The sequence below is a fragment of the Cupriavidus sp. FW305-26 genome (genome assembly GCF_058787975.1).
On the sequence record NZ_JBYTAH010000002.1, the window covers coordinates 112,027 to 165,275 of the forward strand.

The following is a 53,249-nucleotide window of genomic DNA, read 5'->3' on the forward strand; positions in this document are numbered from 1 at the left end:
TACATCGCTTCGGCCTGCTGGCGGAACTGCGGATCCGCGACCACGCGCGCCATCGCCTCCACCAGTTTCTTCCTGACCGGCTCAGGCAGGCCCTTGGGCGCCGCCAGGCCGCGCAGCGAAGCCAGCTCAATGTCGAAGCCCTGTTCGCGGAAGGTGGGCACGTTCGGGGCCAGCGTTGCCCGTGTTGCGCCCATTTGGCCAAGGAACTTGATCGGCGAGCCGCCTTTCTGGTACTGCAGCGCTTCGCCCACGTTAATGGCCCCGATGGTGAGCTGCTGCCCGACCAGCGCCGCACGCACGTCGCCTGCGCCCTTGTAGCCGACATGGGTGAGCTTGACGCCCGCGGCCCTCTCGAACAGCAGCATGGCGAGGTGGTCGTCCGAGCCGACGCCGGTGGTGCCGACTGACACCTCCCCCGGATGCGCCTTGGCATGGCGGATCAGCGCGGCCAGCGAGTCGATGCCGTTGCTGTTGTGCACCGTGAAGCCGCCCGGATCGTCGACCAGGTTGCCGATCAGGTCGAAGCTGCGCCAGGTGAAGGTGGTCTTGCGCTCGATGGGAATGGTCAGCAGGTTCGGCGTATTGATAAAGCCGATGGTGTAGCCGTCCGGCGCGGACCGTGCCAGTTCGGCGAAGCCGATGGCGCCGCCCGCGCCGGGCTTGTTCTGTACCACCACCGTGGCGCCGCCGAGTTGCTTCTCGAGGTGGCGGGCCAGCAACCGTGCCACCAGGTCCGTCCCGCCCCCGGGACCGTAGGCCACGATCATCTGGATAGGGCGGTTGGGATAGGGCGCCTCTGCCTGTGCGCCGGTCGCGGCGGCGAGGCCGCAGGCCAGCGCGAGCGCGCCGGCCAGGCGAAGGGGAAAGCGCCGGCGCCATTGGTCTTGGGTCGGGTGCATGGTTGGTGTCTCCTCGCCGGTCTGGTATGCCAGCGTGTTATGTGTAAAGAATAGTCTGCGGAATTGCGGGCTAAGGTGTGACCGATGACAGGGCGGCAGCCTGCATCACCGCCGCAATGCGCAGGCGCGCTCGCGGCCAGACTTCGGGATTGACCAGCCGCTCGGGCCGCTCGCCACTGGTCAGCAGCGTGACGATTTGAGTGGCGGCCAGTTCGGCGTTCCTGCGCCGTGCCTCGTGAGTAACGCCAGCGGTGTGGAAGGTGGCGACGACGTTGTCCAGCGCGAGCAAGGGGTGGGCGCGTGGTGGCGGCTCCTGGTCCCACACGTCCAGACCGGCGCCGGCAAGATGGCCGCTGGCCAGCGCCGCATGCAGCGCGCCCTCATCGTGGATGCCGCCGCGCGCGGTGCTGACGAAGATGCTGCCCGGCCGCATCGCGGCAAAGGCGGCGCCATCCATCATGCGCAGCGTGGTGGCATCGCGCGGGCAATGCAGCGAGACGATGTCGGCACTGCGCAGCAATTCCTCGAAGGACACGGCCTGTGCGCCGCGTGCGGACAGCTCCGCCGCATCCAGCGCCGGGTCGCACCCGATCACGCGCATGCCCAAGGCGCGGCCGAGTGCGGCGACGCGGCGGCCCGCGTGGCCCACGCCGACCAGGCCGAGCGTGCGGCCGCGCAGTTCGTGGCCCATCAGGTCCTCACGGCTCTCGCAGTTGTGCGCGCGCAGGCTGCGGTCGGATTCGGCGATGCGGCGCAGTACCGCGAGCATCAGGCCCAGCGTCATCTCCGCCACCGAGTCGGCGTTGCCGCCGGCCTGGTTGAGCACCGCGACGCCGGCCTCGGTGCAGGCATCGATGTCGATGGTGTCGCAGCCGGAGCCGCTGGACGACACCGCCAGCAGGTTCGGGCAGCGCGCCAGCAGCGCGGCGTCGGCGAACCAGCGGCGCGGGATCTCGTCCTTGGCGGCCGAGATCTGGTAGACATGGGCGCCGGACAGCCGGTCCCAGGCGGCCGCGTCGGCGCCTTTGCGGGCGCAGGTGTGCAGCGTCAGGCCTGGCGTGGCCGTAATGATGCGGTCAAAGGCTGCGTCCAGCCAGTGGTCGAAACGGACCACCGTGCCGGCGGCAGGCATCAGCAGGACGGGCGCGTTCATACGACCACCCCCTTTTCGCGCAGCGTGCGCTCGACCCAGCTCCGATCGGCGCGGCCTTGCGCGATCGACTCGAGCACCGCTGCTTCGGAGCGTTGTACGTTCTCCACGCGCGCGGCGATTTCCTCGGCATCCTCGGCCGCAACGACCAGCAGGCCGTCGCCATCGCCCAGCACCAGGTCGCCGGGGCGCACCACCATGCCGTCGATGCAGACGGGCACATGCAATTCGCCGGGACCGTCCTTGTAAGGACCGCGGTGCGAGACCCCGCGCGCATACACGGGCAACGTCTCCTTGCCGATCGTATCGCTGTCGCGGATCAGGCCGTCGATGACGAAGCCCGCTGCGCCGCGCGCGATCGCCAGCGCCAGCATGATCTCGCCGATGATGGCATTGGGACCGGCGCCGCCGGCATCGACGACGATCACATCGCCGGGTCCGCAGAGGTCGAGGGCCTTGTGCACCATCAGGTTGTCGCCCGGGCGCGTGCGCACGGTGAGGGCGCGGCCGGCCATGACGCCATCGCGCCGGTGATAGGGCCGCAGCCGCGTGGTGCCGACGGTGCGGCACATTGCGTCGCTGACATTGGCCACCGGGAAGCTGCGGTAGCGTTCCAGCAGCGCGTTGCTGGCAGTCGGCGCCGGCTTGGGGTGGATGCGAAAGCCGTGAAGCGTGCTCATCGATAAGTCTCCGGGTGAGGGGGCATGTGGGGTAGTGAAGCGGCAGGCCGGATGCAGGCAGGGCCGATGTCTGCCAGCCGGGTCAGGCCGAGCATTGCCATATCGCGCGAGATCTCGGCCTGCAACAAGTCGATGGCGTGCGCCACGCCGGGGGTGGACCCGACCGTCGCCGCATAGGCGAACGGCCGGCCGACAAAGACGCAACGCGCGCCGAGCGCGAGCGCCTTGATTACGTCGGTGCCGCGGCATACGCCGCTGTCGAGCATCACCGGCAGGTCGGGCACGGCGTGCACGATCTCAGGCAGGACGCGCAGCGGCGCGATGGCGCCGTCGAGTTGCCGGCCGCCGTGGTTCGAAACGATGACCCCGTCCACACCGTGCCGACGCGCCAGCAAGGCGTCTTCCGCGGTCAGGATGCCCTTGACCACCAGCGTGCCTTGCCAGCGCCGGCGGATGGCTTCAAGGTGCGTCCAGGTGAAATGCGCGCGGTCGGAGAAGTCGCGCAGCACGCGCGATGACAGGATAGGCGCGCCGCGGTGCGCATAGGCGTTCTCGAAGTGCGGCATGCCGTGCCGCAGCAGCGTGCGCGCAAAAGTGCCGAGCAGCCAGCGCGGATGCGTGATGCCTTGCCATGCCAAGCGCAGGCTTGGCCGCAGCGGTGTCGAGAAGCCGGCGCGCACGTTGTTCTCGCGATTGCCCGCAACGGGCGTATCGACGGTGATCACCAGCGTCGATACGCCTGCCGCCTCGACGCGCGACAACAGCCCGTCGATCTGCGCCACGTCGCCGGGCAGGTAGGCCTGGAACCAGGTGCCGGGCGCGGCTGCCATCACTTCTTCCAGCCGGATCAGCGATGAACCGCTCATGATCGCCGGCACCGCGGCCTGCTGCGCGGCCTGCGCGAGCACGATATCGCCGCGGTAAGCGAACAACGCGGCGATGCCCATGGGTGCAACGCCGAAGGGGGCGGCATAGCGCCTGCCGAACAGCTCGAAGTCCAGTTCGCGCGTGGTCACGCCGGCAAGCACGCGTGGCCGCAACGCGATCTCGGTGAAGGCGCGGCGATTCTCCGCCAGCGAGACGCTGTCCTCCACCGCACCGCTGACGTAGGCGTACAGCGGCCGGGGCAGGCGGCGGCGGGCGAGCGGTTCAAGGTCGTTCAGCGAAAGCACTTGGCGGCGCAAGGTACCTGCGCCGCTTGCGCTTGCAGTCGTCACGCGCGGCGCGGAAGCGGTGCCGACGGCATCTGTGGCGCGGTCAGCGGCGTTTTCTGCAGCAGGGGCATGAAGAGCTGACATGATCGATAGGGGGCCAAGGCGACGACGAGGCTTCAATCTAGCAACCGCAGGGAATCGATAAAAGCGAAAAATAACGAAGCTATAATTTCGCTTTTAGGAAACTAATAATCGCCGCCCGCGGCGCGGATCCCATGACCCTCAAGCAACTGGAAGCCTTTTACTGGGCCGCGACCTGCCTCAACTTCTCGGTAGCCGCCGACCGCTGCCATCTGTCCGTGTCTTCGCTGTCCAAGCGGGTGGCCGAGCTTGAAACCTCCCTCGGCGTGCAGCTGTTCGACCGAAGCGGCCGCCGCGCCGAACTGACGGCGCAGGGCGAGCAGATGCTGCCGCGCATCCGCGAATTGCTGCGGGTCGCGGCCGAGTTGCAGCAGTCAGCAGGGCAGAGCCGTGGCCTGCAAGGCCGTTGCCGCGTGGGCCTGGGCGAACTGAGCGGCCTGACCTGGCTGCCCCGGCTGGTACGGCAGACGGCCATCCGGCACCCCGAGCTTCAGCTCGAGCCCTACGTCGATATCGGTCAGGTGCTGGAGCAGCGCCTGGAAGATGGCGAACTCGACCTCGCGGTGATCGCCGGGCCGTCATCGCGCAGCAGCCTCGCGTCGGAGCGGATCGCGCAGGTCGACTTTGTCTGGGTCGCGAGCGAGTCTTTTATCGACCAGACCGGCACCGACGATCCCCGGCGGCTGATGGCGGAGCAATTGCTGCTGTCCCTGCCGGTCGGCGCGGGCGGCACCCGGGTGCTCGACCAGTGGCTGGCCACCCGTGGCATGGCGGTCAACCGTCGCCTGGTGTGCAACAGCTGGGGCGCTGTGGTCGGCATGGTGGCGGAGGGGCTGGGTTTCGCCTTCATGCCAAGGCAGTGGGCCGAAGCGCTGGAAGCGCGCGGGGTGTTGCAGATCCTGAAGAAGGGCGGCGCGCTGGAACCGCTGCACTATGTCGTGCAATGGCGTCGCGACGACGCGCGCCTGCTGATCACGGAGATGCGCGATGTCATCAAGGACGTGATCGAATTCCAGGCGCCGCGTTGCCTGGTGTAGACCGCGTCTCGCAGGGTAGATTTGGCCCAAGGTGTGCAGATTTCGCACGCGGCAGTACAACCGTCGCCTCTATGAGTGGCAGTGGCGCGCCAGTTGCACGCCTGGAACGACATTTGCGAGGGATTTTTTTAACCCGCCGGCAGATGGCGGGCCCTGAACAGCGCCGCGGACATTGCATCTGCCATGGCCCGTGCCGGATGACCGCGGCCGTCATGGAGACGACCATGCCAAGGGCATCGAGCATAGCCCAAGCCAGGGCAGACAAGAGAGCAGGCAAGTCGCCGACCACCCAGGCCGGCCATTTCGTTCACGACGAGATCGAAGCCGTGCGAAAGGGTAAGCACGGCGTGCGCTCGGCCAAGCAGGCCATAGCGATCGGTTTGTCGGAGGCGCGCCGCGCCGGCGTCGAGGTACCGCCGAAGAAGGGCGCGACCAAGGCGGAAACCAAGTCCGCCGCCGCCAAGGCTGCGCCGCGCCGCGCGAGTTCAGAAAGCACGGCCAAGCGCTCCCAGGCTGCGCTCAAGGCACTCAAGCGCGAGAGCACCGCCGGCGCTTCTGCCAAGGCGCTGTCCGCCCAGGCAAAGAGCGCGGCAAGCAAGCGCACTGCGACCGATCGCTCGGCTGCGGCGAAGAAGGCGGCGAGCACCAAGGGTGCTGCCGGTCGCTCCGAAGCGGCCCGCAAGGCTGCTCGCACGCGTGCGGCAAGAAAGGAGTCAGCGCGTTAGCGAACCGGCGTACCGCTGTCGACAAGCTGCGCGCCTGGCACGCCGCGCTCCTCGGCGTTCACAGCACTGAACCGACATGGAGGTAAGCAAGCCACGCTCTCGCCGGCTTCGACTGTGCTGTTCGCGTAGGTCTTTTCCGCCAGGGGGCCTGGCGTAGAATCTGTCAGTGCGCCCTCGGAGCGCGGAACGCCGGGGACACCGGCTTCGATCATGCGCGTTTGGCGCTGACCTTGTCACCCATGCGCCGGATCGAGGCCGCGCCAGGCCCGATGAATACCAACCTGTCCCTTTCAACGACTTCGGCAGAATCCGCGCTCTCGGGCAAGAACCCATAGCCGGGATGCGAGGGTCTTTCACGTCGTGTGTCCGAAGCTTCCCCCCACGGAATCAACTTTTCCGCCCCCTGAATCGAGAGCCACAGATGCAATTGCCCCGCAAGCTGTTTCACATGGCCGCCCTGCTGGCCTCGCTTGCCGCCGTCGGCCATGCGCCCGCGGCTCCCTACCCGGATCATCCTGTCGAACTCGTGGTGCCAAGCACGGCGGGCGGTGGTACCGACACGGTTGCGCGGGCCTTCAGCGAAGCCATGCGAAAGTACCTGCCGCAGCCGCTGACCGTGGTGAACAAGCCAGGTGCCAGCGGCGCCATCGGCATGACGGAAGTGGCCCGCGCCAGGCCCGATGGCTACAAGCTCGGCATCATCATCGCGGAAGCCGTGATCGTCCCGCATCTCGGACCGACCACCCTCGACGCCGCCGAGCTGGTGCCGATCGCGCGCCTGAATGCCGATCCGTCGGCGATCACGGTCAAGGCCGACTCGCGCTGGAACACCATCGAGGCGTTCCTGGCATTCGCCGCGGCGCACCCGGGGGAGGTGCAGGTCGGGAATTCCGGCCCGGGCTCGATCTGGCACCTGGCGGCGACGGCGCTGGAGGACAAGGCGCACGTCAAATTCAATCATGTGCCGTTCTCCGGTGCGGCGCCGGCCCTGGTGGCGTTGATGGGCGGGCATATCGACGCGGTGGCCGTCAGTCCGGCCGAAGTATCGGCCTATGTGGCCGCAGGCAAGGTGAAGACGCTCGCGGTGATGGCCGGGCAGCGTGTCAGGGGCTTCGAGAACGTTCCGACGCTGCGTGAGCGCGGTATCGACCTCTCGATCGGCACATGGCGCGGACTGGCCGCGCCCAGGGGCACGCCACCTGAAGTGCTCGAAACCCTCGCGGCCGCCAGCCGCAAGGCGGTGGCGGACCCTGTCTTCGTGGCGGCGCTGGGCCGGCAGAACCTTGGGATTGCCTATGCCGACGCGGCGACCTTCAAGGCGATGATCGCGGCAGACAACGCGGTGATGAAGGTACTGGTGGCCAGGACCAACCTGCGGAAGTGAGGCAGCGTGTCCGTATCAGGCGGCTGCCCGGGCGGCAAAGGCCGCGAGGTCGAAGCGCGCGGCGGGCTGCCGCCCGGCGAGCGTATCCAGCAGGTTGCGCGTGGCGAGTTCGGCCATGGCGCGCCGGGTCTCATGCGTGGCCGAGCCGATATGGGGCAGGGCTGTCACCCTGGGATGGCTGCGCAGCGGTGAATCCTGCGGCAGGGGCTCGGTGGCGAAGACGTCCAGCCCGGCCGCGCGCAGGTGGCCGCTTTCGAGCGCCGCGAGCAGCGCGTCTTCCTGCACGATCTGGCCGCGGGCGCCGTTGACGAAGATGGCGCCCGGCTTCATCAGCGCGAACTCGCGCCGGCCCATCAGGCCACGCGTGCTGTCGGTCAGGGGCAGCGTGACGGCGACGATATCGGCTCGCTGCAAGGCATCGTCGAGATCCGTCCGGGTGGCGCGTCCCACCAGGTCACGCGGTTCCGCCGCGGTCTCGTTGACGTAGAGCACCCCCATGCCGAAGCCGAGCGCCGCGCGTCGCGCCACGGCCTGGCCGATGCGTCCGAAGCCCAGGATCGCCAGGGTCTTGCCGTGCACGTCCCAGCCGAACAGGCCCTCTCCGATGTTGGCGGCCCAGCGGCCTTCGCGCACATGCGCCGCAAGCTCGACCAGGCGGCGGCTCGTGGCCATGATGAGCGCGAAGACAGTGTCGGCGGTGGTCTCGGTGAGTACGCCGGGCGTATGGCACAGGGTGATGCCGCGCCGGTGCAGGCAGGGGAGGTCGTAGTTGTCGACTCCGACCGAAATACTCGAGATCACCTCCAACTGGCCCGCTTCGGCCAGCTCCGCCGCGCCCAGCTTCACGCTTGAGCCGATCAGGCCATGAGCATTGGCCAGCGCGGCGTGGAAGGCCGGCAGTTGTGCCGGCTGGCGCGGGTCGGCCACGATCACATCGTGCTCCGATTCGATCCTGGCGAGCAGGTCATCAGGAATCGGGCGGAACACCAGGACATTCTTGCGCATCGGTAATCCTTGCAGTGGCTTCACAAACTGGCGGCCGCCAGCTGGGCATGGGTCGGCAGGCCTTCGGTATCGCCGCGCACCTGCACCGCGCGGGCGCCGATCCAGGCGCCGCGCCGGACGGCGTCGCGCACTGGCCGGCCCTCCAGCAGCGCGCTGATCACGCCGACGGCAAAGCCATCGCCGGCGCCAACGGTATCGACAACATGCTCGACGCTGAATGCCTCGACATGGCCGGTGCCGGCCTCGCCATCGAAGTAGGCGCCGTCGGCGCCCAGCTTCACCACCACCAGCCTGGCGCCGCGGGCACGGTAGAAGGCGGCAATGCGTTCCGGCTCGGCGTGGCCGGTGAGGAAGCGGCCCTCTTCGATGCCGGGCAGCACCCAGTCGCACTGCTGCGCCAGGTCGTTCAGCGTCTCCCGCATCAACTCGGGCGAGGCCCACAGCGTGGGCCGCAGGTTGGGATCGAATGAGATCGTGCGGCCGGCGGCCTGCATGGTGGCGATGGCCTGGCGCGTGGCGGCCTGCGTGCCTGCGGCCAGCGCGGGGAACACGCCGGTGACGTGCAGGTGCCGCGAGCGCCGCAGCCACCTGCCGTCCAGGTGCTCCGGGTTCATGCGGCTCGCCGCCGAGCCGCGGCGGTGGTATTCGACGGGGGGATCGCTGCCGTCGTCGACCCGGCCCTTGAACTGGAAACCGGTGCGCTCACCGGGCTCGCACACGACCTGGCTGCAATCCACGCCTTCGCGCTGCATTTCGCCGAGCAGGTAGCGGGCCATCGAGTCGTCGCCCAGCCGGCTGGCCCAGCCAACCTTCAGGCCCAGGCGCGACAGGCCGATGGCCACATTGGTCTCGGCACCGGCGGTGCGCTTGTGGAAGGTCTGCGCGCCTTCGAGCGGCCCGGCTTCGCCGGCGACCAGCATCAGCATCGCCTCGCCCAGCGTGACCACGTCAAGATCGGTGCTCATGCGGGGACCTCCACCGAACGCAGCAGTTCGACATGATGGCGCGTGACCTGCACCAGGTCTTCGCCTTGCAGCGGGAATTCGATCGCACGCGCAACGTGCGTGGGCAGGCGGCGCAAGACGCTGCGCCAGGGTGCCGCCGACTGGTCCAGCGGCACCGCGATCCATTTGGCAGGCGTGCGCTGCACGCCTTTGCAGTGCACGTAGCCGACGCCGGCGCCGAAGACCTGCGCGGCGTCGAGCGGGTCTTCGCCGGTCCAGTGCCAGTTGCCCATGTCGAAGGTCATCGGCACGTTCTCGCCGAGCGCCGTGATACGCGCGAAGAAATCGCGCAGCGGCGGCACGGTGCCGGCCTGGGCGGTCTGGTCGTTTTCCACGACGAGTTCGATGCCATCGTGCCGCAGCCAGGGAAGCAGTGCTTCCAGTGCCGTGCCTTCCCGATAGCCGCCAAGCGACATCTTGACCCGGGTCGCACCGAGCGCCAGCGCGGTCGTGAAGGCACGGTCGAGCGCGGCGGCATCGAGGCTGCCGGCTTCGCTCCAGAGGCCTTCCGGGCTGGACCAGACCACGCTCAGCCCATGCTGCCGGGCGACCTCGCGCTGTTCAATGACTTCATCCTTGTGCCCGCGCTGGAGTTCGCCGCGGAATTCCACGCCGTCCGCGCCGGCTGCCGCGGCAATCCGCGCGAGTGCGGCCTGTCCGTCGCGCAGGGCGAAGTCGGCGCCATAGGCTGTCAACGAGATCAGCACCGGCGGGCGCGAAGCACCATCTGCTTGCCAATGGCTCATTTCAGTGCTCCCGCGCCGAGGAATTGCTGCAGTTCCGGTGTCCGCGGCTGCGCGAACAGCGCCTTCGATGGCCCCGCCTCGTGGACCTTGCCCTGGTGCATGAAGATGGTGGTATGCGCCATGCGGCGCGCGAACTCCATTTCATGCGTGACCAGCACCATGGTCATGCCGGAGGCAGCGAGGTTCTCCATGACCCGAAGCACTTCCGCTGTCAGCTCGGGGTCGAGCGCGGAGGTGACCTCGTCGAACAGCATCACCTTGGGCTCCATCGCCAGCGAACGGGCGATGGCCACGCGCTGTTGCTGGCCACCCGAGAGCTGCTCGGGGTAGCAGTCCTTCTTGTCGAGCAGGCCGACCTGGGTCAGCACCTGGTCGACGATGCCGTCGATCTTGCTGGCTGCCATCTTCTTCACGATGGACGGCGCCAGCGCGATGTTCTCGCCCACGGTCAGGTGCGGAAACAGGTTGTAGCTCTGGAACACCATGCCCACGTCGCGGCGCAGGTCGAGCAAGCGCTTGCGGTCGTGATCCAGCTTGTGCCCGGCGACGGTGATGTCGCCGGCGTTGATCGTCTCCAGGCCATTCAGGCAACGCAGCATGGTGCTCTTGCCGGAGCCGCTGCGGCCGATGATGGCGACCACCTGGCCCGGCTCGATCGCAAACGAAACGCCCTTCAGGACTTCGACAGCGCCATATGACTTGTGCACGCCTTGTGCTTCAACGATTGACATGGAGCCTCCTTTCCATGCGCCGCGCCGCCGCCGACAGCGGGAAGCAGAGCGCGAAGTAGATAAGTGCGACGACGACGAAGACCGCGAAGGGCTGGAAGGTCGCGTTGTTGATCAACTGGCCGGCGCGGGTCAGTTCGATGACGCCGATGATGGAAGTGATCGAGGTGTTCTTGACCAGCTGGACCGAGAATCCCACCGTGGGCGGCAAGGCCAGCCGCACGGCTTGCGGCAGCACCACGTAGCGCAGCTGCTGCCAGCGGGTGAGGGCGAGCGCTTCGCTGGCTTCCCACTGTCCTTGCGGCACGGCCTCGATGCAGCCGCGCCAGATTTCGCCAAGATAGGCGCTGGCGTAGATCGACATCGCCAGCATGGCCGCGACCATCGGCGACAGCTTGAGCCCGAGCACGGAGAGTCCGTAGTAGCTCAGGAACAGCACGATCAGCACCGGCGTGCCTTGCACGACCTGGATATAGGCCGTGCTGGCGAGGCGCAGCATCGGGCTTCTGGAGGTACGTGCCAGCGCCACCAGGAAGCCGGCCAGCGTGCCGCCGACGAAGGCGAGCAAGGTCACCCACAGCGTCCAGCGCGCTGCCAGCAGCAGGATTTCAAGATGATTCCAGGAGAACTCGGTGATCATTGCGCGCTCCCTGCAGCCGCTGCCGTCAGTTCCGCCTGCGCCATTGGCGCGATGCGGGCTGTGCGGGCCAGCTTTCGTGCGCGCGCCACCACGCGGCGCCGCTTGAACACGAGGTTGCCGATCAGGCCGAATATGGCGCGCAGCATCAGTGCCAGGCCGATATAGACGAACATGACCAGGATGTAGCTCTCGAAGGTGCGGAAGGTCTGCGAATCGACCTGGCTGGCGACCGCTGTCAACTCTTCCACCGAGATCGTCGACACCACGCTCGACGTCAGCATCATCAGCGTGAACTGGCTGGTCAGGGCCGGATAGACCTTCTCGAAAGCCGGCACCAGCGCGACGTGGCGGATCAGCTGCCAGCGTGTCATGCCCAGCGCGGCAGCGGCCTCGAGTTGCGAGCGGTGAACTGCCTGCAGGCCGGCCCGGATGATTTCCGTCGAGTAGGCGCCGAGGTTGACGGTCATGGCAATCACCGCGGCGGTGACGGCATCGATCTGCAGGCCCACGGTTGGCAAGCCGAAGAAGATGATGAAGAGCTGGATCAGGAAGGGCGTGTTGCGGATGGCTTCGACATATGCCCTGGTCGCACGCTGCAGCCAGGGGCCGCCAAAAGCGGCGGCAATCGCGCCGGCGGTGCCGACCACGGTGCCAAGCAGGATCGAGCCGAAGCTGAGCGCCAGCGTCATCGCCGCGCCTTCCGCGAAGCGGTCCAGCTGCGACAGCACCGGGGTCCATTCGAATTGGTAGTTCATGGGGGTCTCCTGGCACGCCGGCTGGCGCCGGCGCGCAACCTCAGACGGCCTGGTTCAGAACGCTTGCAGCGCAGGCAGCGCCTTGCCGGTCCACTTCTGCGCAATGGCGTCGAGTTCGCCATTCAGCTTGACGTAGGAGATGGTGGTGTTGAGCCACTGGCGCAGCTCGAAGGCGTCGCGGCGCACGGCCATTGAATTGGGCTGCACCGAGAACGCGAACTTGGCGTCGAACTTGCCGGCACCGCGCGCCTTCATGATCTCGTTGCCGGTGGTATTGGGCAGGGCAATGGCTTCGACCTGGTTGCTGATCAGCGCCTGCGCGCAGGTGGCATCGTCCTCGAAGCGGACGATGTTCATGCCGGGCACGGCCAGCCGGGTCAGCGCGGTGTCCTGCGTGGTGCCGCGCGTCACGCCCACCTTCTTCTTCCCGAGTTCCGTCAGCCTGGCGTACTTGGCAGCGACGGGCGCGAAGATGGTCAGCTCGAACGCGCTGTAGGGTGCACTGAACATGATGGCCCGCGCCCGCTCGGGCGTCGGCGCCAGCGTGGCGACCAGGAAATCGACCTTGCCGGCCTCCAGCGCCGGAATCCGGCTGGGCGAGGTGAGCGGAACGATATCGACCGGCACGCCCAGGTACTTGCCGAGCAGGTTGGCCACGTCGACGTCATAGCCGGCGGGCTTGCCGGTGGCGTCCGTGGTGCCGAAGGGCGGGGCGCCGGTCACCACGCCGATGGTGACCCTGCCCTTCTTGACGATCTCGGCGACGGTCTGCGCCTGGGCGGTGAAAGCGGCGCTGGTCAGGACCAGCAGAGTCAGCACGGGCGCGGCTGCGCGGCGCAACAAGCGTTGGACGTTCATCATGTCTCCTGCACGTTTATGGAATGTGTCGCTGGCGTCGCAGCGTTCGGCAAGCACCGTCTTGAAACCGGTTTCAGGATTATAGGAAACCGGTTTCAGAGATCCAGCAGTGGAAACCCTTACGGTCAAAAACTGCGTTTGGCGGATGTGGAAACAGGCACGTCAGGCACCCGCTGGACGTGCGCAGCGGGTGCAGGCGTGGATCAGGCGGGCACGGCGGGCGCCGGTGGGGAAGGGCTCTGCGATCAGGCGCGGCGGGTCGATCCGCGCGTGACCAGCGTGCCGGGCAACAGCACCCGGCGCGGCGGCAGCTGCGTGCCTTGCAGGCGCTCTATCAGGCAGTTGGTGGCAACGCGCCCGATATCGTCGGTGGGCTGGGAAATGGCGCTGAGGCCAGGACCGACCAGTGCAGCCCATTCCGGATCATCGAAGCCGATCAGGCCCAGGTCGGCGCCAAGCTGCCACCCTAGTCTGGCGGCCGATGCGGCCACGCGCAGCGAGATCACGGCGTTGGCCGCCAGCACGGCAACGGGTGCCTGTCCGGCGCCACGGCGCAGCGCGCGCAGCGCTTCATCCAGGGCATCGTCGTCACCCCGCTGGGCTTCAAAAACGGTCCCTCCAACCGTGTCCACGTGTTCGGCGACAAAGGCCTGGAACGCGCGCGCCCGCTCGTTGCGCGAGCTGATGGCCTTGATCGGCTCGCTGATGAACAGCAGGCGCCGGTAGCCGGCTTCGACCAGGTGGCCGGCGGCTTCCTGGACGGCGGTCTGGTTGTCCAGGGCCACCAGGTCGACTTCGGCATCGCCGACCTTGCGGTCGACCAGGACCACTGGCTTGCCCAACTGCGCCGCATCGGCCAGGGCGCCGGCATCGTGGCCCAGCGTGTGCAGGATAAAGCCCTCGACCCGGTAAGCCGACAGCGAGCGAATGGCTTCGCGCTCCAGTTGCTCGTCATTGCCGAGGTTGAACAGCATCACCATGTAGCCGGCGTCGCGACAGGCCTTCTCAACGCCGCGCAGCACGGCCACCGAGAACGAATTGGAGACATCCGCGACCACCAGGCCGATCAGGCGCGACTTGCCGCGCTTGAGCCCCTGCGCCATCGGGCTGGGGCTATAGCCGAGCGCGCGGATGGCCGCGGCGACGCGCGCCTCCACGTCCGCGGAAAGCTGCTCGCCGCCCCGGTTCAGGTAGCGCGATACGGTTGCCTTGGACACGCCCGCATAGTCGGCAACGTCCTGGATGGTGAGTTTCTCTGCAGGTTTCTGGTCGGACACAGGTCGGATAACAGGGCGCGGCATAGGGTTCGGGTCTCGGTGAAACCAGTTTCACGATTATGCCTCGGGCCTGTGGGGATGTGCCAGCCTCCGAGGCGATTGGGCTCCGATACCTGGTGCGGCGAACCGTCGAAGGGCCAGACCCTTCGACGGTTATCCCGAATGAGCCAGCGCTACCGCATCGGCACCTGCCGGAAACCGAAGCAGCCCGGACCTGTCGTTGGCGGCACGCCAAACCGCTTCGGCCACCTCGGCCTCGGTCGTCACCGCTGCCGGTTGCGAGAGGGAAGCAAAGATGCCCTGCGCGCAAGACGCGTATGCCTCGGGGATCAGGCCCTCCATGCGCGGTCCCCCGTTGCTGGTAAAGCGCGTGGTCGGTCCGTAGCCTGGCTCGACCAGCTTCACGCTCACGTTGAACGCTTCGAGCTCGAACGCGAGCGATGCGGTGAAGCCTTCGATGGCCATCTTGCTCGCGGTGTAGACGGCTACCATCGGCATCGGCGCCAGCGTCGTGCTCGAGGTCACGTTCACCACCACGCCCGACCTGCGCGCACGGAACTGGGGCAGCACTGCCTGGGTCATCGCCATCACGCCGAACGTGTTGGTCTCGAACACCTCGCGCGTCGTGGCCATCGGAGTGGCCTCGAAGGCGCCAAACAGGCCGATGCCCGCGTTGTTGACGAGCACGTCGATGGCTCCGCTCGCTGCAAGCGTGGCGGCGATGCTGTCGGGCTTCGTCACGTCGAGCGCCAGCACGCGGATCCGGTGGGATCGGGGCAAGAGTTCTTCGTTCGGCGTTCGCATGGTGGCGATGACGTTCCAGCCCTGCGCGTGGAAGTGGCGCGCGGTTTCAAGGCCATAGCCAGAGGAGCAGCCGGTAATCAGCACGGTTTTCATGAGGGTTTCGGTGGTGGTTTGGATGCCGGCAACGATAGCGGGGATGCGACGGACTGCCTACAATGAAAAGTCCAGATTTCATTTGCAATCGTCCGGCGATGAGCGATCCCCTGTCAGAAGTCATCTCGCTGCTTCAGCCGCGTGCCGTGTTCTCGAAGTCCATCAGCGGCGCCGGCCGCTGGGGTGTTCGCTACGCTGACTTCGGCCAGCCAAGCTTCTGCGCCGTGCTCGAGGGCAGTTGTCGTCTCGCCGTCGACGGCCAGCATGCCCTCACGCTTGAGGCGGGCGACTTCGTGCTCCTGCCGGCAACGCCGGGCTTCACCTTGTCGGGCTTTGAGCCGGTGGCGCCCGAGCGCATCGACCCCAAAGTCACGCCCGCGCCGATGGGCGAAGTTCGTCACGGCAGGCGCGGTGGACGCCCCGATGTGCGACTGCTCGGCGGCTACTTCGTCTTTGACTCGTCCAATGCTGCGTTGCTGGTGTCGCTGCTGCCGGCGCTGGTGCATGTGCGCGGCGCCGAGCGGCTTTCGGCAATCGTGCGGCTCGTCAGCGAGGAATCGGGTGAACGGAGGTCGGGGCGCGAGCTCGTGCTCACGCGCCTGGTGGAGGTGCTGCTGATCGAAGCGCTGCGCTCAACTTCGGGGGAGGACGCGCCCCCGGGGCTGCTGCGTGGCCTGACCGATACGCGACTCGCGTCAGCGATGCGGCAGATGCACGCCGATCCCGCGCGCTCGTGGACGGTGGCCCAACTCGCCAGGAAGGCAGCGCTGTCGCGCTCGACCTTTTTTGAGCGCTTCACGCGCGCCGTGGGAATGCCACCGATGGAATACCTGATCGCCTGGCGCATGGCCGTGGCGAAGGACCTGCTCCGTCGCCATGACATCGGGATCGCCGAAGTGGCTGAACGGGTCGGCTACGGCTCGGCAACTACCTTCAGCACCGCGTTCAGCCGGCACGTCGGCCAACCACCGAGTCTCTACGCGCGCAAACGCTAGAACGTCGTGTTCCACGCAGGGGCGAAGAAACCCTGATAGACGCAGATCGACTCACCGTCGAGCGCATCGCCAGCCTGACGGGCTTCACCGACCCGAACGCATGCGGCGGGCATTCCTGCGAATCTTCGGCGAACCCACCTGCACGAAGACCTCTCGGTTGAAAGGCTCGCAGATTCCGTGCATATGAGCCCACGCCACTTCGGCCGCGAGTTCCGGCTGAACACCGGTCAATCACCCGCACGTGCAGTCGAGCAGCTGCGCGTTGAAACGGCGCGCATCCTGGCAGCCAGGAAGATAAAGATTGCACTGCCAGAGAACGTGGCCATCGACGCCGAAGTCGACCTCGGCATGGCGGGCGATGCGTATTGCCTGCAGGCGCGCCTCAACGTGCACGTCCCAGGCGTGGAGCGCGAGACCGCGGAGGCCCTGGCGCACGAGGCGCATCAGACCTGCCCGTATTCCAAGGCCACGCGGGGCAACATCGACGTCACGATCAACGTGGTCTGAGGGGCGCGCGCGTGAAAGCGATAGGCGATCCCGCGCCGGCTCGGCTGAGCGTTGCCTGCTCGGCGCAGACAAGCCGGCTCAAACTGCGCGCGCCAGTCGCGCCTGCAGCACGTTGCTGATACCGGCGCCGATCGCGCCGAGCACACCGGCAGCGGCCAGCGCCCCTAACAACATCAGCGACGGTGGCTGGCTCGCAGCAAAGAAACTGATCAGGCCAAGGAAATAGGCAAGCGGATTGTTGATCCGTGGCAGCGCGCGCAGGCTGAGCACGAGTACCACGTCGCCGAACACCGCGAGCGGTGTAGCCAGGTCACCGAAGCGCGGCGTCAGCCATCCAATCAGCAGTCCGGTCGCAGCACCGAAGACGATGCCGAGCAGGAATGCCGCAAGGTTCGCTGCGCCTTCGCGCGCCGTCTGCGAGCCTGTGTTGAATGCGACCCAGCCAAGGAACATGGCCCAGGCGGGTAGCCCTGCGGTGAGCGTCAGGAAAGTCGTAACGGCAGCCACCACGGCCCCGATCAGGGTAATGCCATGGAACGTGCCTGGCGGGATATTCAGTGCCGCAGCCTGTACCGAAATGCCAATCTTCGGCATGGGAGCCTCCTTCCGGAAGATGACCTGCCCGGTTGGCCTCAGGCAGGTCACGGTGTGTGTCAGACCAGGTTGGTCTCGACGTGGATGTTGCCGTGCAGGGCCTTCGAGTATGGGCAGGTCCGGTGCGCGGTATCCACCAGTGCCTGGGCCACTTCACGGTCGATGCCGGGGATGTGGACATTGAGCCGGGCCTGCAGCAAATAGGCCTCGCCAGCCATGCCCAGGTCAACCTCGGCGTCGACCGAAAGCTCGGCCGGCAGCTTCACGTTCATCTTGCCGGCGGCCAGCCCGATCGCGCCGATAAAGCACGCCGACCATCCCGTGGCGAGCAATTGCTCCGGGTTCGTGCCCGGGCCTTTGGTGCCCGGCGAGGACAGTTGAAGGTTCAGCCGGCCGTCATCGCTATGGGCTTCGCCGTCGCGTCCGCCTGCGGTGATGTGGACTTTGCCGGTGTACAGCACTTTTTCGATACGGGTCATGATGCGCTCCTTGTTTATTCAGAAAGTCGGGGTTCAGGCGTAGGCGCCGTCAAGATAGGGGTCGACACTGCGCGCCGGGTCCGCTGAAACGCCGGTGCGGTCCAGGCCGGACAGGGTGCGTGCGCCGTCGTAGTACGGATCGACGTTGCGCGCACCGTCCGTGAACGGGTCGACGGCACGCGCGCCGTCGCTGTACGGGCTGCGTGCCTCTTGCACGGAGCGGGCACCGTCGGTGAAGGGGTCTCGCGCGCCCGGCTGGGACAGTGCGGCGACCTGCGCACCGGCAGCGGCGGCAACCAGGGCGATGGCGAAGACAAAGCGCTTGGCGATGTTGTGGGTAGTCATGATCGTCTTCCTTAAAGGATTGGGTTCGGTATTGCGCGGCAGGGACTGGCTTTGTTGAGGTTCGCCGCCGGGCCACGGAATGCATTTAAGGCGATCGATGTATCAGGCCCGTAGCGCGTGAGGGGGGTCTCTGTCGGAACAGGTATCGCAGCGGCAGCGTGATACAGACGGGTACAAATCCATGCGCGAACGGGTTGGGGAGCCGCATCGGCAATGGACTGGGGCAGGCGTATGCGCCACATTCTGCGCCTCTGCATGCACCTAGGGTTTCTCCCGAAAATCCTCCGTACGCCCTTGTTTTGATTGTGATTCTGGTTGAACGGCAGCCGTTGCTAGTCGTGGCGGTGACCAACTTCGACCTTGACCATCCGTCGAAACCGCCGATAATGCAAACGTTTGCAAAGGAGGCAAAACATGGAAACTTCCAGCGAGCGGCAGGCGCCACAAGGCGAGCGTCTGGCGCTGATCGAGGACGAACACTCGGTGACAGGCGTGGTCCAGGCGGCCATGGCCAATACCGCCAATCCCCGCCTGCGCTTCATCATGGATTCCCTGGTGCGGCACCTTCACGGGTTCCTGTCCGAGGTGCGGCTGTCCGACGAGGAATTCGAGCTTGCCCTGGGGTATATCGCCAGGCTGGGCCATGCGACCAATGCCAAACACAACGAGGTTGTGCTGGCTGCCGACGTGCTGGGGCTGTCGACGCTGGTGACCGTCATGAATAACAGCACCAGGGACGGGCGCACGCCCGGCGCGCTGCTGGGCCCGTTCTATCGCGCCAACGCGCCGCGCTATGACTGCGGTGACTGCGTGGTGCAGGACGACGCGCCTGGCTTGCCGCTGCTGGTCAGCGGCACCGTGCGGGCGACCGATGGCACGCCGCTGCCAGGCGCCCTGGTCGAGATCTGGCAGGCGTCGCCGGTGGGACTGTATGACAACCAGGATCCGACCCAGCCCGACCGCAACCTGCGCGGCTGCTTCCATACCGATGAAAGCGGCGGCTACCACTTTCGCACGGTACGGCCTGCCGGCTATCCCGTGCCGACCCACGGCCCGGTAGGCACGCTACTGGCCGAGCAGCAGCGCCATCCGTACCGGCCGGCGCATATCCATTTCATCGTCGCGGCGCCGGGTTACCGGACGCTCGTCACCCAGGTGTTTGCCGACGCGCCGGACAAGCTGGAATCCGATGTCACGTTCGGCGTGCATCGGCAGCTGGTTGGCGATCTCCGGCTGCACCACCAAGGCCCCAGCCCGTGGGGCGATGTGCCGGCGCCGTTCTACACACTGGCGTTCGATTTCACGCTCGAGCCCGGCGAGCAGACCTTCCCGAAGCCGCCGATCGACTGATCGCCGGATCGGCTTCCCCTGACCCATTCCCACATTGAAACCATGAGTGCTACTTTTCTTTCCGGCAAGGTGGCCGTGATCCTCGGCGGCACCGGCGCGATCGGCTTTGCCGCCGGTGAAACGCTGGCGCGCCTTGGCGCAAGCGTCGTGCTGACCGGGCGCGACGCCGACGAGGCGGCCAGTGCCGCGGCGGCCTTGCCGGCCGGCAACCATCTTGCCGCTGTGGCCGAGGTTGCCGACAGCGCCTCGCTGCGCGCGCTGGCCGACGAGGTCAGCCATCACTACGGCCGCGTCGATATCCTGGTGAACACCGCAGGCTTTACGCGGGCGATCCCGCACGCCGACCTGGACGCCCTGGACGATGCGCTGATCGATGAACTGTTTGCCATCAACTGGCGCGGGCAGTTTGCTGCGATCCGTGCGTTCGCGCCGCACCTGCGCGCCAATGGCGACGGGCTGGTGGTCAATGTCGGGTCCATTGCCGGCCGTACGGGGCAGGGCAGCAACGTTGCGTACTGCGCTGCCAAGGCCGGGCTCGATGTCATGGCGATGTCGCTCGGGCGCGCGCTGGCGCCGCATATCCGCGTGCTGAACGTATCACCGGGCGTGGTCGATACCGCCTTCGTGCCGGGACGCGACAGCGGCTTCAACGAGCGCGCCGCCAAGTCGACGCCGCTCAAGCGCGTCGGCCAGGCACAGGACGTGGCCGATGCCATCGCGGCCTGCGCGACGTCGCTGCGCTTTGCCACCGGCACCACCATCGTCGTGGACGGCGGCCGCCAGCTTGGATAGGCCGGGCCCCGCTTGTTTACCCAACCGAATTTCCATCACTGACCTTCGCTCATGCACGCACGCAAGACCATCATCACCTGCGCGGTGACCGGTAATATCGTCACCCCGGAGCAGCACCCCGGCTTGCCGGTCACGCCGGCCCAGATTGCCGACGCCGCGCTGGAAGCCGCCGAGGCCGGCGCAGCCGCCGCCCACATCCACGTGCGCGACCCCGAAACGGGGCGCCCGTCGATGTCGCTCGACTACTACGCCGATGTCATCGACCGCATCCGCAAACGCAACCGCTCGCTGATTATCAACCTCACCACCGGGCCCGGTGGCCGCTTCGTGCCGAGCGAGGACGAGCCGCGCGTGGCCGCGCCGGGCACCACGCTGCTGCATCCCGCCAAGCGCGTCGAACACATCGCGGCGCTGCGCCCGGACGTCTGCTCGCTCGACCTGAACACCATGAACTCCGGCGGCGACGTGGTCATCAACACGCCCACCAACGTGCGCAAGATGGCCGGCGTGATCCGCGCGGCCGGTGTCATGCCCGAGCTGGAGATCTTCGATTCCGGCGACCTCAATATGGCGCTCGACTTCATCCGTGAAGGCGTGCTGGACGGCCCCGGCCTGTGGACCCTGGTGCTGGGCGTGAAGTACGGCTTTGCGGCCACCCCGGAAACCATTTTCTACGCGCGCAACATGCTGCCCGCCGGCGCCCACTGGTCGGCCTTCGGCATCGGCCGCGCGGAGTTCCCGATCGTGGCCCAGGCATGGCTTGCAGGCGGACACGTGCGTGTCGGCATGGAAGACAACATCTATCTGGAGAAGGGCGTGCTGGCGCCAAGCAACGCGGCGCTGGTCGCCAAGGCGCGCGACATCGTCAGGTCGCTCGGCGGCGAGATTGCGTCGTCGGCCGAGGCCCGGCGCACGCTTGGCCTGCGCGAGGCCTGATCCCGGCCATACCGAACCAAACATTTCAGGAAGGAAGCACCATGAACACCATTCGAGTCAGCGAGAAAGCCGCCAATATCGACGCCCTGCAGCTGGAGCTGCTCGGCGTGCCGCGCCCGGAAGCGGCGCAGGGTCAGGTCATCATCGAAGTGGCCAGTGCCGGGGTCAATCCGAGCGACGTGAAGGCAACGCTCGGCCTGATGCCGCATGCGGTCTGGCCGCGCACGCCAGGCCGCGACTACGCAGGCCTGGTGGTCGACGGACCCTCCGAGCTGCTGGGCCAGCCGGTCTGGGGCAGCGGCGGCGAGCTCGGCATCCGCCGCGACGGCACGCATGGCAAGTATCTGCGCATCCAGGCCAGCGCCGTGCGCGCCAAACCGGCGTCGGTGTCGCTGCTGGAAGCCGGCGCCGTGGGGGTGCCGTTCATTACCGCCTATGAAGGGCTGCGCCGCGCGGGCATGCCGCAGGCTGGCAGCACCGTGCTGGTGTGTGGCGGCAATGGCAAGGTGGGGCAGGCTACGATCCAGATCGCCACCGCGCTCGGCGCGCGTGTTTTTGCGGTGGAGCGCACCGCGGAAGCCTATCGCGGCCATGCCAGCGGCGACGTGCGCATGATCGATGCCAGCAGCGAATCCATTGCCGCGGTGGTGCGCGAAGAGACCGACGGACACGGTGCGGACATCGTCTACAACACGGTGGGAAGCCCCTACTTCGAACAGGCCAACCAGGCCATGGCGATCGGCGCGGCGCAGATCTTCATCTCGACCATCGAGAAGCCGGTGCCGTTCGACATCTTCGCCTTCTATCGTGGCCAGCACACCTATGTGGGCGTCGACACCCTTGCGCTGGACAGCAACGCCTGCGCGGGCATCCTTGACCAGCTCGCACCGATGTTCGCCTCGGGTGCGCTGCGGCCGTTCCCGGTCTTCTCCGACTACACCTATTCGCTCTCCGACGCCAAGGAGGCCTACCGGGCGGTCCTGCAAGGCGCGACCGAACGCGTGGTGCTGAAGCCGTGAACACGACCCGGTTCGCGCAGGCGCCGGCCTACTTTCCGGCCAATCATGAAGGCATGCACTGCCTGCGCCTGCAAGGGCATGAAGCGGGACCGTCCGAAGCCTTGTGGATGGGGGTCTCGGTGCTGTTGCCGGGCGGCCATACGTCGATGGATGCCGCGCCCGTGGAAAAGCACTACGTCGTGCTGGAAGGCGAAGTCTGCATCGCCACGCCCGACGAGCGCGTGACGCTGGCCCAGTTCGATTCCGTGCGCGTGGCGCCGGGTGAGGCGCGGCAGGTGTTCAACCCGGGCAATCGGCCGGCGATGCTGTTGCTGGCGATGCCGTATCCCAAGAGCTGATGTTTTTGGGCCGGACTGCAAACGATTGCAAAAGAGCGGGGCAGACGGCCCGCCCACAACAACCACGACAAATCAGGGGAGACAAATGAAGTCCATCAGAAAGCCCAGCCATCTGCTCATGCTGGCCATGGCCGCAGCCTGTGGCGGCGAGGCCAGCGCGCAGTCGGCCGTGACGCTGTACGGGCGCATCAATACGGCACTGGAGTATTCCTATGCCAACACCGCGACCGACGGCACCCGCCTTGGCGGCGTGGGGCGCCTGACCAACAACCGCTCAGTCTTCGGCATGCGCGGCGAAGAAGGCCTGGGCGGCAGCCTGAAAGCCATCTGGCAGATCGAAAGCAATTTCTCGCTCGATACCGGCCAAGGCCAGGTGGCCGGGCGCAATACGCGGGTGGGGCTGCAGGGCGATGCCGGCACGCTGTTCCTGGGGCATTGGCAGACCCCATACACCGAATCGACAACGGCCTACGATCCGTACTATCCGACCACCGCCGGCTATATGGCGCTGATCGGCAACGGCTCCACGTCCAGCTCCGACAACGTCCAGGACACCAGCTCGTTCGACCGCCGGCAGAAGAACATCATCGTCTACAAGTCGCCGTCGTTCGCCGGCTTCAGCGGCGCCGCGGCGTGGGGCGTGAATGAGGAGAAGACCACCGTACCGCGCAATCCCGGGTTGTATTCGTTCTCGGCGGCCTACGACAACGGCCCGCTCAACGTGGTGCTGGCCTATGAAGTCCACCAGCACTACCAGACCGCCGGCCGCAACGATGATGCGATGAAGGCGGGCGTCTCGTACAAGTTCCCCACCACCACCGTGGCGCTGCTCTATGAACGGCTCCACTACCGCACCGCGACCGGCGACCTGACCCGCAACGGGTACTACGCGTCGCTGGTGCAGAAGCTCGGGCCGGGCAGCGTGCGCGTCGGTTTTGGCCTTGCCAGCAATGGCGCGGGCAATGCGACCGAGACCGTGGGCTTCTTCCGCAGTGGCGCGGAAACGGGTGCCACGCAGGTCACGGTCGGCTACGACTATCCGCTGTCCAAGCGCACCGCGCTGTATGCGTACTACAGCCGCATCAACAACAAGCGCAATGCGATCTACGACTTTGCCATCAATGAACTGGGCGTGAGCGCGGGTTCAGACCCGCAGACGGTCGCGCTCGGCATGCGGCACTTCTTCTGAAGCAGGGCGGCACGCCCGGCATGGGCATGCCGCATTCATCGGCGACGCGCGGTGTTCGCGCTCGCTTCTGGAGTGAGGAGACACAGAATGATTCGATCCATCCAAGGCACCGTGCTGGCGCTGGCGTCATCGCTCATGCTGGCGGCCGCACCCGCCGCCCACGCGCAACCGCAATATCCCAGCAAGCCGATCCGGCTGGTGGTGCCGTTCTCGGCCGGCAGCGCCACCGACATCCTGGCGCGCATCATCGGCAGCAAGATGGGCGAGGGCGGCACTTACCAGGTGATCGTGGACAACCGCCCCGGCGCCGGCGGCACCCTGGGTGCCACCGGCGTGGCCAAGGCGGCGCCGGATGGCTACACGCTGATCCTGGTTTCGGTCGGGCACGCCATCAACGCCACGCTGTATCCCAAGCTCTCGTATGACACGGTGAAGGACTTCGCGCCGGTCTCGCTGGTGGCCACGGTCCCCAATGTGCTGGTGGTCAATGCCGCCAGCAAGTACAAGTCGGTGCGGGACGTCGTCAACGCCGCGAAGGCGACGCCGGGCGGGCTGAATTTCGACTCGGCGGGTTCGGGCAGCTCCACCCACCTGAGCGGCGAGATGTTCAAGATGCAGGCCGGCATTGACATCGTCCATATCCCGTACAAGGGCACGGGCGAAGCGCTGACCGACGTCATGGCTGGCCGGGGCGACATGATGTTTGCGCCCAGCGTATCGGCCATGCCGTTCGTCAGGCAGGGCAAGCTGCGGGCGCTGGCGGTCACCACGGCCAGGCGCGCCAGCGCGCTGCCGGAGATTCCCACGGTGGCGGAGTCCGGCTTCCCCGGCTACGCGTTCGACTCCTGGTTCGGCGTGCTGGCGCCCGCCGGCACCCCGAAGGAAATCGTCGATGCGCTCAATGCCGAGATCGGCAAGGCCTTGGCCGCGCCGGATGTGCGCGAGCGCCTGGCCGCCCAGGGCGCGGAGCCAAAGCGCTCGTCGCCGCAGGAGTTCGCTGCCTATATCCAGGCGGAGATCGGCAAGCTGGCGCCGGTGGTCAGGCAATCCGGCGTGAAAGCGGGGCAGTAGCGGCACCCGGCAGGCGTGCGGCGACAGCGCGGGGCTGGCTTAGAATGGTGGTTTCCAACCCTCCCCGGGCTGCCGCCCCGCCAACTGCCGTCATGCCTGAGCGCAAGCGCCTCACCCTGAAAGACCTGGCTGCCGAGATCGACGTGCATTACTCGACCATCTCGCGAGTGATGAACCCGGCCACGCGGCACCTGGTGGCTGAGGACGTGGCGGCCCGCATCCTGGAGGTTGCCGAGGCGCGCGGCTTTCGCCCCAACCGCATCGCGGCGGGGCTGCGCACCCAGCGTTCCGGACTGGTGGGCGTGGTGCTGCCCGATATTTCCAACCCGGTGTTTCCGCCCATCCTGGCCGGGATCGAATCCGTGCTGGCGCAGCAGGGCTACGTGCCGATCGTGGTCAATGCCGGTACCGACAAGAGCCGGCAGCGCTTTGTCATCGACCAGATGATCGGCCGGCAAGTCGAAGGACTGGTGCTTGCCACCGCGGAACGGGACGATCCGATCCTCGCCTACTGCCTTAAGCAGCATATCCCCGTGGTCACGGTCAACCGGGGCGATGACACGGGCCGGGTGTCCTGCGTGGTGAGCGACAACCTGCTGGCCATGCGGCAGACGGTCGACCACCTGGTCGGCCTGGGCCACCGCCGCATCGGGCATATTGCCGGGCCAGCCACGCTGTCGACCGGCTTCCTGCGTCGCGAGGGCTTTCTTCAGGCGGTCAAGCGCCACCGCCTGCGCCGCGGGGAATGGCAAGTCATGGAGGCCGCCAGCTATTCGCGCGAGGCCGGCCGGCTCGCATGCGAGCAGCTCTTCGCGGCATTTCCGCAGGTGACCGCTATCGCCGCCGGCAATGACCTGGTGGCGATGGGCTGCTACGACTACCTGCGCGAGCACGGCATGCGTTGCCCCGAGGATGTCTCGGTGGTGGGCCACAACGACATGCCTTTCGCCGACGCCCTGACGCCGCCGCTGACCACCGTGCGCATTGCCGTCCACGAAATGGGCGAGGAGGCTGCCCGCCTCCTGCTCAGGAAGATCGACAAGCCAGCCTCCGATGCCGTCACCGTGCAACTGACGCCGCAGCTGATCGTGCGGGGTTCCACTGCTGCGCCGCGCGCAGCGGAATAGCCGAGGGTCAATGCCCTGCTATCAGGCGTGGGCGCCGTCCTGGTAGGGATCGAAGCTGCGCGCCGGATCAGCGGACGGACCCGTGCGGTCCCAGCCGGCCAGGATGCGTGCACCCTTGTCGTACGGGTCGACATTGCGCGCGCCCTCGGTGTACGGGTCGCGTGCGTCCTGCACGGCGCGGGCGCCGTCGGTGAATGCGTTGCGTGCGTCCTGCACGGAACGTGCGCCTTCGCTGAACGGATCGCGCGCACCGGGACCGGCGGCCTGGGCGCCGGCGGCGGCAGCTGCCAGGGCGAGGGCGAGAACAATGCGCTTGGTGAGATCGGTAATCATGGTCGGTTTCCTTGAGGTCTGGGTTGAACTGCGCGGCCGGGGGATCGTCTTGTCGACGCATGCCGTCGGTCCACGAGATGCATTAAAGGAAACCGGTGTATCTGCGCTATAGCGTGGAGACCCTGTTTCTGTCAGGGCACGTATCGTCCCCTGTGCTTGATACATAGCGGTACAAAAGGACCATGGGAGGCGCCTGCTGGCGTAGGTGGCAGGGAGGAGGCGCGCGGCGGCCGGAGCGCTTGCCGGATACCGCGCGCCCCGGGGAAGGTGGTGTAAAGGCCGCGCGCGTCCGCGAGCCGTCAGTTACCGGGCAACGCCGTACCGGGTAGCGGGCTGGTCACGCGAAAGATTGGGGCCGAGCGCGGCGCGTGCCGCCTCGAACGTGTTCCAGTCGGCCACGTCGGGCAACGACGGCACGGTAATCACCTCGCCCTGGTCCAGCCCTGCCAGGGCCGCGTCGACCAGGTCGTCGCCGCTCATGACTATCGATTGCGGCAGGTTCTCGACCGGCTGGCCGGCGGTGTCCCAGAACTCGGTGCGGGTGGCCCCCGGCAGGACCGCCTGGATGCGCACGCCCTTGCCCGCAAGCTCATGTTGCAGCGACTGGGTAAAGGCCAGCACAAACGCCTTGGTGGCGCCGTAGACACCGTTCAGGACCTCGGGCGCGACCGCCACGATCGAGGCGATATTGATGATGGTGCCCTCGCCGCGCGCAACGAACGCCGGGGCGGCGGCGTAGGTGAGCCGGGTCAGCGCCGTGACGTTGAGCTCGATCATTGCCTGCATGGTGTCGACATCCGATTGCAGCAGCGGTGCAGCGCCGCCGAAGCCGGCGTTGTTGACCAGCGTGGTGATGCTTGCATCCGTGCGCAGGATCTCTTCGATGCGTCGTACATCGGCTGCCTGGCCAAGGTCCGCGGTCACGATCTCGACCGAGCGGCCGGTATCGTCGGTAATCCGGCGGGCCAGTGCTTCCAGCCGCGCGCGGTTACGCGCCACCAGGATCAGGTCGTGGCCCCTGCGCGCCAGGCGCTCCGCATAGATGGCGCCGATGCCGGAAGAAGCACCGGTGATGAGGGCGGTGCCGGAATGGTTGTGCGTGGTCATGTCAAAGCTCCAGATTCAGTGAGGGCGGGGATGTTGGTGGCGGTCGGCGCTGGATCGGCCGGCTGCGTGAAGCCAAGATTAGGCGCACAATGGCGTTGGCACCAATGTCATAGATGCCACCTTTTCTGCCATCCGGGAAGGACACCTTCCTGCTGCCCTCGGGAGATCGACATGCATCACGTGGCCCTTGCCCTCTATCCCGGCTTCCAGGCGCTGAACCTCGCGGTCTCGACGGTGCTGGAGTTCGCCAACCGCTCGCTCGGAGAGCCGCTGTACAAGGTCCACCTGCTGTCCGAGCATGGCGGCCCCGTGTTGAGTTCCGGTGGCTTTTCCGTCGGCACCGAGCCGTTCGGCAAGCGTCGCTTCGACACCGTGCTGGTGGTGGGAGACAACGACGTGCTGCCCACGCCGCCCGCCCTGGTGAAGTTCCTGCAGCGTGCGGCGCGGACTTCGCGGCGCATCGGCGCCACCTGCACCGGTGCCTTCAACCTGGCCGAGGCCGGGGTGCTGGACGGCCGCCGCGCCACCACGCACTGGTACTACGCGGAGCAGTTGCGGCGGCGCTTTCCGAACGTCGGCGTGGAAGAGGACCGCATCTTCATCATCGATGGCCCGGTCTGGACCTCGGCCGGGATGTCGGCCTGCATCGACCTGGCGCTGGCGCTGGTGGAGAAGGACGCGGGCGCCGCGGTTGCCCGCGATGTGGCGAAGTTGCTGGTCGTGTATCACCGGCGCGCCGGCGGCCAGTCACAGTTCTCGGCACTGCTGGACCTGGAACCGCGCTCGGACCGCATTCGTGCCGCGCTGGATTTCGCGCGGCAGAACCTGCAACAGGAACTTTCGGTGGAACAACTGGCGGATGCGGCGCACCTGAGCCCGCGGCAGTTCGCGCGCGCATTTCGTGACGAGACCGGGCAGACCCCCGCCAAGGCCGTGGAGCACCTGCGCGTGGAGGCGGCCAGGCTGATGATGGAAGGCGGCCGCCATGCCATCGATGTGGTGGCGCGGGATACCGGCTTCGGCGACCGCGAGCGCATGCGGCGTGCGTTCCTGCGGGCGTTCGGCCAACCGCCGCAGGCGATCCGGCGCATGGCGCGCGGCGACGAACTGCAGACTGCGTAGGGGCGGCCGTGCCGGTACAGGGGCATGCAAGGAAGTCGGGTATCCGACTTGTTACCCCAGGTACCAATTCCTGTTCCGCGCCATGCCTTTATCCCAGGCGGGCGCGCACATAGAGTTGGTCGCGTGACCCTCACCTGATTGGAGCCAGCATGTCTGTGCAAGAACGTCTCGCAGCGCGCGGCCTGGTGCTGCCGCAGCCACCGCAGCCCCTGGGCAGCTATACCGCGGTCAGCCAGGCCGGCGACCTCCTGTTCATTTCCGGGCAGTTGCCCTTGCAGGATGGCAAGGTGGTCTGGCAAGGCCAGGTCGGCAAGGACCTGGATGTCGGGCAGGGCAAGCGTGCCGCCGAGCTGGCGGCGCTCAACGTGCTGGCGCAGATCCATGCCTACCTGGGTGGCTTCGAGCGCCTGGACCACATCGTCCGCGTCGACGGGCACATTTCCAGCGCGCCCGGCTGGTTCGGGCAGCCGGCGGTGCTCGACGGTGCCTCGGACCTGTTTGGCGAGGTGCTGGCAGAGAAGGCCGGCCACGCGCGCACCATTTCCTCGCACTTCCAGCAGCCGGCGAATGCGGCCGTGATCCTCGTGGTCATTGCCCAGATCCGGCCTGAATAAGCGCGGCGTGAGCCGCTACGCCGAGAACTTCTCGACCAGGAAGTCGACGAACGCCCGTACCCGGCGCGAGACGTGGCGCGCGGACGGGTACAGCAGCACAAAGGGGCGCGTACTGCCGCCGTAGTCCTTCAGCACCTCCACCAGCGTGCCGTCGCGCAGGTCCTGTTCCACCACGAAGCGGTAGGTCTGGAACAGGCCCGCGCCGGCGCGCACCAGAGTGGCCCCGCCCAGGATGTCTTCTGACGCCGCATACGAGCCGGCGGTCACGATATCCGTGTCCTCGCCGTTGACCCGGAACGTCCATGGGATCCGCCGGCCGCTGCTCGGGCGCTCGAACTGGATGCACTCATGCCTGAGCAGGTCCTCCAATGACTGCGGTGTGCCGGCACGCCGCAGATAGCCAGGCGTTGCCACCACCACCAGCTCCGCGTCTTCCAGCTTGCGCGCGATCAGGTTCGAGTCATCCGGCGCACGCCCGCGCACCGACAGGTCATAGGTGTCATCGGCGAAATCCACGTTGCGGTTGCTGATGTGCACGTCGATCTCGACTTCGGGGTAGCGCTCGCGGAATGCCGGCAGCACCGGCAGCACGCGATAGTGCGCGTAAGGGGTCGGCAGGCTGATCCGCAAGCGCCCCGCGGGGGCAGCCTGCTGGCCGCTGATCTGCCGCTCCGCGTCCACCAGCTGCGCCAGTGCGCCGCGGCTCTGCTCGAAATACACCCGGCCTTCGTCGGTCAGGCGGATCTGCCGCGTGGTCCGCACGAACAGCCGCACCCCCAGGCGCTCTTCCAGCCTTTGCACAGTGCGGCTGACTGCGGGCGGTGTCACGCCCGCGGCCACTGCCGCCGCGGTAAAACTGCCCAGCTCCGCGGCCAGGCAGAACAGCTCGATGCTGCCAAGCTGAAGGTCATCGAATTGCCGCTTCATTTCTTTGCTTGCGACCGCAGGCCGCACCGGATCAAGCGATGTATCCATCATATGTGCGCCACTGGCAGAAGTCGATGTCCGGGCCGTGGCCTGCGCCGAAGTGACCACGAGGCTGCGCACGCCAGGCGCGCCGGAGGATTCGTCCCGCTCCATTTGTGCTTGTGGCGCAAGACTGTTTGTGCCGCCAGGGTCTTCGAATACGGAAGCGAATTGCCTAGATTGGAACCCATCGGAGCCGCCGGCCCGATCGGCAAACAAGCCGATTCAATCTACATCGAGGTTCAAGAAAATGAGTGCAGCACAGAAAGTCGTAGTCGTCACGGGCGCATCGCAAGGCATTGGCGCCGAACTGGTCAAGGCGTTCCGGGAGCGCGGCCATCGCGTTGTCGCCACGGCGCGCACCATCAAGCCGTCGGACGACCAGGACATCCTGGCAGTCGCCGGCGATATCGCCGATCCGTCCACGGCGCGCCGCGTCGTCGCCGAGGCCGTGGCAAGGTTCGGCCGCATCGACACCCTGGTCAACAACGCCGGCATCTTCGTCGCCAAGCCGTTCACCAGCTATACCGACGAGGACTACGCGGCCGTCACCGGCATCAACCTGACGGGCTTCTTCCATATCACGCAGCTGGCCATCGCCGAAATGGAGAAGCACCGCAGCGGCCACGTGGTCAGCATCACAACCAGCCTGGTCGACCATGCGATCAGCGGGGTGCCGTCGGTGCTGGCCTCGCTGACCAAGGGTGGCCTGAACGCCGCGACCAAGTCGCTTGCCATCGAGTACGCCAGGACCGGCATCCGCGCCAACGCGGTCGCGCCCGGCATCATCAAGTCGCCGATGCATGCGCCGGAAACCCATGAGGCGCTGGGCGCCCTGCACCCGGTGGGGCATATGGGCGAGATGCGCGATATCGTCGATGCGGTCCTGTATCTCGACAACGCGCCGTTCGTCACGGGCGAGATCCTGCATGTAGACGGCGGCCAGAGCGCAGGGCATTGAGCGGACACCCCCGCGGCGCGCGCCGGCGCACCGCGGGTGTTACCCGACGGCGCGACGGGGGAATACCCGTCGCGCCGTATTGCGTTAATCTTTCGGTGCCCGGCGCCGCGCCTGGCGGTTTTCAATCAATCTGCCAAGGTGACGCCGATGGAAGCACACACCGACCACATCCTGATCGTGGATGACGACCGCGAAATCCGTGAACTGGTCTCAACCTACCTCACCAAGAACGGCTTGCGCGTTACCGTGGTGCCTGACGGGCGGCACATGCGGTCGTTCCTGGACGTCAACAGCGTCGACCTGATCGTGCTGGATGTAATGATGCCGGGCGACGATGGCCTGGTGCTGTGCCGTGAACTGCGGGCGGGCAAGCACAAGGCCACCCCGGTGCTGATGCTGACCGCGCGCAGCGACGAGACCGACCGCATCATCGGCCTGGAAATGGGCGCCGACGACTATCTTGCCAAGCCGTTCGCCGCACGCGAGCTGCTGGCCCGCATCAAGGCGGTGCTGCGGCGGACCCGGATGCTTCCGCCCAACCTGCAGATCACCGAGGCCGGGCAGCTGCTTGCATTTGGCGACTGGCAGCTCGACACCACCGCGCGCCACCTGATTGACCAGGATGGCGTCATCGTCGCGCTGAGCGGCGCGGAATACCGGCTGCTGCGCGTCTTTGTCGACCATCCGCAGCGCGTGCTCAACCGCGACCAGCTGCTCAGCCTCACGCAGGGCCGCGAAGCGGAAATGTTCGAGCGCTCGATCGACCTGCTGGTCAGCCGCTTGCGCCAGCACCTCAGGGACGACGCGCGCGAGCCCCGCTACATCAAGACCGTGCGCAGCGAGGGCTATGTCTTCTCGACGCCCGTGGAGATCCGGGAGGCACGCCAGTGAATCTCCGTGCCTTGCCCTGGCCCCGTACGATGGGCGCGCGGCTGTTCCTGATCCTGCTGGCCGGCCTCATCGTCGCCCATGGCCTGTCGTTCGGCGTACTGTTTGCCGAGCGCTACATCACCGCGCGCAAGGTCATGCTCGGCACCCTGGAGACCGACGTCTCCACCTCGATCGCCATCCTCGACCGCCTGCCCGCGGCGGAGCGCCCGCAGTGGCTGCGCCACGTGAATCGCGGCGCCTACCAATACATCCTGGGGCCGGGGCTGCCAGGCGTGCCGGAGATGTCCGCGCAGGCCACGGAAGTCGCCGACCGGATCATGGAAGCGAGCGGCGGCCGCTTCCCGGTCAGGGTCGAGTCCATCCCCGGCCAGGGCAAGCGCATGCAGGCCCACCTGACCCTCAGCGATGGCAGCCCGCTGACCATCGACGTGCATCCGAAGCCGACGCCGGTGGCGCAATGGCTGCCTTATGTGCTGCTTATCCAGTTGCTGCTGCTGATCCTGTGCTGCTGGCTTGGCGTGCGCCTGGCGATCCGCCCGCTGGTGGCGCTGGCCAATGCCGCCGACGCGCTCGACCCGAATGCCAGCACCCAGCCGCTGGGCGAGACCGGGCCCACCGAACTGGTGCGCGCCGCGCGCGCATTCAATGCCATGCGCGAACGCATTGCCCGCTTTGTCGAGGAGCGCGTGCAGATTCTGGCCGCGATTTCCCACGACCTGCAGACGCCGATCACGCGGATGAAGCTGCGCGCAGAAATGACGGAAGACTCTGAGGAAAAGAGGAAGCTGGTGCAAGACCTCACCGAGATCGAAACGCTGGTGAAGGAGGGGCTGGCCTACGCGCGCGCCATGCATGGCGATGGCGAGACGCCGTCGCGGATCGACATCGGCTCGTTCGTCGAGAGCCTGGTCTACGACTACCAGGACACCGGCAAGGCCGTCACCATCCTGCAGCGTGCCGGCGGCACCCTCGACACGCGCCCGCATGCCTTGCGCCGCATCCTGACCAACCTGACCGACAACGCCCTCAAGTTCGGCGGGGCGGCGGAGCTGAGCGTGCACCGCGAGGACGGCGGCGCGGTGACCATCAGCGTGCTCGACCGCGGGCCCGGCATCCCGGCTGAGCAGCTGGAGTCCGTGCTGCAGCCGTTTGTCCGGCTTGAGGCATCGCGCAACCGGGAGACCGGCGGCACCGGCCTGGGCCTGGCGATTGCGCACCAGCTTGCGCTGGCCATCGGCGGCTCACTGACGCTGCGCAATCGCGAGGGCGGTGGCCTGGAGGCGCGGCTCAGGGTGGGTTGAGCCGCCGCCCGCTACGTTACCAGCCACCCCCCAGCGCACGGAACGTTGCCACCGCCGCGCGGGCATTGTCGGCGCCCACACGTGCCTGCTGGTCGCGCGCGGCCAGCAGCAGGCGGTCTTCCTCCAGCACTTCGAACAGGCTGACCGCGCCGCCCTTGTAGGCGTCCTCGGCGGCGCCGCGCGAGCGCGCGTGGGCAGCCATTTCCACGGTCAGCTCCTTGCCCTGCAACTCCAGCTGGGTCAGCGTGATGATCGCGTTTTCCACGTCCTCGGTGGCGCGCAGCATGGCCTTGCGGTAGGTGGCCAGGGCTTCGGCGTTGGCGCCTTTGGCCTGCGCCACTTCGGCATCGACCCGGCCGAAGTCGAACAGCCGCCAGCGCAGTCCCGCGATCGCGGCGGGCTGGAAGGCGGACCCGGTGAACAGCTTGCCGGCGGAGAGGCTCTCGAAGCCGAGCAGCGCTGACAGCGACAGCTTCGGGTAGTACTCGGCAGTGGCCACGCCGATGCGGGCACTGGATGCCGCCAGCCGGCGCTCCGCGGCAATCACGTCCGGGCGGCGTTGCAGCAGGTTGGCCGGACCTTGCGCCACGGCGATCTGCGGCACGGCGGTGCGCTCGGTCGGCGTCAGGAGTTCAGCGGCATAGGTGCCCGGATGCGCGCCCATCAATACATCGAGCCGGTTCAGCTGTGTCTCCAGTTCGATCTGCAGCGGCGGGATGGTCACGCGGGTCTGTGCCAGCTGTGCTTCCGCCTGCGCGCGTTCCCGCTCGGCGCCGATGCCATCGGCCAGCCGCAGCTGCACCAGCTCGAGCAGCTTTGCATTGGTCCGCACCTGCTGTTGCGCGATGGCGATGCGCTGCTGCGCGCCGCGCACGCGGAAGTAGGCATCGGCCGCTTCGGCGGCTACCAGCACGCGCACGCCCATGTGCTCGGCTTCCGCGGCCTGGGCCTCCGCGCTGGCGGCCTCTGCGCCGCGCCGCAGGCCGCCGGCCACGTCGATCTCCCAGCTTGCTCCCACACCAGCGCTGTACACCGTCTTGTTGCGCTCAAAGCCCGGCGCGTTCTTGCCGAGGCTGCCCAAAGGCCCTTCCAGCGACTGGCGCTGCCTGGCCACGCTGCCGGACAACGATGCCTGCGGCAGCAGTTCGGCGCCGGCGTGGCTGGCCGCGGCGCGGGCCTGGTCGACCCGCGCAATCGCCGCCGCCAGGTCGAGGTTCTGCTCCAGCGCGCGCTGGATCACGCGCGTCAGCGCGGGATCGTCAAAGCCCAGCCACCAGCTGTCCAGTGACGGCGCGGGCTGCGTGGCCTCGCGGGCGTCCAGCGCCGCTGCGTGCGGGTAGGCCGCGGGCATGTCCGAGGCCGGCATGTGGTAATCGGGGCCGGCCGCGCAGGCCACCAGGGTGGCCGCGGCGCTGGCCGCAAGCAGGGTGGGCAGGAGGCGGGCGATACCGGCGCGGGTGCGCCGGAGCGGGGGGCGGAATGGACTTTGGGGCATGACGGACACCTTTCAACAGCGACGAATAAAGCACAAGCCAAAAACTAACTTGCATGATGATAGTTACTACTCTAGACTAACTTTCAAATTGATAGCAACCCCAATTTCGGAGGAAGCCACTCATGCAGAGAAAGCCGCTTGCTGAGACGCCTTGCCCCATCGCTCGCACGCTGGCCTGCGTTGCCGACAGCTGGAGCCTCCTGATCCTGCGCGAAGCGTTCTATGGCGTGACGCGCTTTGATGAGTTCCAGCAGAACCTGGGCATCGCCCCCAACATGCTGACCCGCCGCCTGAACTCGCTGGTCGAGGACGGCTTGCTGGAGCGCCGCCCCTACTGCGACCGCCCGCCCCGTTCCGAGTACATCCTGACCGAGCGCGGCTATGACTTCCGCCCGGTCCTGCTGGCCATGCTGGCCTGGGCCAACAAGCATCTCGCGCCCGAGGGCCAAAGCGTGCAGCTCGTCAACCGACTCACTGGCGAGCGTGTCGAGCCGGTACTGGTCGATGCCGCCAGCGGCCGCCCCGTCACCGACCCCGATTTCCACATCGTCCCCGGGCCGGCGGCTACCGACGGCCTGCGGCGCCGGCTGGACCGCTCGGCCGAAGCCTGACCCGAACTATCCCGAACCCTACCGAACCCTCCACCCATGCCGCCTCGCAGGCGGGATAAGTCCTGAAAGCAGAAAGGAAGTGCCATGAGCAGTAATACGCTGACTGAACGGGCGGGTACCGAACCCGTTCCCGCTTCGAAATCCAAGGCCAGCCCCAGGCGGCTGCTGGCGACCGGCGCGCTGGTTGTGGCCGGATTGGCCGCAATCGGATACGGCTACCACTGGTGGACATCGGCTCGCCACCTGCAGCGTACCGACGACGCCTACGTCGGCGGCGATGTCACGGTGATCGGCGCCAAGGTCGGGGGCTACATCGCGGAAGTCGCGGTGACGGACAACCAGACGGTCCACGCGGGCGATGTGCTGGTGCGTATCGACGACCGCGACTACCGCGCTGCACTGGCCAAGGCCGAAGGCGCCGTGGCGGCGCAACAGGCACTGCTGGCAAACCTGGATGCCACCGCGCGCCTGCAGGAGGCGGTCATCGCCCAGGCCAAGGCCGGCATCGCGGCCACCAATGCCGACACCGTACGGGCGCGCGACGACCAGGTGCGCTACGCCAGCCTGGTGGCGAAGGCGGCTGTCTCCATCCAGAGCTCGCAGAAGGCTGACTCGGACTACAAGCAGGCCCAGGCCAATGGCGAGAAGGCGCGTGCGGCGCTGCTGGCCGCGCAGCGCCAGCTGGACGTGATCGGCACGCAGAAGCAGCAGGCGCAGGCGTCGCTGGCGCAGGCGACCGCCGAGCGCGACATCGCGAAGCTGAACCTTGGCTATACGGAACTGCGCGCGCCCGTGGACGGCACCGTGGGCAACCGGCGCGCCCGCGTCGGCGCCTTTGCCGGTGCCGGCAGCCAGTTGCTGTCCATCGTGCCGGCCAGCGGGCTGTGGGTGGACGCCAACTTCAAGGAAGGGCAACTGGCGCACATGCGCCCCGGCATGCCGGTCGAAATTGAAGCCGATGTGCTGCCGGGGCGGGTCTTCCATGGCCACGTCGCCAGCCTGGCGCCGGCCACCGGTGCGCAGTTCAGCGTGTTGCCGCCGGAGAATGCCACCGGCAACTTCACCAAGATCGTCCAGCGCGTGCCGGTGCGGATCCGCCTGGACGAGCAGGATGCCCGGCTTGGGGTCCTGCGCCCGGGGCTGTCGGTGATCGCCCAGGTCAACACGCAGCCAGGCAAGCAGGTGCAGTGATGACCACGGCTACCCTGACCACCCCTGCGTCCGCCGTGGCGATGCCGGACGAGATGTCCACTGCCGCCAAGGTGTTCGCCTTCAGCACGATGTGCGTGGGCATGTTCATCGCCTTGCTCGATATCCAGATCGTCTCCGCCTCGTTGCGCGATATCGGCGGCGCGCTCTCGGCCGGCGCCGATGAAACCGTGTGGGTGCAGACCAGCTACCTGATCGCCGAGATCATCGTCATTCCCTTGTCTGGCTGGCTGTCGCGCGTGATGTCGACGCGCTGGCTGTTCGCCGCCTCCGCGGCGGGCTTCACGGTGGCCAGCCTGCTGTGCGGGGTGGCGTGGGACATCAACAGCATGATCGTGTTCCGGGCGCTGCAAGGTTTCCTGGGCGGCTCGATGATCCCGATGGTGTTCACCACGGCCTTTGCCTTCTTCGTCGGCCCCCAGCGTGTCATCGCCGCCGCCACGGTCGGCGGGCTGGCCTCGCTGGCGCCGACGCTGGGGCCCACCATCGGCGGCTGGATCACCGATCACTATTCCTGGCACTGGCTGTTCTTCATCAACCTGGTGCCGGGTATCTTCGTCACCATCGCCGTGCCGCTGCTGGTCAAGATCGACCGGCCCGACTGGTCGCTGGTGCGCGGTGCCGATTACCTGGGCATGGTGCTGATGGCGCTGTTCCTGGGTTGCCTCGAATACACGCTGGAGGAAGGGCCGCGCTGGGACTGGTTCGGCGACGACGTGATCCTGGCCACCGCCTGGATCTCCGGCCTGTCGGGCGTGGGCTTCATCTGGCGCACGCTGACCTATGCCAACCCCGTGGTGGACCTGCGCGCGCTCAAGGACCGGAACTTCGCGCTCGGCTGCTTCTTCTCCTTTGTCACCGGCATCGGCATCTTTGCCACCATCTACCTGACGCCGCTGTTCCTGGGGCGCGTGCGCGGCTTCAGCGCGCTCGATATCGGGCTGGCGGTGTTTTCCACGGGCGTGTTCCAGATGGCATCGATCCCGCTCTATGCCTTCCTGGCCAACCGGGTCGACCTGCGCTGGTTGATGATGATCGGCCTGGGGCTGTTCGCGGTGTCGATGTGGTACTTCGCGCCCATCACGCACGACTGGGGCGCGGCGCAACTGCTGCTGCCGCAGGCGCTGCGCGGCATGGCCCAGCAGTTCGCGGTGGCGCCCACGGTGACACTGACCCTGGGCAGCCTGCCGCCGGAGCGGCTCAAGCTTGCGTCCGGGCTGTTCAACCTGATGCGCAACCTGGGCGGGGCCATCGGCATCGCCGCCTGCGCGACCGCGCTCAACAACCGCGGCAACCTGCACTTCCTGCGCGAGGCAGAGCACCTGAACATCCGTAATGAAGCCATGGGCAACCTGTTGCAAGGGATCAGCGACCAGTTCGTCGCGGTCGGGCACGATGCCCTCGATGCGCAGACCGCCGCCCTCAGGCAATTGTGGGGACTGGCCTGGCGCGAGGCGCAGACCCAGACCTTTGGCGACATCTTCCTGCTGATCCTGGTCTGCTTCGCGATCGCCACCGCCATGGTGCCGCTGATGCGCAAGGTTGCAGCGCCGAAGGGTCCGTCGGCAGACGCGCATTGATTGTGGAACGACCATGAAAGTCAGTCTGTGCAATCGGCTCCTGCCTGTCGCGCTGATCGTGGCGAGCGCCACGGTGGCATATGCGGGGGAGCGCCCGCGCGAAAACGGTGTGGCGTGCGCTCGTGCAGCTAATGCCTATTGCAATCTTCCAGATCAGGGCAATAGGCCAATGCCGCAAGGCGTGCCGCAGGGAGAGTCCGCTTGACCGGCGTGCCAGTCCTTCAGCCGGGCTGCTTTGTATCGAAGTATGTCGCCATCGCGGATACATACACAGCGATACAAATCCCCTGAAATCCGACACATTCCGCTTGCCATGGCCTCCTAGACTCGTGCTCACATTGATCACGCAAACGGGAGAAGCAAATGTCGAAGACAGTCGATCTACCTCGTCGAGGCTTTCTGGGTGCAGCGGCAGTGACGCTGGCCACCGCGCCGTTCGGGCTGCCGCAGGCCGCCCGCGCGCAAACCGGTGTGTCGAAGGCGCCGGCGCTGCCCTTGACCACGCCGGGCACCCATGCCAGCTTCGCGCCGGTCAAGCAAGTCAACGCCGGCGTGCTCAATATCGGCTACGCCGAGGCCGGCCCTGCCACCGGGCCGGTCGCGCTGCTGCTGCACGGCTGGCCCTACGACATCCACAGCTTTGTCGACGTGGCACCCCTGCTGGCGGCCCGCGGCTATCGCGTGATCATTCCCCACCTGCGTGGCTTTGGCTCGACGTCCTTCCTGTCTGCCGACACCATGCGCAACGGCCAGCCCGTAGCGATAGCCGCCGACATGATCGCGCTGATGGACGCGCTGAATATCCGCAATGCTGTAGTGGCCGGCTTTGACTGGGGCGCGCGCACCGCCGACATCATGGCGGCGATCTGGCCGGACCGCTGCAGGGGGCTGGTCGCGGTCAGCGGCTACCTGATCGGCAGCCAGGCAGCCGGCAAGCAGCCGCTACCGCCCGAGGCCGAGCTCCAGTGGTGGTACCAGTTCTATTTCTCCACCGACCGGGGCCGCGCCGGCTACCAGAAGTACACCCACCAGTTCGCCAGGCTGATCTGGAAACTGGCATCGCCGCAATGGCAGTTCGATGATGCGACCTTCAACCGCAGCGCCGCCGCCTTCGACAATCCCGACCACGTCGAAATCACCATTCACAACTACCGCTGGCGGCAGGGGTTGGCCAGCGGGGAAGCCAGGTTCGACGATCTCGAGAAGCGGCTCGCCACGGCCCCCACCATCGGCGTGCCCACCATCACCATCGAGGGCGATGCCAACGGCGCGCCGCACCCCGAGCCCAGCGCCTATGCCAGCAAGTTCACGGGCCGCTACGAGCACCGGAACCTGACGGGCGGGATCGGCCACAACCCGCCGCAGGAAGCGCCCACGGCGTTTGCGCAGGCGGTGCTCGATGTAGACAGGCGCTGACGCATGAGGGGCGCAATGCGCAGATTGCTGATACTGGCTGCCATGACGCTGTCAGCGCTGGCATCGGAGCTGGGCGGCGCTGGCCATCGGTGCGCATGGTCGGGCATGCCCCGGACCATGCGCCCGGATAAGCGGGCACGAAACAAGGGCGGCTCGGGCGCTGAAGGCATTGCCATGCTTCAGCGCCCGCCGCCGCCCGCCTGCCGCGCTCAGCGCAGCGACCTGAACGCTGCGCGCAACTCTTGAGCGAACAGCTGCGGCTCTTCCCATGCCGCGAAGTGTCCCCCCTTGTCGACCTTGTTGAAGTAGGTCAGCCGGGGGTAGGCGCGCTCGGCCCAGCTGCGCGGGGCTTGATAGAGCTCGCCGGGAAATACCGTCACGCCTACAGGCACCTTGATCTGTGCGGTCATCTGCTCGGCGGCGTTGAAGTTGTTGGTGTTGTTTTCCCAATATAGCTGTGCTGACGACGTGGCGCTGTTGGTGAGCCAGTAGAGCGTGATGTCGTCGAGCATCTCGTCCCTGGTCAGCGAGCGCTCGGGGTTGCCACCGCTGAAGGTCCAGGCGGCAAACTTGTCATAGATCCATGCCGCCTGCCCTGCGGGGGAATCCGCCAGGCCATAGCCCACGGTCTGCGGGCGGGTCACCATCATCGCGGCATAGCCGCCGCCCAGCGTATATAACTTGTTCATCGACTCGAAGGCTGACCTTTCGGCGGCGGACAGGCCGGCCGGCGCTGCTTCGCCGTTCTTCAGCGCCCGGGCGACGTCCGCTGGCACGGTGGCGGGCATATTGACGTGAATGCCGAGCAAGCCCTGTGGTGCCTGGCGGCCCTGCGCATGCGCCACGACCGAGCCCCAGTCGCCGCCCTGTGACACATAACGTGTGTAGCCCAGCCGCTTCATCAACACATCCCACGCACCTGCAATGCGGTCGGGACCCCAGCCGGTCCCGCCGGGTTTGCCGGAGAAGCCGTAGCCGGGCATCGACGGAATCACCACATCGAAGGCGTCCTCGGCACGGCCGCCGTAGGCGGTGGGATCGGTGAGCGGGCCAATCACCTTCAGCAGTTCAAAGACCGAGCCCGGCCAGCCGTGGGTGATGACGAGCGGCAGCGCATTGGGATGGCGCGATCGCACATGCAGGAAGTGGATGTCGAGCCCGTCGATCCTGGTGACGAACTGGGGGTAGGCGTTCAGCTTTTGCTCTGCCTTGAACCAGTCGTAGTCGTTGCCCCAATAGCGCACCAGTTCCTGGATCTTCGCCAGCTGCACGCCCTGCGATTGATCGGATACCGTCTCGCGGTCTGGCCAGCGCGTGGCGGCGATGCGCTGGCGCAGGTCGGCCAGTGCCGCTTGCGGGAAGCTGGCGTGGAAGGGGCGAATGGATGCGTCCTCGGTCGCCGCGCGTTGCGGGATTGCGCCGCCTTCGGCGGCCGGCGATGCCTGGGCGTGGCTTGGCAAGGCCAATTGAGCCAGGCATAAAGCGATCGTGGCGATGGCAGGTGCCGTGCGTGCTGCGTGGAGTTTCATGTCGATACCAGGTAGAGGGAAAGTGGAATCCGGTCAGCGGCGTGTCGTTGGCGGGTGCACGTCGGGTTTCGGTTGATACACCGCGGCGGCGTAGATGGCATCCGCAACCTGCTTCGGCCTTGACAGCTGCGGTACGTGGCTCGTCGGCAGTGTCACGATGCGGGCGGAGATCTTCTGTGCCATCGCTTTCTGCAAGGCGGGCTGGATCATGTGATCCTGCTCGCTGAGGATGTACCAGGACGGCCTGGTCCGCCATGCGGCAACCGTGACCTTGTCCTCGAAGCTCTTGCCGCTGACGGGTCCCTGTGTCGCCGCCATGATCCGGGTCTGGGCCGCTGGCACGTCCTGGGCGAAGTGTTTGGACATCCCCTCGGGCGTCAGCGTCAGGAAACCGTCCTTGTCAGCGACGATGAAGCTGGATCCCTCGGGCTTTGGGTAATCCTTGGCCAGGTCCGCCACCGACTGGTTTTCCGAAGGTGCAAACGCCGCGACATAGACCAGGGCCTTGACGCGCTCATGCTGTCCGATTTCAGAGATCACCACACCGCCCCAGGAATGCCCCACCAGCACGACCGGTCCGGCCTGCTTGTCGAGCGCGCGGCGCGTGGCGGCCACGTCGTCGGCCAGGGAAGACAGCGGGTTCTGGACCGATACAACATGAAGCCCCTTGGACTGGAGCAGGGCAATGACCTTGTCCCAGGCCGATCCGTCGGCAAAGGCGCCGTGCACAAACACCACCGTGGTAGCGCGGGTGTCAGCAGCCGGTGCGGCGGCGGCTGTGCTCGCAGCGGCTGCAAGGCTGCTGACGGTGGCAACAAGCGCCGCAGTCCTGATGAACGTATTCAATGTCTTCATGCGATTCCCCTTAAGGGTCAGGTACTAATGGGATTGGAGAGTGGCCGCTCTGCCGGCATCGGCAGCCCGGGTCAGACGGTGAGGGCGGCCACGCAAAGGGCTGTCCCGAAGGCATACGTTCCCAGGGCACCAACGGCGCGGGCCGGATTGGGCCTGGACATGGAGGGCCAGGCAAGCAGTGCAACCACCAGGAGCACGCGACAGGCAGTTGCACCTGCCATGCACCAGACCGCCCAGCCAGGCGGATGCTGAGTTCCGAGGTACAGGAAGAGCACCGCAAGGAACGGCGCGTACTCGGTGGTGTTGCCGTGAGCGCGAATCAGCCGTGCCAGCAGTTGATCGGGCTCGGATGGGTAGCCGCTCAGCACGCCGATCCTGGACCGCTGCACCGAGGTGGCGAGTCCGAGCGAGAACAGAAGCAGACCGAGGACAGTGGTGCAGGCCAGCGCAATGATGTTCATTCGATACCTCGTGGATGGTCGATAGCGCGCATTGGGAGAAGCCCATCGGGAGTTGATTGACAGTTTCAGGATAGGGTCCTAGCCTTTGTCCTGAATGACGAACTTCCCTCGTTTCAGGACAACATGAACCAAATCGGCCTCGTGCTCTTCCCCGGCTTTCAGATGCTCGATTTGGCGGCGGTGTCGGTCTTCGAGATGGCTAACCTCGAAGTGCGGGTCCCGGCCTACGAAATCCATGTCGTCTCGGAACGCGGCGGGGCCGTGAAGAGTTCGATGGGCACGGCGATCCAGACCACCGCGATGGATCCGCTGGCTTTTGACACGCTGATGGTTGGGGGCGCTACCTCGGTGCCGGCGCCATCGCCCAGGCTGCTGCGCCTGCTAGGCCATGCACTCGAGCCGACCAGGCGCATGGCCAGCATCTGCACAGGGGCGTTCATCCTCGCCGAGGCCGGCATCCTGGACGGCCGGCGGGCTACTACGCATTGGCACCATGCCAGTACGCTGCGGCAGCGCTTTCCTGCGGTGCGCGTCGAAGACGACCGCATCTTTGTCCGGGACGGAACGGTGTGGACATCGGCCGGCATGACGGCATGCATCGACCTTGCGCTGGCACTGGTAGAGCAAGACCTGGGGACCGACGTGTCGCGCGCAGTCGCGAAGAAGCTCGTGGTTCATCACCGCCGTGCCGGGGGGCAGTCCCAGTTCTCGATGCTGTCGGAACTGGAATCGAGGTCAGAGCGCATACAAGCGGCATTGACCTACGCCAGGAATCATCTGCACCAGGATCTGTCGGTGGAGCTGCTCGCCAGCGCCGCCAACATGAGCCCGCGGCATTTCAGCCGCGAGTTCCGGCAGAGCACGGGCCAGTCCCCGGCACGTGCCGTCGAGCGCTTGCGCGCCGACACGGCCCGCCTGCTCGTGGAAGCCGGCACGCTGACGATCGAGCGCATCGCCAGCAAGACCGGCTTCTCCGACCCGGAGCGCATGCGCCGGGCGTTCTTGCGGATTTTCGGCGAGCCGCCGCAATCCCTCAAGCGTGCCGCCCGTGCGCGGCGCAGCGAAGAGCCGGCCGCCGTGTGACGGACGGCCAGGCGCTGTGCGTCACGCTATTCGGGACACCGGCGCATGATAATATTCGCATGCGAACGAAATCTCACCCTTTATGACGCACCAGACATGGAACATCGCCTCGTCTACCTGTTGAACGTGGGTCAGCGGCGCCTGCAGCGGTGGTCACAAGCGCGCACTGCCGCGGGTGGCGTGACATCAGCCCAGGCCGGACTGCTTTTCTTCCTGGGCAGCAACGATGGCGCGCTGACGAGCGAGGCTGCCGCGGCGCTGGACCTGGGCGCGCCCGGGATGAGCGGCCTGGCCGACCGGACCGAAAGGGCCGGCCTGATCGAGCGCCGGCCGGACGAGAACGATGGCCGTGCCTCGCGCCTGTGGCTGACGGAGGCAGGGCGCCTGGCGCGCCAGCGTTCCAAGGCGAGCATGAAGGCATTGAATACCAGGCTCACCGAAGGTTTCACCGCCGCCGAGATCGACGTGGTGGCGCGCTGGCTGACCAGCCTGCAGACAAAGTTTCCGGCCGCGGACGAGGGCGAGGTGTAGCCTCGCAGCGGCCGGAGAGCGAGGCAGTCGACTCACTGCGCGGCAACCCTGGTGAAGTCTGGTTTGCGCTTTTCGGCGAAGGCCGAGAATGCTTCCCGGGCTTCCGCACTGGCCAGCCGCTCCTCGAACCTGGCGCTTTCGCTGTTCATCTGCGAAACCAGTTTTTCCGCATTGCGCATGAGCTGTTTCATTGCGCTCAGGGAGCCGGCCGGCCTGGCGGCAATCTTCTCGGCCATCCGGCGCGCATCCGTGCGCAGCTGGTCATTGGCGCAAACCTTGTTCGCGATGCCCCATGCCAAGGCCGTTTGCGCGTCAAGCGGCTCGCCCAGCGCGAACATCTCGAAAGCCCTGACGTGCCCGATCCGCAGCGGCAGCAGGTAACTCGAAGCCGCTTCGGGAACCAAGGCGAGATTGACGAAAGGCGTGATCAGTTGCGCGTCCTGGCCGAGCACCACGTAATCACAATGCAGCAGCATGGTGGTCCCGACGCCGACGGCCTTGCCATTGACCGCGGCGACAATCGGTACGGTCGAATTGGCAAGGGCGCGCAGGAAGCGATGCACGTGACGTTCGCTGGGGCCATTTCCCGACGCGATCGCCGCGAATTCGCCGAGATCATTGCCGGCCGTAAAGCTGTCCCCGTCCCCCTGCAGCAGCAATACCCGGATAGCCCGGTCCTGCTGTGCCTGCTCGATGGTGTCGGCAAGTGCGCCGTACATCTCGTTCGTCAAGGCGTTCATCTTGTCCGGCCGCGCAAGCGTCATGGTCAGCACGCCGCCGGTGAGGTCAATGCGGATTTCGGGGGTCATTGGTCGGTCTCCAGGTGAGAGTTGCACGCTGCCGTGCAGGCATCGCGATTAAGTTCGCATGCGAAGTATATAGATAGTTCGTGTGCGAAGTAAACGGTTGAGGCCGGGCAGTGTGCGGAATCGGCGTCTGGGCGGCGGTGCCCTCCACATAGACGGTGTGGGCAGGGGCGTGCTTCCGGTGCCTCGCGGGCGCGGAATACAGCACAAGCGAAAAACGAACTTGCATGATGATAGTGACTACCCTAGACTGACTTTCAAATCGATAGCAAGCAGGTCTCTCGAGGAAGCCAATCATGCAGAAGAAGCCACTTGGCGAAACGCCGTGTCCGATCGCTCGCACCGCGGCCCGCGTCGCCGACAGCTGGAGCGTATTGATCCTGCGCGAAGCCTTTTACGGCGTGACCCGGTTCGACGAGTTCCAGCAAAACCTGGATATCGCGCCCAATATGCTCACGCGTCGCCTGAACTCGCTTGTCGAAGAAGGCATGCTTGAGCGTCGCCAGTACTGCGACCGCCCGCCCCGCTCCGAGTACATCCTGACCGAGCGCGGGCGCGATTTCCGCCAGGTGCTGCTGGCGATGCTGGCCTGGGGCAACAAGCATCTCGCGCCTGAAGGCGAAAGCGTGCAGTTGACGAACCGGCGCACCGGCGTGCGCGTGGAACCTGTGCTGGTCGACGCCGCCAACGGGCGCCCGGTCACCGATGCCGACTATCACCTTGCACCCGGCCCCGCCGCCAGTGACCGCGTGCGCCAGCGGTTGTCGCGCTCGACAGACGCCTGAGCCGGATTTCCCGCGCAGCCAATTCTTGTTGCAACCTTCAAGACCCGGCTACCGGGCGCATACCGCATGGAGTGCGTGCGGCCGATTGAAACTGATTGTTTGGTAGGGAGAATGCGATGCATGCAAGAGATGTCGTGCTGTGCCAGCCGGTGCGCACCGCCATTGGCGCCTACAACGGCTCACTGAAGGCCGTTCCGGCGGTTGATCTCGGCGCCGCAGCGATACGGGCAACCGTGGCACGGGCGGGAATCGATCCAGGCGAGGTCGGCAGCGTGGTGTTCGGAAATGTGATCCAGGCCGGCAACCGCATGAACCCGGCCCGGCAGGCTGCCATTGGGGCAGGGCTGCCGGTTTCGGTTCCGGCGATGACCGTCAACCGCGTTTGCGGCTCGGGGGCCCAGGCCATCGCCACGGCAGCGGACGAGGTACGGCTCGGCTATGTAGATATCGCCATCGCCGGCGGCATGGAAAACATGGATCGCGCGCCATACCTGATGCCGTCCGGCCGCTGGGGTCAACGCATGGGCGATTCCGTCCTGTACGACAGCATGCTGCACGACGGCCTGTTTGACGCCTTCTCCGGTGAGCACTCCGGATGGCATACCGAGGACCTTGTCGCCCGCTACGCGCTGACCCGCGAGGCCCAGGACCGCTGGGCCGAGCGTTCGCAGCGGAATTTCGCGCTGGCGCAGGCGAACGGGCGATTCACCGGCCAGATTGCCGGGGTGGCGACCAAAGGGAAGGGCGGTACGGCCATGTTCGAAGTGGACGAAGCCAACCGCCCTGATACCAGCCTCGATACGCTCGGCCGGCTCAAGCCGGCGTTTCGCCCGGACGGCACGATTACCGCCGGCAATGCGCCCGGGCTCAACAGCGGCGCAGCGGCCATGATCATTGCCGAACGTGCGCTGGCTGAAGCCAGGGGGCTGCAGCCGTTGGGACGATTGGCCGCTTACGGTGTCGGGGCCGTGGAGCCCGGCATGTTCGGGCTGGGCCCGGTCCCGGCGGTGCGGCAGGCGCTGCAACGCGCCGGCTGGGAGCTGGGCGACATTGAACGCATCGAGATCAATGAAGCATTTGCCGCGGTGCCGCTGGCTGTCGCGGTGGAGCTCGGATTGCCGCACGACATCATCAACGTCGACGGTGGCGCCATTGCCCACGGCCATCCGATCGGTGCGACCGGCGCGGTGCTGACGACGCGGCTGCTGCATGCCATGCGCGCCGACGGCATACGGCGCGGCATCGTCACGCTGTGCATCGGCGGCGGACAAGGGATTGCGCTGGCGCTCGAGACGCTGGCCTGATCCGTCTGTTCTCGTAGCGGGCATGCATTGATGCAAAGTTCAGCACAAACCATCTGGAGGAGAAAATGAACATTCAATACATCGAGGATCTCGCGGCGGGCCAACGATACGGTTCGGGGCGGCTGACCGTCGCGCCTGAACGGATCAAGGCCTTTGCTGCCGAGTTCGACCCGCAGCCCTTCCATCTCGATGAAGCCGCCGCCCGCGACACACTATTTCGTGGACTGGCTGCGAGCGGTTGGCATACCGCTGCGCTGACGATGCGCCTGCTGGTCGACGGCGAATTCCGGCCCGCGGGCGGCATCGTCGGCGCGGGCTTCGAGGAGCTGCGCTGGCCAAGGCCGGTTCGCCCTGGCGATGAACTGCATATCGAGAGCGAGATACTTGAAGTGCGGATTTCGAAATCGCGCCCCGACCAGGGCGTGGTGAAGGTGCGTACCACAACCTTCAACCAGGCCGACGAGCCAGTGCAGGTTTTCACCGGCAACCTGATCGTCCAGTGCCGCCCCGCAGCCGCCGCGCAGGCAGAGGCGTCATGAAGATTCTTGTACTCGGTGCCGGGGGCATGGGCGGCTACTATGGCGCGCGCCTGATCGAGGCAGGCGCGGATGTCACCTTCATGTTGCGGCCCGGCCGCGCGCGGGCGCTGGAACGGGTTGGCCTGGCCGTGCGTAGCGAACTTGGCGACTTCCATCGCCCGGTAAAGATGGTCCTGGCCGGTCAGGTCGGCGCGCAGTTCGACGTGGTACTGCTGGCATGCAAGGCCTACGACCTTGCCGACGCGATCCGGGCCATCAGCCCGGCCGTTGGCCGGGACACTGCGGTATTGCCTCTGCTCAACGGCCTTGACGCCTATGACCGGCTCGACCAGTGCTTTGGCAGGCAACGCGTGCTGGGTGGAGTCGCATACATAGCGACAACGCTGGCGGCGGATGGAACCGTCGTGCACGCCGGCCGCATGGACCGGCTGGTAGTCGGCCCGCGCGCCGCGCAGGGGTCGGCATTGGCCGCGGATTTCCATGCGCTGGTGTCCAGGGCGGCCGGTACGCGTGAGCTATCGGGCGCCATCGGGCAGGAGCTGTGGAACAAGTGGGCCATGATTGCCGCCGGCGCAGTGATGACATGCCTGATGCGCGGGACCGTGGCGGACATCATGAAGACCCAGGATGGCCGTCGCTTGATGCTTGACGCGATTGCGGAGTGCCGCACGGTGGCGCAACTGTACGGCCATGCCATCCCTGAACCCGTTGTCGCTGCCATGCAGGCCCGACTGCTGGACGAAGCATCGACCTGGGCTGCCTCGATGATGCGGGATATAGCGCGGGGCGCCCCACGCATAGAAGCCGACGCCATCGTCGGCGATCTCATCAAGCGCGCAGCCGGGTACGGGCATGAGCTTCCGTTGAGCCGTGCGGCATATTGCCACCTGCAGGTCTATGAGCGCCAGCGCGCTGCGCACCAGACGGCTGGCTGAGCAGCCTTCGCCCATTCATGGAAATCACCAATCACGACATGACTATGCCGTCAGACTGTGCTGCGCGCGACCGAGGATGTCGAAAATGCCTTCTCGGCGCTGATCAAGCGTGAAGATCCGGCCGGCACGCTGGCACAAGGCGAGACATCGCCGGCGTTAGAAACTCCGGCGTGCGTGGTGCCTTCAGCAGATCGGCCAGCACCGCCTCGTATTCGCGCCGGTAGGACGCTTTCAGGTGGTGGTCCCTGAAATGCTGCTCGCTGCAGGCCCAGTTCTCATAGAGAACCAGGGTGTCAGGATCTTCGAGCGAGCGGTGCAGATACGTGTTGATAAAGTCCGGCTCCTTCGACATCTGCTCGAGGACATCAAGCAGTCTCGACTCTAGCTCGGCGCGCCGCTCGGGCTTGCCCGGCAGATGGACGATAAAGGCAATGGATTGGTTCATGAAGCTGCTCCAGGCAGGATGGGCCACCTCATGCGCAGACCGCGCCCACGCCGCGGCCCGCAGAGGCATTGACTTACAGTTGGCTCATGCCGCCGTCGGCGATGATTTCCGTACCGACGATGAAGGCCGATTCGGGCGCCGACAGATGCAGCACCGTCGACGCAATCTCCGCCGGCAGGCCGAAGCGGCCCAGCGGAATCTGGCTCTGGATCTGCGCGGCAGTGGCCGACAGGGTGTCGGCTTCCAGGCCCAGCTTGCCGTACAGCGGCGTCGTCACCGGCCCGGGGCTGACCACATTTACCCGGATGCCCGAGCTGACCAGCTCACCCGACAGGGTCCTGGCCAGCGAGATCAGTGCTGCCTTGCTGGCGGCATACACGGAAGACATCGGCATGCCGATGCGCGCATTGATCGAGCCGTTCAGCACGATCGACGTGCCCGGGTTCAGCAGCGGCAGCAGCGCCTGGATCTGGAAGTACGCGCCCTTCACGTTGGCGTTGAAGGTGGCGTCCCACAGTGCCTCGTCCACATCGGCAACGGCGGCAAACTTGGCAATGCCGGCGTTGATGAAGACGGCGTCCAGGCGGATGCCTGCGTCGGTCAGCTGGCGAGCCAGGTCACGCGCGGCCTGCACGGTGCCGGTTTCGTTGCGGATGGCGATGGCCTCGTTGCCGAGCGTGGCGCGGGCGCCCTCCAGTGCCGCTGCGTCGCGGCCGGTGATGACCACGCGGGCGCCTTCCTGGGCGAATGCCTGGGCAGCCGCCAGGCCGATGCCGCTGTTGCCGCCAGTGATCAGAACGGTCTTGCCTTCGAAGCGATTCATGATGTCCTCCAATCGGGAAAGGTGAACTTGAACAATTGCGTGACTGGAGTATGGGCGCTGGCCTCCGGTTTGCCATACGATCAATCCGACGAACACGTTCGAAGGAGTTGCACATGTTGTCGGAAGACGAATTGGCCCTGCTGGAGGCCATCCGGGAGGCCGGCAGCCTGTCGCGCGCGGCGGCCAGGCTGGGCAAGGCGCCGTCCACGGTGTCGCACGCCGCGCGGCAGCTGGAGCAGCGCTTTGATGCACTCTTGTTCGACCGCCGCGGCTACCGCCTGCAGCTGACGCGCGCCGGCGAATTGCTCACCGAAGAAGCCGCCCGGCTTGCACAGGATGTCGCGCGCGTCACACAGCGCGTGCGGCAGGTCGCCAACGGTTGGGAAGACCGGTTGTGGATCGTGACCGACGAGCTGATGGAATTCGAGACGCTGATGCCCGTCATGCATGCGTTCGACGCGCAGGAATCCGGCGTGGCGCTGCGCGTCACACACGAAGTGCTGGCCGGCACCTGGGAAGCGCTGCGGGATGGCCGCGCCGATCTGGTCATCGGTGCCACCAACGAGCCGCCCGCCATCCCCAACCTGGGGTGGTTCGAGCTGGGCGTGATCGAATGGGTGTTTGCGGTCTCGCCCCGGCATCCGCTGGCGGCCGCGCGCGAACCATTGACACGTGAGGAGATCGCCCGCCATCGTGCCGTGGTGGTGGCAGATTCATCACGCCTCACGGGCGGCCGCGCTTACGGCATGGTGGGCGGTCAGCGCTTGCTGGCCGTGCCGAGCGTGCGAGCCAAGACCCTGGCGCAGCGCGATGGCCTGGGGATCGGCTGGCTGCCCAGGCACCGGGTCGGCTCGCTGCTGCAGCGCGGCGAACTGATAGAGAAGCGCACCGCCGACCCGCGCGAGCCCAACCTGCTCTACGTGGGCTGGCGCGGCGATCACGAAGGCCGCGCGCTGCAATGGTGGCTGGAGCAGTTGCGACGGCCTCGGCTGGCCAGGCTGCTGGTGCGGGGCGTCGACGCCTACGCGTAGCTGGCAGGGCAGCGTCGCACCATCTAAAGTACCTTGTGGCTTTGCGGTACCAGGCAAGGAGAATCGTGATGGCTCAAGGATTCGACGCGATCATCATCGGCACCGGACAAGCCGGTCCCGCACTCGCTGCGCGGCTGGCCGGCGCGGGCATGAAAACGGCCGTCATCGAGCGCGCGCGTTTTGGCGGCACCTGCGTGAACACCGGCTGCATTCCCACCAAAACCCTCATCGCAAGCGCGTACGCAGCGCAACTGGCGCGGCGGGCTGCCGAGTACGGCGTGACCATCGGCGGGCCGGTCGCCGTCGACATGAAGCAGGTGAAGGCACGCAAGGACGAGATCTCCGGCCGTTCCAGCAACGGTGTGGAACAGTGGATGCGCGGGCTGGAGAACGTCACGGTGTATCAAGGTCATGCCCGCTTTGAAAGCGCGCATAGCGTGCGGGTCAACGGCGAACTGCTGGAAGCTGACCGGATTTTCGTGAACGTCGGCGGCCGGGCCCTGGTTCCGCCCATGCCCGGGCTGGACCAGGTGCCGTACCTGACCAACTCGAGCATGATGGAGGTGGATTTCCTGCCGGAGCACCTGATCATCGTTGGCGGCAGCTACATTGGCCTTGAGTTTGGCCAGATGTACCGGCGTTTTGGGGCCAGGGTGACCGTTGTCGAAAAAGGCCCGCGCCTGATCCAGCGCGAAGACGAGGATGTGTCGCAGGCGGTGCTGGAGATCCTGGAGCGCGAGGGGATCGAAATCCGGCTCAATGCCAACTGCCTGAGCGCGCGCGGGGAAGGCGACCACATTGCGGTCGGGCTGGATTGTTCGGACGGGGCGCGCGACGTCCACGGCTCGCACCTGCTGCTGGCGGTCGGGCGCGTGCCCAACACGGAGGACCTGGGGCTGGACCAGGCGGGGGTGGAGACCGACGCCCGCGGCTATATCCAGGTAGACGAACAATTGCGCACCAATGTCCCCGGCATCTGGGCGCTTGGCGACTGCAATGGCCGCGGAGCGTTCACGCATACGTCGTACAACGACTATGAGATCGTCGCTGCCAACCTTCTCGACAACGATCCCCGCAAGGTGACGGACCGCATCGCAGCCTATGCCATGTTCATCGACCCTCCGCTCGGCCGCGCCGGCATGACGGAAGCAGAAGCCCGGCAATCCGGACGCAGGCTGCTGGTCGGCTCTCGCCCCATGAGCCGCGTCGGGCGAGCCGTGGAGAAGGGCGAGAGCCAGGGCTTCATGAAGGTCGTGGTCGACGCCGATACCCGCATGATCCTGGGCGCCGCGATCCTCGGCGTGACCGGCGACGAGGTGATTCACTCACTGCTCGGCATCATGTATGCCAAGGCACCCTATACCACCATCAGCCGCGCGATGCACATCCATCCGACGGTGTCGGAGCTGGTGCCGACGCTGCTGCAGGAATTGCGGCTACAGGCTTAGCTGGCGCGCCGGCTCGACCGGGGCGCACATCAGAGGAACGGCGCAATGTTCGCCATCGCGCGCGTCACGTAGGCCACCTTCTCGCCCACTGGCGCCACATAGTCAATCGCGTTGCGTGCAGCCTCGACGCCTTCCAGACGGGCGATGAACCAGGCGGCCAGGTACTGCGACGCCAGGCATCCGCCGGCGGTTGCAACGTTTCCCCTGGCGACAAACGGCTGATCGAGCACAGCCACGCCGGCCTCCACTACCCATGGCTTGGAGATCAGGTCCGTACAGGCCGGAACGTCGTTCACCAAGCCCAGTTTGGCTAGTATGAGCGTGCCCGAGCATTGCGCGCCCAACAACTGGCGCGTCGGGTCGAAGCGGAGTTGCGACATCAGCGCGGTATCGGCGACGACTTCCCGGGTTCGTATCCCACTACCCACCAGCACAGCGTCCGCGTTGCATGCGTCCTCCAACGATGCTTGCGCCTCCATCACCACACCGTTCAGCGAACGCACCTTGGCCGCCGGACTGGCGATCGAAACCCGCCAGCCGGGCCGCTTGACCCGGTTGAGGATGGAGAGCGCGATCAGCGAGTCGATTTCGTTAAAGCCTTCGAAGGTCAGGATGGCGATATGCATGGGGCCTCGTGGGAGTGGCGACGTTGGGTTGCGCCATCGTAGAGCCGGCAGTCAGTACATTCAAATAATTGTTATAGATACGCTCAGGCTGCGTCCTGCGGGTCCGCAAACGTCGCCATGCGCAGGATCGCTTGCCTGAGCTCCGACCTGAGTTGCGCCACCAGCTCCGCGGCCGGCAGGGACCTGGCCAGCGGCGCTGCCTGCCCGGCCCACTGCGCCGCGTACTCAGCGCTCCCCGCGGCCTTGGCAGCGGCGTGAAGCGCCTTTCCCGCGTCATAGGCGATCGGGTAGTCCGGCACCGGAGGTGCGTCGGCGGCGGCGCCGAGTGCCGTGAGCCGGTTGGTGAAGCCCCTGGCCGCGCGGCCCGATATGGCGCGGGTGAGCGTGGTCGCGCGCGGCTGGGGCGCGGTCAGCGCCGCGCGATAGGCGGCATCGGCAGATGACTCCGGGCAGGCGACGAATGCGGTGCCAAGCTGGGCGGCTTCTGCCCCGAGAGCCAGTACCGCGGCAATGCCTGCCCCGTCCATGATGCCGCCCGAGGCAATCACCGGAAGTTTCGTGCCCAGCACCAGAAGACGCACCAGAGCCAGCGTGCCGAGGCCTTCGTCGTAGCCATCGGT

At 66.7% G+C, this 53,249-nt stretch carries 58 protein-coding genes and 1 pseudogene (2 of these 59 only partly in view); 30 read left to right on the top strand and 29 right to left on the bottom strand.

Annotated elements, in window-relative coordinates; genetic code table 11:
• The 4 genes from AC3WQZ_RS02110 to AC3WQZ_RS02125 form a co-directional block, all read right to left on the bottom strand.
• Positions 1-899, bottom strand: partial view of a tripartite tricarboxylate transporter substrate binding protein gene (locus AC3WQZ_RS02110; RefSeq protein ID WP_010810296.1) — the 5' portion only. 106 nt of this gene lie to the left of the window's left edge; only the first 899 of its 1,005 coding nucleotides appear in the window; its start codon is at positions 897-899; its stop codon lies off the left edge, out of view.
• Between the two features lie 70 nt (positions 900-969).
• On the bottom strand, positions 970-2,052 hold the full coding sequence (locus AC3WQZ_RS02115; RefSeq protein ID WP_010810295.1) for a hydroxyacid dehydrogenase: 1,083 nt from the start codon (positions 2,050-2,052) through the stop codon (positions 970-972).
• A complete protein-coding gene (locus AC3WQZ_RS02120) occupies positions 2,049-2,729 on the bottom strand; it encodes an RraA family protein (protein WP_492299961.1) in 681 nt (226 codons plus the stop codon). The genes AC3WQZ_RS02115 and AC3WQZ_RS02120 overlap by 4 nt, the downstream gene beginning before the upstream one ends.
• Complete coding sequence (locus tag AC3WQZ_RS02125) at positions 2,726-3,901, bottom strand: alpha-hydroxy acid oxidase (protein ID WP_492300039.1); 1,176 nt, start codon at positions 3,899-3,901, stop codon at positions 2,726-2,728. Before AC3WQZ_RS02125 ends, AC3WQZ_RS02120 begins: the two co-directional genes overlap by 4 nt.
• Positions 3,902-4,158: 257 nt before the next feature.
• On the opposite strand from AC3WQZ_RS02125, the gene AC3WQZ_RS02130 reads away from it, so the two are divergent.
• Positions 4,159-5,061: a LysR family transcriptional regulator gene (locus tag AC3WQZ_RS02130; protein ID WP_010810292.1), complete on the top strand. Its 903-nt coding sequence runs from the start codon at positions 4,159-4,161 to the stop codon at positions 5,059-5,061.
• A gap of 224 nt (positions 5,062-5,285) precedes the next feature.
• Complete coding sequence (locus AC3WQZ_RS02135; RefSeq protein WP_439670026.1) at positions 5,286-5,786, top strand: DUF6496 domain-containing protein; 501 nt, start codon at positions 5,286-5,288, stop codon at positions 5,784-5,786.
• Between the two features lie 158 nt (positions 5,787-5,944).
• Here the strand turns inward: AC3WQZ_RS02135 and AC3WQZ_RS02140 are convergent.
• Positions 5,945-6,129 (bottom strand): annotated as a pseudogene (locus AC3WQZ_RS02140) (biotin carboxylase N-terminal domain-containing protein); the annotation flags it as partial.
• A gap of 78 nt (positions 6,130-6,207) precedes the next feature.
• Between AC3WQZ_RS02140 and AC3WQZ_RS02145 the strand changes: the two are divergent.
• Positions 6,208-7,170 (top strand): tripartite tricarboxylate transporter substrate binding protein, encoded by a 963-nt coding sequence (locus AC3WQZ_RS02145; RefSeq protein ID WP_492299963.1) that lies wholly within the window; start codon positions 6,208-6,210, stop codon positions 7,168-7,170.
• Between the two features lie 15 nt (positions 7,171-7,185).
• Here the strand turns inward: AC3WQZ_RS02145 and AC3WQZ_RS02150 are convergent, their stop codons facing one another.
• From AC3WQZ_RS02150 to AC3WQZ_RS02190, 9 genes are all read right to left on the bottom strand, one after another.
• Entirely contained in the window at positions 7,186-8,175 is a 990-nt protein-coding gene (locus tag AC3WQZ_RS02150) for a 2-hydroxyacid dehydrogenase (RefSeq protein WP_492299965.1), read from the bottom strand.
• Positions 8,176-8,195: 20 nt separating this feature from the next.
• Positions 8,196-9,140 (bottom strand): sugar kinase, encoded by a 945-nt coding sequence (locus AC3WQZ_RS02155; RefSeq protein ID WP_010810288.1) that lies wholly within the window; start codon positions 9,138-9,140, stop codon positions 8,196-8,198.
• Positions 9,137-9,925 carry a sugar phosphate isomerase/epimerase family protein gene (locus AC3WQZ_RS02160; RefSeq protein WP_010810287.1) on the bottom strand — a complete coding sequence of 263 codons (789 nt, stop codon included), beginning with the start codon at positions 9,923-9,925 and terminating at the stop codon, positions 9,137-9,139. The genes AC3WQZ_RS02155 and AC3WQZ_RS02160 overlap by 4 nt, the downstream gene beginning before the upstream one ends.
• Complete coding sequence (locus tag AC3WQZ_RS02165) at positions 9,922-10,656, bottom strand: amino acid ABC transporter ATP-binding protein (protein WP_010810286.1); 735 nt, start codon at positions 10,654-10,656, stop codon at positions 9,922-9,924. The genes AC3WQZ_RS02160 and AC3WQZ_RS02165 overlap by 4 nt, the downstream gene beginning before the upstream one ends.
• Entirely contained in the window at positions 10,643-11,293 is a 651-nt protein-coding gene (locus AC3WQZ_RS02170; protein WP_010810285.1) for an amino acid ABC transporter permease, read from the bottom strand. The genes AC3WQZ_RS02165 and AC3WQZ_RS02170 overlap by 14 nt, the downstream gene beginning before the upstream one ends.
• Complete coding sequence (locus AC3WQZ_RS02175; protein WP_010810284.1) at positions 11,290-12,048, bottom strand: amino acid ABC transporter permease; 759 nt, start codon at positions 12,046-12,048, stop codon at positions 11,290-11,292. The genes AC3WQZ_RS02170 and AC3WQZ_RS02175 overlap by 4 nt, the downstream gene beginning before the upstream one ends.
• Before the next feature lie 54 nt (positions 12,049-12,102).
• Entirely contained in the window at positions 12,103-12,906 is an 804-nt protein-coding gene (locus AC3WQZ_RS02180) for a transporter substrate-binding domain-containing protein (RefSeq protein ID WP_010810283.1), read from the bottom strand.
• A 245-nt stretch (positions 12,907-13,151) separates the two neighbouring features.
• Positions 13,152-14,207 carry a LacI family DNA-binding transcriptional regulator gene (locus AC3WQZ_RS02185; protein WP_011617484.1) on the bottom strand — a complete coding sequence of 352 codons (1,056 nt, stop codon included), beginning with the start codon at positions 14,205-14,207 and terminating at the stop codon, positions 13,152-13,154.
• A gap of 129 nt (positions 14,208-14,336) precedes the next feature.
• Complete coding sequence (locus AC3WQZ_RS02190) at positions 14,337-15,080, bottom strand: SDR family oxidoreductase (RefSeq protein WP_010810281.1); 744 nt, start codon at positions 15,078-15,080, stop codon at positions 14,337-14,339.
• A 98-nt stretch (positions 15,081-15,178) separates the two neighbouring features.
• On the opposite strand from AC3WQZ_RS02190, the gene AC3WQZ_RS02195 reads away from it, so the two are divergent.
• Positions 15,179-16,075 carry an AraC family transcriptional regulator gene (locus AC3WQZ_RS02195; RefSeq protein WP_010810280.1) on the top strand — a complete coding sequence of 299 codons (897 nt, stop codon included), beginning with the start codon at positions 15,179-15,181 and terminating at the stop codon, positions 16,073-16,075.
• Positions 16,076-16,213: 138 nt separating this feature from the next.
• Positions 16,214-16,582 carry an AraC family transcriptional regulator gene (locus AC3WQZ_RS02200; RefSeq protein WP_255266277.1) on the top strand — a complete coding sequence of 123 codons (369 nt, stop codon included), beginning with the start codon at positions 16,214-16,216 and terminating at the stop codon, positions 16,580-16,582.
• Positions 16,583-16,660: 78 nt separating this feature from the next.
• On the opposite strand, the gene AC3WQZ_RS02205 is transcribed toward AC3WQZ_RS02200, so the two are convergent.
• From AC3WQZ_RS02205 to AC3WQZ_RS02215, 3 genes are read right to left on the bottom strand one after another with little or no spacing between them, the layout of a single operon-like run.
• Entirely contained in the window at positions 16,661-17,176 is a 516-nt protein-coding gene (locus AC3WQZ_RS02205; RefSeq protein WP_439669226.1) for a DUF1097 domain-containing protein, read from the bottom strand.
• 59 nt (positions 17,177-17,235) lie between these two features.
• Entirely contained in the window at positions 17,236-17,655 is a 420-nt protein-coding gene (locus AC3WQZ_RS02210; protein ID WP_439671695.1) for an organic hydroperoxide resistance protein, read from the bottom strand.
• Positions 17,656-17,688: 33 nt separating this feature from the next.
• A complete protein-coding gene (locus AC3WQZ_RS02215) occupies positions 17,689-18,000 on the bottom strand; it encodes a hydroxyquinol 1,2-dioxygenase (RefSeq protein ID WP_492299967.1) in 312 nt (103 codons plus the stop codon).
• Between the two features lie 414 nt (positions 18,001-18,414).
• Between AC3WQZ_RS02215 and AC3WQZ_RS02220 the strand changes: the two genes are divergently transcribed.
• The 8 genes from AC3WQZ_RS02220 to AC3WQZ_RS02255 all read left to right on the top strand — a co-directional run bounded on the left by AC3WQZ_RS02220 (position 18,415) and on the right by AC3WQZ_RS02255 (position 25,822).
• Positions 18,415-19,350 (top strand): dioxygenase family protein, encoded by a 936-nt coding sequence (locus AC3WQZ_RS02220; protein ID WP_492299969.1) that lies wholly within the window; start codon positions 18,415-18,417, stop codon positions 19,348-19,350.
• A gap of 42 nt (positions 19,351-19,392) precedes the next feature.
• Positions 19,393-20,142, top strand: coding sequence for an SDR family NAD(P)-dependent oxidoreductase (locus AC3WQZ_RS02225; RefSeq protein WP_439671967.1), 750 nt, complete (start codon positions 19,393-19,395; stop codon positions 20,140-20,142).
• A gap of 51 nt (positions 20,143-20,193) precedes the next feature.
• Positions 20,194-21,078: a beta-keto acid cleavage family enzyme gene (locus AC3WQZ_RS02230; RefSeq protein ID WP_010810273.1), complete on the top strand. Its 885-nt coding sequence runs from the start codon at positions 20,194-20,196 to the stop codon at positions 21,076-21,078.
• Positions 21,079-21,119: 41 nt separating this feature from the next.
• Positions 21,120-22,097, top strand: coding sequence for a quinone oxidoreductase family protein (locus AC3WQZ_RS02235; protein ID WP_011617479.1), 978 nt, complete (start codon positions 21,120-21,122; stop codon positions 22,095-22,097).
• Entirely contained in the window at positions 22,094-22,435 is a 342-nt protein-coding gene (locus AC3WQZ_RS02240) for a cupin domain-containing protein (protein WP_010810271.1), read from the top strand. Before AC3WQZ_RS02235 ends, AC3WQZ_RS02240 begins: the two co-directional genes overlap by 4 nt.
• Before the next feature lie 85 nt (positions 22,436-22,520).
• On the top strand, positions 22,521-23,624 hold the full coding sequence (locus AC3WQZ_RS02245) for a porin (protein ID WP_010810270.1): 1,104 nt from the start codon (positions 22,521-22,523) through the stop codon (positions 23,622-23,624).
• An 87-nt stretch (positions 23,625-23,711) separates the two neighbouring features.
• Positions 23,712-24,695, top strand: a complete 984-nt coding sequence (locus AC3WQZ_RS02250) for a tripartite tricarboxylate transporter substrate binding protein (RefSeq protein ID WP_010810269.1) — start codon at positions 23,712-23,714, stop codon at positions 24,693-24,695.
• 92 nt (positions 24,696-24,787) lie between these two features.
• Positions 24,788-25,822 carry a LacI family DNA-binding transcriptional regulator gene (locus AC3WQZ_RS02255; protein WP_010810268.1) on the top strand — a complete coding sequence of 345 codons (1,035 nt, stop codon included), beginning with the start codon at positions 24,788-24,790 and terminating at the stop codon, positions 25,820-25,822.
• Between the two features lie 21 nt (positions 25,823-25,843).
• On the opposite strand, the gene AC3WQZ_RS02260 is transcribed toward AC3WQZ_RS02255, so the two are convergent.
• A complete protein-coding gene (locus AC3WQZ_RS02260) occupies positions 25,844-26,155 on the bottom strand; it encodes a hydroxyquinol 1,2-dioxygenase (protein ID WP_439671965.1) in 312 nt (103 codons plus the stop codon).
• A gap of 303 nt (positions 26,156-26,458) precedes the next feature.
• A complete protein-coding gene (locus AC3WQZ_RS02265) occupies positions 26,459-27,262 on the bottom strand; it encodes an SDR family NAD(P)-dependent oxidoreductase (protein ID WP_010810266.1) in 804 nt (267 codons plus the stop codon).
• Positions 27,263-27,433: 171 nt separating this feature from the next.
• On the opposite strand from AC3WQZ_RS02265, the gene AC3WQZ_RS02270 reads away from it, so the two are divergent.
• Entirely contained in the window at positions 27,434-28,384 is a 951-nt protein-coding gene (locus tag AC3WQZ_RS02270; RefSeq protein ID WP_010810265.1) for a GlxA family transcriptional regulator, read from the top strand.
• Between the two features lie 149 nt (positions 28,385-28,533).
• A complete protein-coding gene (locus tag AC3WQZ_RS02275) occupies positions 28,534-28,998 on the top strand; it encodes a RidA family protein (RefSeq protein WP_010810264.1) in 465 nt (154 codons plus the stop codon).
• Between the two features lie 15 nt (positions 28,999-29,013).
• On the opposite strand, the gene AC3WQZ_RS02280 is transcribed toward AC3WQZ_RS02275, so the two are convergent.
• Complete coding sequence (locus tag AC3WQZ_RS02280; protein WP_010810263.1) at positions 29,014-29,925, bottom strand: LysR family transcriptional regulator; 912 nt, start codon at positions 29,923-29,925, stop codon at positions 29,014-29,016.
• A 289-nt stretch (positions 29,926-30,214) separates the two neighbouring features.
• Here AC3WQZ_RS02280 and AC3WQZ_RS02285 point away from each other — a divergent pair, with 289 nt between their 5' ends.
• From AC3WQZ_RS02285 to AC3WQZ_RS02295, 3 genes are all read left to right on the top strand, one after another.
• On the top strand, positions 30,215-30,925 hold the full coding sequence (locus tag AC3WQZ_RS02285; RefSeq protein WP_010810262.1) for an SDR family NAD(P)-dependent oxidoreductase: 711 nt from the start codon (positions 30,215-30,217) through the stop codon (positions 30,923-30,925).
• A 147-nt stretch (positions 30,926-31,072) separates the two neighbouring features.
• A complete protein-coding gene (locus tag AC3WQZ_RS02290) occupies positions 31,073-31,816 on the top strand; it encodes a response regulator (RefSeq protein ID WP_011617473.1) in 744 nt (247 codons plus the stop codon).
• Positions 31,813-33,117: a sensor histidine kinase gene (locus tag AC3WQZ_RS02295; protein ID WP_439669223.1), complete on the top strand. Its 1,305-nt coding sequence runs from the start codon at positions 31,813-31,815 to the stop codon at positions 33,115-33,117. The genes AC3WQZ_RS02290 and AC3WQZ_RS02295 overlap by 4 nt, the downstream gene beginning before the upstream one ends.
• 16 nt (positions 33,118-33,133) lie before the next feature.
• Here the strand turns inward: AC3WQZ_RS02295 and AC3WQZ_RS02300 are convergent, their stop codons facing one another.
• On the bottom strand, positions 33,134-34,612 hold the full coding sequence (locus tag AC3WQZ_RS02300; protein WP_492299971.1) for an efflux transporter outer membrane subunit: 1,479 nt from the start codon (positions 34,610-34,612) through the stop codon (positions 33,134-33,136).
• A 122-nt stretch (positions 34,613-34,734) separates the two neighbouring features.
• Here AC3WQZ_RS02300 and AC3WQZ_RS02305 point away from each other — a divergent pair, with 122 nt between their 5' ends.
• The 4 genes from AC3WQZ_RS02305 to AC3WQZ_RS02320 all read left to right on the top strand — a co-directional run bounded on the left by AC3WQZ_RS02305 (position 34,735) and on the right by AC3WQZ_RS02320 (position 39,428).
• Positions 34,735-35,223: a winged helix-turn-helix transcriptional regulator gene (locus AC3WQZ_RS02305; protein WP_010810258.1), complete on the top strand. Its 489-nt coding sequence runs from the start codon at positions 34,735-34,737 to the stop codon at positions 35,221-35,223.
• Positions 35,224-35,307: 84 nt separating this feature from the next.
• Positions 35,308-36,414 (top strand): HlyD family secretion protein, encoded by a 1,107-nt coding sequence (locus AC3WQZ_RS02310; protein ID WP_010810257.1) that lies wholly within the window; start codon positions 35,308-35,310, stop codon positions 36,412-36,414.
• Positions 36,414-38,012 carry a DHA2 family efflux MFS transporter permease subunit gene (locus AC3WQZ_RS02315; RefSeq protein ID WP_010810256.1) on the top strand — a complete coding sequence of 533 codons (1,599 nt, stop codon included), beginning with the start codon at positions 36,414-36,416 and terminating at the stop codon, positions 38,010-38,012. The genes AC3WQZ_RS02310 and AC3WQZ_RS02315 overlap by 1 nt, the downstream gene beginning before the upstream one ends.
• 363 nt (positions 38,013-38,375) lie before the next feature.
• Entirely contained in the window at positions 38,376-39,428 is a 1,053-nt protein-coding gene (locus tag AC3WQZ_RS02320; RefSeq protein WP_492299973.1) for an alpha/beta fold hydrolase, read from the top strand.
• A gap of 209 nt (positions 39,429-39,637) precedes the next feature.
• On the opposite strand, the gene AC3WQZ_RS02325 is transcribed toward AC3WQZ_RS02320, so the two are convergent.
• The 3 genes from AC3WQZ_RS02325 to AC3WQZ_RS02335 form a co-directional block, all read right to left on the bottom strand.
• On the bottom strand, positions 39,638-40,957 hold the full coding sequence (locus tag AC3WQZ_RS02325; RefSeq protein ID WP_492299975.1) for an epoxide hydrolase family protein: 1,320 nt from the start codon (positions 40,955-40,957) through the stop codon (positions 39,638-39,640).
• A 33-nt stretch (positions 40,958-40,990) separates the two neighbouring features.
• Positions 40,991-41,812, bottom strand: coding sequence for an alpha/beta fold hydrolase (locus AC3WQZ_RS02330; protein WP_011617467.1), 822 nt, complete (start codon positions 41,810-41,812; stop codon positions 40,991-40,993).
• Positions 41,813-41,883: 71 nt separating this feature from the next.
• The gene (locus AC3WQZ_RS02335) at positions 41,884-42,273 is read right to left on the bottom strand and encodes an MAPEG family protein (RefSeq protein WP_011617466.1); all 390 of its coding nucleotides are present in this window, start codon (positions 42,271-42,273) and stop codon (positions 41,884-41,886) included.
• A gap of 123 nt (positions 42,274-42,396) precedes the next feature.
• Here AC3WQZ_RS02335 and AC3WQZ_RS02340 point away from each other — a divergent pair, with 123 nt between their 5' ends.
• Positions 42,397-43,356 carry a GlxA family transcriptional regulator gene (locus AC3WQZ_RS02340; protein ID WP_010810251.1) on the top strand — a complete coding sequence of 320 codons (960 nt, stop codon included), beginning with the start codon at positions 42,397-42,399 and terminating at the stop codon, positions 43,354-43,356.
• 96 nt (positions 43,357-43,452) lie between these two features.
• Positions 43,453-43,887, top strand: coding sequence for a MarR family winged helix-turn-helix transcriptional regulator (locus AC3WQZ_RS02345; RefSeq protein WP_010810250.1), 435 nt, complete (start codon positions 43,453-43,455; stop codon positions 43,885-43,887).
• 32 nt (positions 43,888-43,919) lie between these two features.
• Here the strand turns inward: AC3WQZ_RS02345 and AC3WQZ_RS02350 are convergent, their stop codons facing one another.
• Complete coding sequence (locus AC3WQZ_RS02350; protein ID WP_010810249.1) at positions 43,920-44,696, bottom strand: enoyl-CoA hydratase; 777 nt, start codon at positions 44,694-44,696, stop codon at positions 43,920-43,922.
• Between the two features lie 293 nt (positions 44,697-44,989).
• Here AC3WQZ_RS02350 and AC3WQZ_RS02355 point away from each other — a divergent pair, with 293 nt between their 5' ends.
• From AC3WQZ_RS02355 to AC3WQZ_RS02370, 4 genes are all read left to right on the top strand, one after another.
• Positions 44,990-45,478 (top strand): winged helix-turn-helix transcriptional regulator, encoded by a 489-nt coding sequence (locus AC3WQZ_RS02355; RefSeq protein WP_010810248.1) that lies wholly within the window; start codon positions 44,990-44,992, stop codon positions 45,476-45,478.
• Positions 45,479-45,594: 116 nt separating this feature from the next.
• Positions 45,595-46,782: a thiolase family protein gene (locus AC3WQZ_RS02360; protein ID WP_011615250.1), complete on the top strand. Its 1,188-nt coding sequence runs from the start codon at positions 45,595-45,597 to the stop codon at positions 46,780-46,782.
• Positions 46,783-46,847: 65 nt separating this feature from the next.
• Positions 46,848-47,321 (top strand): MaoC family dehydratase, encoded by a 474-nt coding sequence (locus tag AC3WQZ_RS02365; RefSeq protein WP_010810246.1) that lies wholly within the window; start codon positions 46,848-46,850, stop codon positions 47,319-47,321.
• On the top strand, positions 47,318-48,256 hold the full coding sequence (locus AC3WQZ_RS02370; protein ID WP_010810245.1) for a 2-dehydropantoate 2-reductase: 939 nt from the start codon (positions 47,318-47,320) through the stop codon (positions 48,254-48,256). Before AC3WQZ_RS02365 ends, AC3WQZ_RS02370 begins: the two co-directional genes overlap by 4 nt.
• A 103-nt stretch (positions 48,257-48,359) precedes the next feature.
• Here the strand turns inward: AC3WQZ_RS02370 and AC3WQZ_RS02375 are convergent, their stop codons facing one another.
• Together AC3WQZ_RS02375 and AC3WQZ_RS02380 are read right to left on the bottom strand one after the other, a co-directional pair.
• Positions 48,360-48,701 (bottom strand): putative quinol monooxygenase, encoded by a 342-nt coding sequence (locus AC3WQZ_RS02375; RefSeq protein ID WP_010810244.1) that lies wholly within the window; start codon positions 48,699-48,701, stop codon positions 48,360-48,362.
• Positions 48,702-48,774: 73 nt separating this feature from the next.
• The gene (locus AC3WQZ_RS02380) at positions 48,775-49,524 is read right to left on the bottom strand and encodes an SDR family oxidoreductase (protein WP_010810243.1); all 750 of its coding nucleotides are present in this window, start codon (positions 49,522-49,524) and stop codon (positions 48,775-48,777) included.
• Between the two features lie 113 nt (positions 49,525-49,637).
• Between AC3WQZ_RS02380 and AC3WQZ_RS02385 the strand changes: the two genes are divergently transcribed.
• Both AC3WQZ_RS02385 and AC3WQZ_RS02390 read left to right on the top strand, forming a co-directional pair.
• Positions 49,638-50,555 (top strand): LysR family transcriptional regulator, encoded by a 918-nt coding sequence (locus AC3WQZ_RS02385; RefSeq protein WP_010810242.1) that lies wholly within the window; start codon positions 49,638-49,640, stop codon positions 50,553-50,555.
• A gap of 68 nt (positions 50,556-50,623) precedes the next feature.
• Entirely contained in the window at positions 50,624-52,003 is a 1,380-nt protein-coding gene (locus AC3WQZ_RS02390) for an FAD-containing oxidoreductase (protein WP_492299977.1), read from the top strand.
• A 29-nt stretch (positions 52,004-52,032) separates the two neighbouring features.
• Here AC3WQZ_RS02390 and AC3WQZ_RS02395 read toward each other — a convergent pair whose 3' ends face one another.
• Together AC3WQZ_RS02395 and AC3WQZ_RS02400 are read right to left on the bottom strand one after the other, a co-directional pair.
• Complete coding sequence (locus AC3WQZ_RS02395; RefSeq protein WP_011617461.1) at positions 52,033-52,629, bottom strand: DJ-1/PfpI family protein; 597 nt, start codon at positions 52,627-52,629, stop codon at positions 52,033-52,035.
• Positions 52,630-52,712: 83 nt separating this feature from the next.
• A protein-coding gene (locus AC3WQZ_RS02400; RefSeq protein WP_010810239.1) for an NAD(P)H-dependent flavin oxidoreductase crosses the window boundary here: on the bottom strand, positions 52,713-53,249 show its final stretch. It continues 588 nt past the right edge of the window; 537 of the gene's 1,125 nt are visible here — the last part of the coding sequence; the start codon falls outside the window, past its right edge; its stop codon occupies positions 52,713-52,715.

What these genes read in the sequence shown, in the direction of transcription:
- AC3WQZ_RS02395 (WP_011617461.1), bottom strand. Translation starts at nt 52,629, where the DNA reads ATGCATATCGCCATCCTGACCTTCGAAGGCTTTAACGAAATCGACTCG.
- AC3WQZ_RS02195 (WP_010810280.1), top strand. Translation starts at nt 15,179, where the DNA reads ATGAGCGATCCCCTGTCAGAAGTCATCTCGCTGCTTCAGCCGCGTGCC.
- AC3WQZ_RS02310 (WP_010810257.1), top strand. Translation starts at nt 35,308, where the DNA reads ATGAGCAGTAATACGCTGACTGAACGGGCGGGTACCGAACCCGTTCCC.
- AC3WQZ_RS02150 (WP_492299965.1), bottom strand. Translation starts at nt 8,175, where the DNA reads ATGCGCAAGAATGTCCTGGTGTTCCGCCCGATTCCTGATGACCTGCTC.
- AC3WQZ_RS02390 (WP_492299977.1), top strand. Translation starts at nt 50,624, where the DNA reads ATGGCTCAAGGATTCGACGCGATCATCATCGGCACCGGACAAGCCGGT.
- AC3WQZ_RS02175 (WP_010810284.1), bottom strand. Translation starts at nt 12,048, where the DNA reads ATGAACTACCAATTCGAATGGACCCCGGTGCTGTCGCAGCTGGACCGC.
- AC3WQZ_RS02350 (WP_010810249.1), bottom strand. Translation starts at nt 44,696, where the DNA reads ATGACCCCCGAAATCCGCATTGACCTCACCGGCGGCGTGCTGACCATG.
- AC3WQZ_RS02255 (WP_010810268.1), top strand. Translation starts at nt 24,788, where the DNA reads ATGCCTGAGCGCAAGCGCCTCACCCTGAAAGACCTGGCTGCCGAGATC.
- AC3WQZ_RS02360 (WP_011615250.1), top strand. Translation starts at nt 45,595, where the DNA reads ATGCATGCAAGAGATGTCGTGCTGTGCCAGCCGGTGCGCACCGCCATT.
- AC3WQZ_RS02355 (WP_010810248.1), top strand. Translation starts at nt 44,990, where the DNA reads ATGCAGAAGAAGCCACTTGGCGAAACGCCGTGTCCGATCGCTCGCACC.
- AC3WQZ_RS02215 (WP_492299967.1), bottom strand. Translation starts at nt 18,000, where the DNA reads ATGACTACCCACAACATCGCCAAGCGCTTTGTCTTCGCCATCGCCCTG.
- AC3WQZ_RS02250 (WP_010810269.1), top strand. Translation starts at nt 23,712, where the DNA reads ATGATTCGATCCATCCAAGGCACCGTGCTGGCGCTGGCGTCATCGCTC.
- AC3WQZ_RS02330 (WP_011617467.1), bottom strand. Translation starts at nt 41,812, where the DNA reads ATGAAGACATTGAATACGTTCATCAGGACTGCGGCGCTTGTTGCCACC.
- AC3WQZ_RS02165 (WP_010810286.1), bottom strand. Translation starts at nt 10,656, where the DNA reads ATGTCAATCGTTGAAGCACAAGGCGTGCACAAGTCATATGGCGCTGTC.
- AC3WQZ_RS02320 (WP_492299973.1), top strand. Translation starts at nt 38,376, where the DNA reads ATGTCGAAGACAGTCGATCTACCTCGTCGAGGCTTTCTGGGTGCAGCG.
- AC3WQZ_RS02120 (WP_492299961.1), bottom strand. Translation starts at nt 2,729, where the DNA reads ATGAGCACGCTTCACGGCTTTCGCATCCACCCCAAGCCGGCGCCGACT.
- AC3WQZ_RS02225 (WP_439671967.1), top strand. Translation starts at nt 19,393, where the DNA reads ATGAGTGCTACTTTTCTTTCCGGCAAGGTGGCCGTGATCCTCGGCGGC.
- AC3WQZ_RS02260 (WP_439671965.1), bottom strand. Translation starts at nt 26,155, where the DNA reads ATGATTACCGATCTCACCAAGCGCATTGTTCTCGCCCTCGCCCTGGCA.
- AC3WQZ_RS02305 (WP_010810258.1), top strand. Translation starts at nt 34,735, where the DNA reads ATGCAGAGAAAGCCGCTTGCTGAGACGCCTTGCCCCATCGCTCGCACG.
- AC3WQZ_RS02315 (WP_010810256.1), top strand. Translation starts at nt 36,414, where the DNA reads ATGACCACGGCTACCCTGACCACCCCTGCGTCCGCCGTGGCGATGCCG.
- AC3WQZ_RS02155 (WP_010810288.1), bottom strand. Translation starts at nt 9,140, where the DNA reads ATGAGCACCGATCTTGACGTGGTCACGCTGGGCGAGGCGATGCTGATG.
- AC3WQZ_RS02345 (WP_010810250.1), top strand. Translation starts at nt 43,453, where the DNA reads ATGGAACATCGCCTCGTCTACCTGTTGAACGTGGGTCAGCGGCGCCTG.
- AC3WQZ_RS02115 (WP_010810295.1), bottom strand. Translation starts at nt 2,052, where the DNA reads ATGAACGCGCCCGTCCTGCTGATGCCTGCCGCCGGCACGGTGGTCCGT.
- AC3WQZ_RS02370 (WP_010810245.1), top strand. Translation starts at nt 47,318, where the DNA reads ATGAAGATTCTTGTACTCGGTGCCGGGGGCATGGGCGGCTACTATGGC.
- AC3WQZ_RS02230 (WP_010810273.1), top strand. Translation starts at nt 20,194, where the DNA reads ATGCACGCACGCAAGACCATCATCACCTGCGCGGTGACCGGTAATATC.
- AC3WQZ_RS02210 (WP_439671695.1), bottom strand. Translation starts at nt 17,655, where the DNA reads ATGACCCGTATCGAAAAAGTGCTGTACACCGGCAAAGTCCACATCACC.
- AC3WQZ_RS02325 (WP_492299975.1), bottom strand. Translation starts at nt 40,957, where the DNA reads ATGAAACTCCACGCAGCACGCACGGCACCTGCCATCGCCACGATCGCT.
- AC3WQZ_RS02270 (WP_010810265.1), top strand. Translation starts at nt 27,434, where the DNA reads ATGCATCACGTGGCCCTTGCCCTCTATCCCGGCTTCCAGGCGCTGAAC.
- AC3WQZ_RS02170 (WP_010810285.1), bottom strand. Translation starts at nt 11,293, where the DNA reads ATGATCACCGAGTTCTCCTGGAATCATCTTGAAATCCTGCTGCTGGCA.
- AC3WQZ_RS02190 (WP_010810281.1), bottom strand. Translation starts at nt 15,080, where the DNA reads ATGAAAACCGTGCTGATTACCGGCTGCTCCTCTGGCTATGGCCTTGAA.
- AC3WQZ_RS02145 (WP_492299963.1), top strand. Translation starts at nt 6,208, where the DNA reads ATGCAATTGCCCCGCAAGCTGTTTCACATGGCCGCCCTGCTGGCCTCG.
- AC3WQZ_RS02280 (WP_010810263.1), bottom strand. Translation starts at nt 29,925, where the DNA reads ATGAAGCGGCAATTCGATGACCTTCAGCTTGGCAGCATCGAGCTGTTC.
- AC3WQZ_RS02220 (WP_492299969.1), top strand. Translation starts at nt 18,415, where the DNA reads ATGGAAACTTCCAGCGAGCGGCAGGCGCCACAAGGCGAGCGTCTGGCG.
- AC3WQZ_RS02185 (WP_011617484.1), bottom strand. Translation starts at nt 14,207, where the DNA reads ATGCCGCGCCCTGTTATCCGACCTGTGTCCGACCAGAAACCTGCAGAG.
- AC3WQZ_RS02135 (WP_439670026.1), top strand. Translation starts at nt 5,286, where the DNA reads ATGCCAAGGGCATCGAGCATAGCCCAAGCCAGGGCAGACAAGAGAGCA.
- AC3WQZ_RS02275 (WP_010810264.1), top strand. Translation starts at nt 28,534, where the DNA reads ATGTCTGTGCAAGAACGTCTCGCAGCGCGCGGCCTGGTGCTGCCGCAG.
- AC3WQZ_RS02245 (WP_010810270.1), top strand. Translation starts at nt 22,521, where the DNA reads ATGAAGTCCATCAGAAAGCCCAGCCATCTGCTCATGCTGGCCATGGCC.
- AC3WQZ_RS02160 (WP_010810287.1), bottom strand. Translation starts at nt 9,925, where the DNA reads ATGAGCCATTGGCAAGCAGATGGTGCTTCGCGCCCGCCGGTGCTGATC.
- AC3WQZ_RS02365 (WP_010810246.1), top strand. Translation starts at nt 46,848, where the DNA reads ATGAACATTCAATACATCGAGGATCTCGCGGCGGGCCAACGATACGGT.
- AC3WQZ_RS02205 (WP_439669226.1), bottom strand. Translation starts at nt 17,176, where the DNA reads ATGCCGAAGATTGGCATTTCGGTACAGGCTGCGGCACTGAATATCCCG.
- AC3WQZ_RS02300 (WP_492299971.1), bottom strand. Translation starts at nt 34,612, where the DNA reads ATGCCCCAAAGTCCATTCCGCCCCCCGCTCCGGCGCACCCGCGCCGGT.
- AC3WQZ_RS02290 (WP_011617473.1), top strand. Translation starts at nt 31,073, where the DNA reads ATGGAAGCACACACCGACCACATCCTGATCGTGGATGACGACCGCGAA.
- AC3WQZ_RS02180 (WP_010810283.1), bottom strand. Translation starts at nt 12,906, where the DNA reads ATGAACGTCCAACGCTTGTTGCGCCGCGCAGCCGCGCCCGTGCTGACT.
- AC3WQZ_RS02375 (WP_010810244.1), bottom strand. Translation starts at nt 48,701, where the DNA reads ATGAACCAATCCATTGCCTTTATCGTCCATCTGCCGGGCAAGCCCGAG.
- AC3WQZ_RS02335 (WP_011617466.1), bottom strand. Translation starts at nt 42,273, where the DNA reads ATGAACATCATTGCGCTGGCCTGCACCACTGTCCTCGGTCTGCTTCTG.
- AC3WQZ_RS02340 (WP_010810251.1), top strand. Translation starts at nt 42,397, where the DNA reads ATGAACCAAATCGGCCTCGTGCTCTTCCCCGGCTTTCAGATGCTCGAT.
- AC3WQZ_RS02235 (WP_011617479.1), top strand. Translation starts at nt 21,120, where the DNA reads ATGAACACCATTCGAGTCAGCGAGAAAGCCGCCAATATCGACGCCCTG.
- AC3WQZ_RS02265 (WP_010810266.1), bottom strand. Translation starts at nt 27,262, where the DNA reads ATGACCACGCACAACCATTCCGGCACCGCCCTCATCACCGGTGCTTCT.
- AC3WQZ_RS02385 (WP_010810242.1), top strand. Translation starts at nt 49,638, where the DNA reads ATGTTGTCGGAAGACGAATTGGCCCTGCTGGAGGCCATCCGGGAGGCC.
- AC3WQZ_RS02130 (WP_010810292.1), top strand. Translation starts at nt 4,159, where the DNA reads ATGACCCTCAAGCAACTGGAAGCCTTTTACTGGGCCGCGACCTGCCTC.
- AC3WQZ_RS02380 (WP_010810243.1), bottom strand. Translation starts at nt 49,524, where the DNA reads ATGAATCGCTTCGAAGGCAAGACCGTTCTGATCACTGGCGGCAACAGC.
- AC3WQZ_RS02285 (WP_010810262.1), top strand. Translation starts at nt 30,215, where the DNA reads ATGAGTGCAGCACAGAAAGTCGTAGTCGTCACGGGCGCATCGCAAGGC.